This is a genomic window from Gluconobacter sp. P5E10 (assembly GCF_018812145.1).
Classification (GTDB): domain Bacteria; phylum Pseudomonadota; class Alphaproteobacteria; order Acetobacterales; family Acetobacteraceae; genus Gluconobacter; species Gluconobacter cerinus.
Map to the genome: position 1 here is coordinate 403699 of NZ_JACRVZ010000004.1, position 57671 is coordinate 461369.

Sequence of the window (57671 nt, forward strand, 5' to 3'; positions counted from 1 at the left end):
CAGAAAATGAATCCAGCGCCCCGGCGCCCTGCGACATTGTCATGCCGCCAACATCATCCTGGATCATCGCCTGTGTGATTGAGACACCGTTATTATTGGCGAAACCCTGCGTCCCCAATGGTATGCCATCAAGCGTTGCGCCGATCTGCATCTGGGTAAATCCGCGCACATAGAACGTGTTGCCGTAGGTATCGAGACCAAAGGCGTCGGTCGAGGTGAAATTCGCACCCGGCGTAGTCATCGCGAGGATCTGCATGGGGTTTGTGCCTTCAACAAACCTGTCCATGACTTTACGCGTAACAGCCACTTCAGGCCCGTGACTCCGTACACGGGACACACTAACCGAAATCGATTCCGGATCAGCACCTTCAACCGTATGATGTCGCTGAGGCTTTGAAGCGACCTGGGATACGGCTCGCGGCGACGAAGGACGGGCCTTCGTAGTATGGTCCGACTTCGTTGCAGCATCCGCGCCCGTAGACACCACACTTGCAACAGCCATGCTGAGGATGCTCGTCGTGAACAGATAACGAGATCTTCTTCTCAGCTTACCTGACGATTTCACAACACACATCCGCCGCACTCCTGGAAAGACTTTGATTAAGTTACGTTACGTGTCCGATATGTTGCGCGTCCATATTGCTTTATTTTCGTAGCTGATAGACTGAGGTTAACTCGTCGTCGTCACCGAGGCTTCGCAAGACCGAAAAATACCCGCGAGATCCTAGCATTAAGCTTTTCCGATCAAAAAATGCCCTCCTTGCGCAATATTTCCCAAATGACTGTAAGAGAGATATGAAGGCCCTCTTACCAGTCAGTGGGTTAATACCGTTACTCGTTTGCGCTCAGGAGAATATACACCGTGAGATTACGTCAGATCGAAGTCTTCTATGCGATCATGACGACGGGATCGCTCCGAAAAGCCGCAGAAGTCCTGAATGTTTCGCAGCCGGCGGCCAGCAAGGTTCTCCGTTATGCTGAACATTCTCTTGGTTTCGCATTATTCGAGCGCAAAGGTGGTCGACTTGTCCCCACGCGGGAAGCGCAGATCATGCTTCCTCATGTGAATGCCATTTTCGGCAAACTTTCCGACCTGCGGCGCCTCACCCATAACCTGCGCTATGCCCGGGCAGGGCATTCCATCAGTATCGGGTGCGTGCCAAGCCTGGGCCTGAGCCTCATCCCCCGTGTGGTCCGCAGTTATTGTGCTGATCATCCCGATACAGAGGTCACGATTGATGCACTGCATGGCTCAGAGATCGTCTCACGAATTTTCAACCATGATCTCGATCTTGGCGTTGTATTTGGCAACTACTCACGAGAAGGCCTGACGGCCCAGCACATTGGCGACATTCCCTTGGTTTTGATCGATAAAGAGAAGGATCAAGGCCCCGTAGCACTGACAGATATTGATCAGAACCGTTATCTCGGCCTGTCCGAGAAAGATCCGACTGCTGACCTGCTTGATATGGCACTTGACGAGGCAGGCATATCCGCAACCCCCGCCATTCGAGTGCGGACGCATTTCATGGCGGCAGAACTCGTTCGATTAGGCGTTGGTTGCGCTATCGTAGATGCTCTGACAGTCCTTCATCATCCGGGGCTTCCCCGCCCTTGCACACTCTCTCCCCCTCTCAGCATCAAATGCACAGTCCTTTACCGCGCGGATTATGCTCTTTCACATATTTCGCGCGATATTCTCGGCCTTTTAAGGCACGAACTCGACAAAGATCTGCAGGATTTGGAAGCAATGGTTTAGCCTTAGGTTATCACCTACGTATATCTCGTCACGGGACACTCCCCTGATTCCATGCTTTATTTCTCTTATCTGACACAGAGGTTCGTTTCTGGACCAATATAAGATGAGAGTTTTCGAGCCGTTATGAACAAGCGTCGCGCCCTGTATGGAACTGCTCTTCTCGCAGGGGCGCTGATGCTCCGTCCGGCGTATAAAGTTCAAGCCGCAGAGCTACCGTCTGGGTTAACGGCTCCATATATCGATGCAACTGTAGAGCAGGCACGTAAGGCTTTTGACGTGCCTGGTATTGCTGTCGCTGTCGTGCAGGATGGAAAAATCGTTTTCAACCGCGGTTACGGACGCCGCGCGGAGGATGTCCATAGCGCGCCTGTAGATAGCAGCACCCTGTTTGCCATTGGGTCGAATACAAAGGAATTCACGGCCACTGCTCTGGCCCAGCTTGTGGATGCCGGAAAGCTGAAGTGGGATGATCGTGTGATTGATCACCTGCCGGAATTTCGTGTTTCGGACCCATGGATTACACGCGATTTCCGTGTCTCAGACCTGCTGACTCACCACAGCGGCATGGGTCTTGGCGCGGGAGACCTGATGCTCTTCTCCCACAGCACATTCACCCGCAAAGACGTTTTGGCCGGGCTTGTATATATGCCTTTTACGGCTCCTTTCCGGAAGGAGTACGCCTACAACAATCTGCTCTATGTCGTGGCTGGGGCGCTTGTGGAACGGGTAACAGGCCATACCTGGGAAGATGTCGTCCAGACCCGCCTCATCGACGCATCCGGGCTGGCAGCATGTCAGTCAACACCACCATATAAGGGCGAGACAGACGTTGCGACCGGCCAAGGAGATCACGGCCCCCTCCCCGAAAAAGCAGCTCGCCGTTTTCCTGCTGTCGGTCCGGCGGGCAGCATATGGTGTAGCGCAGAAGGAATGGCGCGTTGGGCTCAGATCTATCTTGGAGGAGGACAAACGCCAGAGGGAAAGCGCATTTTCAGCAGCGAGAGCCGCGACAAGCTTTGGGCGCCCCATGCTCTCCTTCCCTTGCCAGACATGGCGGCTTTAACCGGAACGCATTTTCGCGCCTATGGCTACGGGTGGTTCATGGAGGACTTCTTCGGGCACAAGCGCGTCTGGCATACCGGCACGATCGGAGGGATGGTCAGTTACGTCACGTTCCTGCCGGAACTGAAAAGTGCCGTTGTGATCCTAACCAATCATGATGACCACAATGCAACCTACGCCCTGGCGACCACATTGAGCGCGCGCATCGCAACCGGTCACAGTGCTGACTGGATCAGTTACTGGAAACACGAGGAAGACGAAGCAAAAGCGCACGAGAGCGCAGTTGCAACCTCAACTGGCCCCGGATCGCCTGCTCGTCCTTTCGTGACACTCCAGACGCCACAGCGACAGGACTATATGGGCGACTATCTGGATAACTGGCGCGGACCAATCTCCGTCACTGAGCGCGGTCAAGACCTACGGCTAATATTTTCCAAGGCCGATGGCCTGGCGGGGACCTTAAAGGCTCTTCCGCATGACCTGTTCGTCGTACGCTGGGATAACCGCGAGGAAGACAGCGAAGATGACGCGTATGTCCAGTTTGAACGCGATGTCACGGGCAAAGTGACGGGTATGAAGATGCAGCTTTTAGGGTCTGATTTCAGTTTTGATGCACAGGACCTCCACCCCCGTAAAGTAGAGACAGCGCACGGAGAGGCACACCCGTGAAACAGCATATTGCGGTTATCGGCGGTGGCGTCATCGGGCTTTCGACGGCGTATGCCCTCATCCGAGCGGGCCATCGCGTAACTCTGATCGAACAGAACGCAGATGTCGGCCTAGGAGCAAGCTATGCCAATGGCGGCCAGCTCAGCTACCGCTACGTCACCCCTCTAGCTGATGCTGGTATTCTGCGTCAGGCGCTGCGCTGGATGCTGAAATCCGGGTCTCCGGTCTCCCTTCGTCTTAGGGCCGATCCGAAACAGTGGCGCTGGATGCTGTCCTTTCTCTCCGCCTGCACTCGCACAACAAACCGTCGAAATGCAAAAGTGCTTTTACAACTGGGCTTGGAAGGACAGGCCGAGATGGAAATATGGCGCGAAGAGGGATTGAAAGGTTTCCTTTGGCGTCAACCAGGAAAGCTTGTCCTCTATCGGAATGAAGCCGTTTTCAGGAAAGCCGTATCAGGAATACAGAACACAACCTTGGAACGGGCCCTTTCTCCTGCAGAATGTGCTGAGATAGAGCCAGCTTTCGCTCACCTGACACCAGATCTTGCAGGAGGCATTTTTTCCCCCGAAGATGAGGTCGCGGACAGCCACCTCTTCTGCAAGGCCTTAAAGACAGCGCTTCTGGACGCACCTGGATTTCAATACCTTCAGGAAAAAGCCACGCTCGGACGTGATAAGAACAACACATGCATGCTGATTGTCGGCGGCCGACATCTTGAAGCAGATCAGATTGTCCTTGCTGCGGGCCTGAACTCACGCAAACTCGCTGCCTCGCTGGGCATCCATCTGCCACTCTATGGCCTGAAGGGTTACAGCCTTACACTCAGCCCCTCACCCGAGACGCTACCGTCTGTTAGCGTTACCGACTACGACAACCGAGTAGTCTATGCACGACTTGGCGACGCACTGCGTGTTGCCGCGATGGTCGATATCGGGGCGGAAGATACGTCTCTTAACCCAAAGCGTCTCGCATCGCTGCGCGCGCTTGTTCGGCAAACGCTCCCGCAGGCAAACACAGATCATAGCCCTGACTCTCCATGGGCCGGTCTACGACCTGCCACTCCCACGGGTGTCCCCATTATCGGCCGGAGCAAATGTGACAACCTTCTGCTCAATGTAGGTCATGGCGCGCTCGGCTTCACACTTGCTGCCGGTTCAGCAGCGCGGATCGCGCAATTAGTCGCCGCCGTTCATACCGATGGAGTTCAGAAATGAATGCACACCCACGTCGTCGACTTTCTGCATTCCTGCTTATGGCAAGCGCTGGCACAGCATATGCCGTTCCCCCTGCTGCCACAGACGCACTGCTGACGCACACGTTAACAAATGGAGAGGCCCGCCCGCTGGCAGCACTCGCCGCACTGCGCATCCATAATGGTGCCGTGTCCTACCGATATGTGGGCGGTTTTGCGCGCAAAAATGGCGCTGACGTCACCCCCGTCCATTCAGACACGCTGTTTCGGATCGCGTCTGTCTCGAAATTCGTTACGACGATCGGTCTGATGCAACTGGTGGATCAAGGGCGGATCGATTTGGACGCCGATGCCTCCAAGTACCTTGGCTTCCAGCTTCGGAACCCTGATTTTCCAGATACACCGATTACAACACGCATGTTGCTCAGCCATACGGCAAGCATCGCAGACGCAGACGACTATGTAATACCCGCAGATCGCACCGTTTCAGAATTTTTCGATGCGTCCCGCCGCCCGGGAGCCGCAAACTACCACTTCCTGCCCGGACGGAAGCCGGGGTCATGGTTCAGCTATTGTAATCTGTGTTACGGCTTGATCGGCACTATGATTGAGCGGGTGAGCGGAGAGCGCTTCGATCTTTACCAGCAAAAGCACGTGCTAACGCCACTTGGTATTGATGGCGGCTATGACCCGGCGCTTCTTTCCCATCCTGAACGTCTCGCAACGCTCTATCATCATACGGCCACCGGCTACGAAGCCGCCAAAGATAGTGACACGCATTTCGCCCCAGAAGCCTCCGCCCAGTACCAGATCGGCACGAACGCCACGATCTTTTCGCCGCAAGGTGGCCTCCGTATTTCCCTTGATGGTCTCTATCGTCTGTCGCAGTTCGTGTTCGGAAACGGAACGCTTCAGGGAGTGAAAGTCCTTTCCTCCCAATCGCTTCAGACGATGCTGCATTCAGGCTGGCATTACGATGGTCATAATGGCGAAGGACCTTATCCCATCGCAAGCTACGGTTTGGCGATCATCCAGTTGACCGGCGCGCGCGACCCATCAGGGCACCCGACAACCCCATGGCGTGGCTACCAAGGTGGCATGGTTGGGCACCTTGGGGATGCTTACGGCCTGAGGTCCGGGTTCTGGCTCAATCCAGCGACGCGCGATGGCTATCTGTTCATTGCCGATGGTTTTCCTGAGGACGGCAAAGAAAAGCCAGGAAAAATAACGTCTTTTACCAATGTCGAAGAAGAGATTTTTAGCGCGCTTTCAAACGCAGGCACTGTTTCAGGAACGGTTCAATGAAGATTACCATGCCCCATAGCCGTACATGCGCGTTGGTCTTGTCACTTCTCTCATGCACATCCTGGACAGCCCACGCTCAGGACGACGCATCGACGCAGTCACGCCTTTCCAACCTAATGGCGATGCCATTTGCGACGAATATGGTGGGAGCAAAGCACGCGCAACGTCTGGCATGGGTAGAACAACGCAAGGGCGTGCGTAACGTCATGATCTCGGATGCCGGGAACGCTCCCCATCAGGCCACAACCTACGTAAAGGATGACGGAACCCCCCTTTGGGGCCTAGCTCTCACACCGGATGGCAAGGCCTTGGCTTATGTAGAAGGCGGCGATCCAGAAGCCCTCACAGCCCCTGCTCCCAACCCGGATAATGCCGCCTATCGCCCTACGGCCACAGTCCATGTCGTTCGCGATGGCAAACAAAACACCATTTCAGGCCAAGGCTATCTTCCAGAGTTCTCTCCCAACGGGCAGCAAATCGCTTTTGCACAANACAACCTACGTAAAGGATGACGGAACCCCCCTTTGGGGCCTAGCTCTCACACCGGATGGCAAGGCCTTGGCTTATGTAGAAGGCGGCGATCCAGAAGCCCTCACAGCCCCTGCTCCCAACCCGGATAATGCCGCCTATCGCCCTACGGCCACAGTCCATGTCGTTCGCGATGGCAAACAAAACACCATTTCAGGCCAAGGCTATCTTCCAGAGTTCTCTCCCAACGGGCAGCAAATCGCTTTTGCACAAGGAGGCACTCTGCTGCTGGGGGCGACCGGTTCTTCTGCCCGGACGGTCATGACTACGGACGGAACGATCACGGCCCTTCATTGGTCCGCGGATGGCACGTTTGTCGCATTGGAGATCAATCGTGGTTCACACGGCATGATTGGATTATGGGACACGAAGCACAGCGTTCTCAGCTTTATTCCGCCAGGTTTAGGGTTCGACCGGCTACCCACATTCTCGCCTGACGGCAAGCATCTTGCTTTCGTCCGTGTACAGCAACCTCCATTACTGACGCGTCCAGAAAACGGCCAGTTCTGGTCCCTCCATAGCTACGACCTGACAAGCGGTGCAGAACAACTGCTCTGGACACCACCAAAAGGGCCTGGAAGCAGGTTTTGGGCAGCAGACGACCTTGATCTGACATGGACGCCAGACGGGCGCATCCTGTTTCCTTGGGAGGGAAGCGGTTGGCTTCGGATCTGCGCCATTTCTGCTGCTGGCGCCACAACGCCACAATGTTTAACCCCTGAACAAGCCGAGGTTTCGTCCTACCTCCTGTCACCTGACGGTAAATCGCTTTTCTACACCTCAAATGTCGGGGAGCTCGATCACTGGCGCGTATGGTCCAAGCCGTTGGACGGGAATGCAGCAGCTATGACGGATGCAACAGAAGAAGCAGGCTCGCTTGCTATGGCTGGCGAGGACCTGGCAGTGATGGTCACAAGCGCCACCCAGACGGCTCACCCTATCCTTCGCCACGAGGGACAATGGAGAGCGCCGGTAACGCCGACACTCCCTAAAGATACCAACTTCGTTGCCCCGCAAAGTGTGCTGTTTCGGAGCGAAGATGGAACCAACATCCACGGTCAGCTTTTCCTTCCGCCGACTGAAATGCATGGCCCCCATTCGGCGCTAGTGTTCGTCCACGGCGGACCCAATCGGCAGATGATTCCGGCTTTCAATGCCATGGGATACTATTCCAACGCCTACATGATGAACCAGACACTCGCATCACACGGTTACGTCGTGTTGTCCGTGAACTATCGCAGCGGTACGGGCTATGGACAGGCGTTTCGTGAGGCCGACAAAATAGGGAGCGCGGGAGCCAGCGAATACCAGGATGTCCGTGCCGCCGCGCAGTATCTGCGAGCAAGACCAGACGTAGCGCCGAAGCATATCGGGATCTGGGGCGGAAGCTGGGGTGGCTATCTTGTCGGATTAGCACTGGCCCGCGATAGTGGTTTGTTCGCTGCCGGTGCAGACTTCCATGGCGTCCATGACATGACAGAGCCAGATCATCCCGGTCTGTCCCCTGAAGAAAACCGCAAACAACATGAAACGGAATGGCGGTCCTCCCCTCTGGCAGATATCGCGCACTGGCGCGCGCCGGTCCTGCTTGTCCACGGAGATGACGATCATGACGTGGAATTTGAGCAATCAGTGTTGCTGTCCAAGGCATTAACTGCGGCAAGTGTAACGCACGAGGATCATATATTCCCAGGTGAACGACACGAATTTCTTCGGCAGCAAGACTGGCTGACAGCATACAGCTGGACCATTCGATTTTTTGATCACTATCTCGAAAACGCTGAGGTGCCGTAGAGCGGCTTACCCCACAACAGATATTATCTGGATATTTTCACGCAAACTGTGAGCACGTCTAGAAAAAATCGACTTTAATATACCTGTTCGCTATAGAGGCAACATTCTTCAACCGGGTCTTCAAGGGTTAGTTTGTGCAGTGCGAGTGGCGTAGATCTTACGACAGGCTGGTTCCAATGCTGATCAAAGAACATTTCGGAGACCCGGGTGTTCTTACACGGCAGTTCCCCTACATGAAGTCGACGTATCTTTGGAAAAACGACGACTTCGTCATCACGGCAAAAGCCCTTGCGAACCCGAATAGCAAGTATCATGAGCTTGAACGACAGGCCGTAGCGCTTCATCAGGCCGGATCTTGGCGACTTGCCGGTGAATATTGGCTAATTGCGGCCGGCTGGCGTCGTAATATGATGGACGCAAGCAATGAACAACACGTAGAGGCGCTGCAATTCGTGCTTCGCCATGTCGAGTACAACAGAGCACTAGCGGAATGGAAAAAGAAGAAGCTCAGCCGAAATGCTATGCCCTATCCTGATCAGTTCGGAATTCCCGAAGAATAAAATTTCGATATAGTTGTAGACCCTAATTCTACACACCTTCTCAATATTTCTTGAAATTTCAGAGGGTGCGAATTCACAAACTCGCACCCGGAACCAACTACAATTATTACCCGCAAGTACACACAAAAAAATACTTTCAATCTTCTATTCCATTTCTTCCGTCTCTCTATAATTTCAGAGGCAGCAAGTCTTCATAGGAAAATAGAGGTTTTTCTAACCTCATCCGTCATCAAACACCGCAGATTCAACATTGATAGCAGAACGCTTCAAGCGGGCTCGCTCGAAGGTGATCGACCTAAAAAGCGTGCTGATGCGTTCTTTTCCTCAGTGATCCTCTGAGGACGAAAGATACGATGAAGCGCTTCTACAATCACCGCGATACTCTTGTTGCAGAAGGTCTTGACGGTCTTCTCAGGTCATCCGTCGGGCATCATCTCTGCCGACTTGAAGGACACGAGAATATCCATGTCGTTCTCAGAAGGGACTGGGATAAGTCGAAAGTGGCTATCATCTCCGGCGGAGGCTCAGGCCATGAGCCAGCCCATGCTGGTTTTGTTGGCAAAGGCATGCTGACGGCAGCAGTCTGCGGTGCGCTCTTCGCCTCCCCCAATGTGGATGCCATTCTCGCCGCCATCCTTGAAGTGACTGGCGAGGCAGGATGCCTCCTGATTGTTAAGAATTATACCGGAGACAGGTTGAATTTCGGCCTTGCCGCAGAACAGGCCCGCACTCTTGGAAAGAACGTTGAACTCGTCATTGTGGCCGATGACATCGCACTTGGCCGCGGACCTCATGCCCGAGGTATTGCTGGGACAGTCCTTGTTCAGAAAATCGCGGGCCATCTGGCAGAAACAGGATCTAGCCTGGCAGAGGTAAAACAGGCTGCCACTGATGCCATCCAATCAACAGCGTCGATCGGCCTCGCTCTATCAGACGTCAATGTTTACGATGTGGAGCATAAAACGCGGCTAAATGACTCAGAGGCGGAACTAGGCCTTGGCATTCACGGCGAACCTGGCGCTGAGCGGATCTCTGTAGATAAAATCGATGTTTTAGTTAATAAAGCCGTAGATACACTCGAAAAAATTCTAACAGATGATAAGCAAGTCATTATGGTCAACATGCTGGGCGCAGTTCCAGTGCTGGAGGCTCAGGCCATAGTTGATGCTCTTTCCAGAACCGCACTTGCAGACCGCATAGAATTTATTATTGGGCCTGCCCCGATGATGACTTCTTTGGATATGTACGGATTTTCTTTATCCGCCATACCTGCAAGAGAAGACTTCGTCGAGGCCTTGAAATCTACTGTTGAGCCTTGGGCTTGGCCGGGCTTAGCCCCTTTTAAGGGGATACAGACAAAGCAAACTCCAGCCTTGCCTGAAACTTTCTCCTATGAGCCCTCATCCGACACTTATGTAGAGAGCCTTATAACTCACGGCGCAAAGGTTCTCATAGATAATGAAAAAGATCTCAATGCGCTTGACGCCCTGATTGGCGATGGCGATGCAGGCTCAACTTTCGCTGAGGCGAGCCGCGTTATTCTCAAAGAAATCAACCGCCTTCCCCTCGCTTCTCCCCAACATCTCTGTGAAACGATAGGCAGGCTTCTCGCGCGCAATGCTGGTGGCTCCAGCGGAGTTTTGTTGTCCATCATGTTCGCCACAGCTGGACAACAGCAGGATTGGCGCACCGGGCTTGAGGCAGGTCTGGACCGTATGCACAGATACGGTGGAGCGTCTCAAGGAGATAGAACAATGCTCGATGCGTTGTTTCCAGCAATAACGGCACTTCAAACTGGAAATCTTCAACAGGCCGCCAAGGCTGCTCGTGAAGGTGCTGATGCCACCCGGAAGATGCCAGCACGAGCTGGCCGCGCAGCTTACGTTCCGAAAGAACAACTCAAGAATATCCCTGACCCAGGGGCAGAAGCCATTGCTCGCCTGTTGGAAGGACTGTCGAGTTTAACCTAAAAAGTAGTGGCGCTTTAAAATTCTCATTGCGCGTTGTTACGATTTTTACCAATCGCTAACAACGCGCGTACATTTTCTCCTGCGAAATTCCAATACTTCCACAATACATATCTAGTTTTTACAAAATTAAAATACATCTCACCCTCTTTGAATGGAGAAAAATTATTCTAAATATCATTACCATACAAAAAAACGTATATCATTTTCGAACTAAGATAATCATAGCCGCCATAAATAACCATAAGATACAGAACTATAAAAATATTTTTATTCTATTTGTTTATCACTCTCATATATTTTTCCCTCCCTATTTCGTCATGCTCAAAAAATCGTTACCACATCAAACTGTTGCAAAAAAAATACACACGATTTCATAAATCATTCGTTTCTGCATCAGAACCGCTTGCTTGGTTGCAATTAATATTGAATCAGCAACAAAATGTAGTGTTCCGGACGGCTGATCCGTGATCCCAACCGTCATCGAAAGAAACCCATGGTGTATCGAAGCAGAAAGCGACGTCGTACAATCATGCTTTTTGGTGCTACTGCGCTGGCATCAACCTCTATGTACGCGGGTGCGTCAAAAGCACAGACTGTCAGCCAGGGCGCAGGCACTGCTGGAAACCAAAATCCAGCCGTGGTTGCCCCTCATCATCGCGGCAAGAGTGCCAGCAAGAAAAAAACACCCACACAAACAATCAAACCCTCTGGTGCCGAAGCCCCGGCAGGCTCCGCAATAACGACTGACAACGCTGCCAACAGGCGCGTAATTGCTGATGCGAAGGCGCAAGGAGCCGCCCCTCGGTCCAGAGAAGAGAACGTTGTTGTAACAGGAACGCTCTTCAGTGATCCAAACGCGACCAATGCGTCGCCGATTGAACACATCACCCGAATGGACATGCAGCGGCGCGGTCTCAAGACAGTGACCGACGTGCTCCAGTCCCTGTCAACGAATGGCGCAGGCAATCTGACAAACGGCTGGTCTGCTGGTGGTGGTTTCGCAACTGGTGGGTCTGCTCCGTCGCTTCGTGGCCTCTCTACCGACTCAACTTTGACGCTCATCGACGGTCAGCGCCTCGCCTATTACGGCCTCGCTGACGATGGCGAGCGCAATTTCGTCGATACCAACTGGATCCCGATGTCGATCATGCAAACGGTCGATGTTCTTGAAGATGGTGGCTCCGCCACCTACGGCGCCGACGCTGTCGCAGGCGTCGTCAACATGGTGACACGCAAGGAAATTCAAGGCGTTGAGGGAAATGCTGAGGGCGGCCTGTCCCAGCGTGGCGATGCCGGTCATCAGCGTCTGTGGGCAACATATGGCCACGGCGACCTGCACCGTGATGGATACAATTTCTATATCAACTCAGAATATCAGCAGGATGACCCACTCTACTACCGTCAGCTTCAGTCTCCATACAATAGTGGCGACCTGACAGGTATTGGAGGTGGAAACGCCAACTATAACACCCTGCTCCCGGATGGAACGATCAGTCCTTTCGGTGTAACGCCTGCGGCTATCGTCCGACGTAGCGATGGAGCAAACAGCGGAACAGGGGCGTGGCAGCTTCTGAATCCTTCTGCTGGATGCGGCTCTTTTGGATCGGTTGTTACTGGTAGTGTCGTGAGTGGCGATAATGGTAAAAGCCAGACCTGCACTATGAATTCGCAGCGTTATGCTCAGGTCGCGCCAGACATTCGCCGTATCAATGCCACCGCGCATCTTACGGTGAACGTGACACCGCGTTCCCAGCTCGTGGCCATGTTCAATTACTCACAGGCCATGACGACTGTTACAGGGACACCAACAACTACAAGAACTTACAGTCAGGCTGAGCTGGCAAACACGCTTAGCACGCCAATTCCTGCTTCTCTTCCAAACGGGCAGCCCAACCCTAACGATCCGTTCGCTGCCGAAGGCAAGGCCGCGGAGGTCGATTACCGTTTTGCAGACCTTCTTCCAACAACGACTGAATTTAATCAGAACTTCCGCGGGTCCGTCCGCTACGCAGGCTGGGAGCCCTCTGACTGGGGTTCAGACTGGCATTATAATGCCGATTTCGTAGGCATGGCGACGCGTCTGACCCAGACCATCACGGGCGTCCCCACGATCAACAGTCTTGAGAACGCGATTACAAGCGGCGACTATAACTTCGTCGACCCTTCGCAAAACTCACAGGCCGTTCTAAACGCGCTGGCTCCTCGGAGCGTTATTACAGCAACAACATCTGAATATTCTGGGAATCTGACAGCCAACAAAGGCCTTTTCAAGCTTCCGGGTGGCACAGCCAATCTCGCAATTGGTGCCAATTTCCGCCATGAAGCATTGAACGATCCGTCAGCCAATCCGCTAAATATTGCGGATCCTGGAGCACAGTACGTTGGCACGATCAATCCCGTGAATGCAAAAGGAAGTCGTTGGGTTGAATCTGGCTTCTTTGAAGTCGGCTTACCGTTCCATAAAATGGTCAATGTGGACGTCTCGGGCCGTTACGACAATTACAACGAAAGCACGGGCAACAGCTTCCACCACTTTTCACCTAAAGTGGGCCTGCAGTTCAAACCGACGAAAATGCTGACCCTTAAGGGAACATTCAACCAAGGTTTCCGAGTTCCAAGTTTCTCTGAAACCGGTGGCTCGAACGTCGGTTACGTGACCTATGATCCGTCTGCTGTCACATCTTTCGTCAATCAGCATCGGAGTGCTGACGGCTCAGCCAATACCTACGCCCAGCCTTATTCAATCGGTGAAAATACGTCTGGCAATCCAAATCTTCGTCCAGAAACATCGACTGGGTTCTCAGGGGGACCAGTATTCAAACCAACCGACTGGCTGACAATCAGCGCAGATTACTACTATATTCGCAAAAACCACTATATTGCGCCTAATCCCTATGGTGTCGCTGCTATGGCGACCGACTATCTAGAGGGGAATGCTCTCCCAAGCGGCGTAACCGTCACCCCTGACGTTGCTGACACGCAGAACCCAAGTGGACAGCTACGCCCTGGCTTGATCAACCTTGGCTACGTTAACACGAAGAAGCTGATCACAGACGGTTTTGATCTGAAAATTCAGGCACAGAAGCACCTGCCCGGTCCGCTACATGATGTTCTCTGGGTGAGTAAGGGCGAAGCGACTTTTGTCCATCGTTACAATATCTATCTACCTGCCTCATCCGGCGGCGGTGTAGAGCGCTTTGCAGGAACACTTGGCCCTTACAGTGCAGTTTCTTCCTCAGGAACACCACGCTGGCGCGCGAATTGGGCCAACACTTTCATGTGGAAGGGGCTCTCCGTCACACCGACCGTATATTACACAAGTGGTTATCGCCTGACTGCGGACGACTATTCCGGAGCTGGCACAAGCGGCGGTTGCGCTAACGTAATCTCCAACAGTGCGTATTATCCCTCCCAGTGCCATGTAAAAGGTTTCTGGGATGTTGATCTGACGGTCAACTATCAGGTGAACCGTCGCTGGAATATTTACGCGAACGTCTACAATCTTCTTGGCTTCCGAGCACCGTATGACTTCGGTACATATGGCGGCTATCTTTACAACTCTTCCTGGGCTCAAAATGGCGTTGTCATGCGTTCATTCCAGTTCGGTGTAAACGTTACGCTGTAATTCTTGATGCTCATTTATTGTGATTTTTAAATTATCGCTGATTTAGGAAAATTTAATAGACTGCCTGCGGACGAGTAAATAACTCGTCCGCAGCTTTCTTCGATATGGCGTCGCAGATCGCGAGATGAACGGCTACCAGATTGAAAAAGCTTATCGCCTGTTTTTCACGGCCTTAGCCCCTCTCTGCCTGGAAACTCTCTCTCAGATCAGCAGCTGGCTGCATACCATACTCCGTCACCACAGACGCCCGACACTCTATTTCTCAGCCATCTGCTGCGTAGCAACGATCATGGTCCCGTTATGAACCGTGGGCCTATGGCAAACGCCTTTTCATACAAACGTAAGCCACCAGATAAATAGCCATATAAAAGAACGGGATGAAGAAGATAGCACCTTCCAGATCACCCATCATGACAGTTTCTCCGTGTTTGCAATGCCTTCTTCCTGAGCATCAAGAAGCACGGCGCCAGCCCCGGAAATCAGAACGATCATGACCGTTCCAATGACCCATGCGAAATACCAAGGCCCCTGATCGCCAACAAAAACGGCGAACAGCAGCGCGACGACAAGGGCCAGAGCAAGGCCGGCCAATCTGAAGATTTTCATGGAGCGTAATTCCTCAGTAGCTATGAGAGTCATTCATGACGTCCTGAACCCGCACACGGCCACGCATCACATGGTAGCACCACGACGTGTAGCTCAGGATGATCGGGACAAAGATAACCGCCACAACAAGCATGCAACTCAAACCATAAAGGCTTCCGGTACCGTTCCAGACCGTAACGCTTTGATCGGGTGCGGTCGTGGATGGCATCAGGAAGGGGAACATCGCAGCCCCAACCGTCGTGATCGTTCCAGCCCAGGCCCCTACGCCCAACCACCAGCCCAAGGCGGGACGATTGGCGCGTAAAAGAAGCGCTTCACCGACCATGCAGACCGTACCAAGAACCGGTAACAGCCAGAGAACCGGATGAGCATGGTAATTGCCAAGCCATGCACCGGGGCGAATTGCCGCGGTTTGACCATGGAGCGGGTTGGCAGGCATTGCCGGATCAGACAGGGATGTCAGAACAAAACCGGGCATTTGAGCGATCCAGAAACCGCCAATGACAAACAAGGCAGCCGCAACAAATCCACCGACCGAACCATAAGCCCGTGCGCGGCCATAAATCGGGTTTTCCGAGCGCAGCATCAGCATTGCACCGCCCTGCTGCACACTCAGGGCAACGGACATCAAGCCGCACAGGATGGCAAACGGATTGATCAGGTAGCTCAGGAAAGACTCATCCTGAACATATTGGCCCGTCCAGGTGAAGTGATAACCCACCCCTTCCAGAATATTTCCGAATGCCGCGCCATAAACGAACATGGGCACAAAACCGGAAGTCAGGAAGGTCACGTCCCAGCTTGCACGCCAGTGTCTGCTGTCGGCTTTTGAACGATATTCAAATGCCACAGGGCGCAGGATCATGCTGAACAGCAGCAGGATCATGACAACATAGAAGACAGAAAACGACGTGCCATACAGTGTGGGAAATGCCGCAAAAATCGCCCCACCACCGAGAATGAACCACACCTGATTGCCGTCCCAGTGCGGGCCGATGATGTTGAGCGCCGTCCGGCGCTCCCCGTCATTACGCCCCACGAACCGCAGCAACGTACCAACGCCCATATCCATACCGACCATGGTGCCAAGCCCGATGAACAGGACACCGAGAATTCCCGTCCAGATCAGTTTGAGAAGTGCATAGGTCTCCATGTCAGACCCTCCGGTTTTTTAAAGAAAGAAAAAGGACGTTCATTTCAGGCGTGGCTCCCGTGGAAGTGGGACAGCAGAGCATCCGTTTCGTCGTGATGCATTCCATGCTCTTCCGGACCGAGCCGGGCAAAACGAAACATCAGGTAGAGTTCAGCAGCGATAAACACGCTGTAAAGCAGCGCAAAACCGGCCAGAGAAAAGACCATGTATCCCGTGCTGTGCCCTGAAGCAGACAGGAAGGTCGGCAGCTTATTGAAGACGGTCCAGGGCTGACGACCGGCTTCGGCAGTGATCCAGCCAAATTCCGTTGCCAAGATCGGCAGCGGAATGGACCACATGGTCGCTCTCAGCAGCCATGGATTGGCTTCAAGTCGGTTTTTCAGACTCAAGAGCGCTGCCACGGCAAAAATCGCAAAGAAATAGCCGCCGAGGAATACCATGAACCGGAAAGACCAGAACGTCACAAACACGTTCGGCAGAATGTCAGGCTGCGTCTGCTTTACGACCGCATCAAGCTGATCCGCAGGGATATTCGTCACATCCTGATTAGGAGCATGCCGCGTCGCGAGGAAGCCGAAACCCATATCGGCCTGATGGGCATTGAAGAGGTCCAGATCGGCCTTGTCATGCGTCTCGCCATAATGGCGGAGTGCTGTCAAAGCGATGATACCGGAGCGAATGCGCGGGCCTGCCTGCTCTTCCAGTTCATACATGCCCGTAACGGGCTGATTAAAGCTGTGCGTGATCAGGGGCGTTAAAACATAGGGAATATTGATTTCGAAGTGGTTGACCTGCTTTTCATCATCCGGAAGAGCCGCAAGGATCCACGGTTCGTAAGGTGGCTTCGTCGTGTGCCACAGACCTTCGATGGCGGCGATTTTCGTTGGCTGCTTTTCGTAGTCCATCCGGCCCAGCACATCGCCCAGCGTAATGACGGCGACCGATGAAATGATGCCAAACAGGGCGGCCATACGGAAAGACCGGGCGGCCAGTTCACGATGCTGTCCACGAAGCAGGTAGAATGCGCTGATCCCCATGACGAACATGGACGCGGCCACATAGCCAGCAACTGAAGTATGCACAAACTTGGCCTGCGCATCCTGACTGAAGACAACATGCACGAAGCTATCAAACTGCATGCGCATCGTATCTGCATCGAAATGCGCGCCTTCAGGCACGTTCATTCCGGCATTGGCAATCAGGATCCAGAGCGCGGAAAGGTTGGACCCAAGCGCCACAAGATAAGTGATGGCCAGATGTCCAGGTTTACTGAGGCGATCCCAGCCAAAGAACATAAGACCCACAAAAGTGGATTCCATGAAAAAGGCCATCAAACCTTCGATGGCGAGCGGCGTACCGAACATGTCCCCAAAGAAATGCGAGTACATGGACCAGTTAGTCCCAAACTCGAATTCCATGGTCAGACCGGTTGCAACACCTATGGCAAAGTTAATACCAAACAGCTTGCCCCAGAACTGGGCCATGTCCCGATAAATCTTTCGGCCGGTGACAACATACACTGTCTCCATTGCAGCCAGCATGAATGTCAGCCCAAGCGTCAGAGGCACAAACATGAAGTGATAGAGGGCCGTCAGCGCGAACTGGAGACGCGAAAGATCGACGACCTGCGGGTTAATGAAATCCACGATGGGATCCTCCTGTGAACAGGACAGAAAAAGGAACGAACGGCCGGTATCCGGCGTGCATCATCGTCGGATCACGGCAGTCCCTCCCGTTCATGAAGTCGGCCGTCTTCCAGTCGCAGAACACGCTGCATGAACTCCAGCGGCTCAGGGCGATGGGTAATACAGAGCACTGTTGCCAAAGGCAGCGCTGCCAGTAGGGATGCGATCAGGTCTCTGCCTTTTTCAGGGGGCAGTCCTTCGGTCGGTTCATCCAGAATGACCCAGCGCGGACGACGCAGGATAATCTGCGCAACGGCCAGACGCCGCGCCTGCCCACCAGACAGCCGCATACCATGCTCCCCGACGAGGGTATCCAGTCCGTTTTCCATAAGCCGGACTTCATCAACGAGGCAGGCGCTGGACAATGCCGCCCACATCTCCTCGTCAGTTGCGTCTGGGCGGGCGAGCAATAAATTGCGGCGGATACTGCCCTGAAACAGATGAAAGTCCTGCGCCAGAACGCTGATCTGCGTTGAAAGCGCCTGCGTATCGAGCTGTTTCAGATTAGCCCCACCCCAATGGATGGAACCCGACTGATAGTCTTCCAGCCGAAGCAGCAGACGAATAAGAGAACTCTTTCCTGCCCCTGAAGGCCCGACAATCCCAACACGCTCTCCGGGATGAATGCTTAGGGAGCAATCCTCCAGTACCGTCTTCCGGCTACCGGCATAGCAAAAGCCGACGTCCTGCATCACAAGCCGGGTGAAATCGGCGCCTTCCCAAACGTTCTCTACTTCAGCCACAGGCGGCCGCGCTTCGCACAGTGTCATGAGGCGCCGTATGGACACCCGCGCCCGAGCCAGAGCCTGCCGGGCCGGAACGACGCCCGAAACAAACTCCATTGCCGCCAAGATCCCCAGGATGAGCATAGGCAGTTCGGGAGCGCTCAGGGCTCCGGATTGCAAAGCGCGCGCACCGATCATCAGCACCCCAGCAACTGCGAGGGCCGCTATAAAAGCCCCTGCCTGCCGCGATGCATGCGACCATGCGAGAGAACGCAACTGCTTCTTGCCGAAGAGAGTCTGCGTGGCATTCAGCGCCTCTGCCGTCCGCGCAGTTGCGCCACACAGAGTGATATCGCCAGCACACTGCACAGCTTCCACGAGATCCGCACGAAAGTCGTCGCCCAGCCCTGCCAGGCGCTCCATGTCATTATCAACCTTTCGGCCAACAAGAACTGGTACAGCCATTCCACTGAGCAGCAGCGCCAGAGCCAGAAGCAGTCCGGCTTGCAGGGAGAACACGGATATTATGACAACGCTGACCGTCCCGCAGATTGCGGCCACGCCAAATGGCATAAGCGCATTAATCGGGAACTGACCGACAATCTCGGTATCAGATACCAGTCTCCCCAGAACATCCCCGCTGCGGTGGTCTGTCAGGAGAGTCGAACGCGGGATCATGCGTTCAAACACCCGAGCCCGCAGAACACTGACACCTTTCAGTGCCGCGTCATGCGTTACCAGTCGTTCCCCGTAGCGTGTCAGGATGCGGGCGGTCGCAAAAAACCGTACGCCCGCCGCAGGCAAAAACAGGTTGAAAAGATTGCGCGTTACTATGCCACCCAGACCCGCCGCAGCCGCAGCGGCAATCAGCCAACCCGACAGAAACAACAGCCCGAACCCGAAGAGAGCTGCCAGACAGGCAAGGAAAAAACCAAAGATCATCTTCCCCCGCGCAACTGCAATCAGGCGAAAGGCATACTGAAGCTCCGTCATGCTACAGCTCGCTGAATTTGATGGGACTGGATGACACCTTTTGGAAGGTGAAGAACCTGGTCGGCCTGATTGATAATGTCTGGGCGATGAGAGACCGCGATCACAATGCGACCGGCTGCCAGGTGTTTGATGGCGGCTGCAATCATGGTTGCATTCGTCACGTCCAGATCAGCGGTTGGCTCGTCAAAAACCAGAATATCTGGCGCATTTATTAGGGCGCGCGCTAACGCCAGCCGCCGGATCTCGCCACCAGACAGCGCCGTGCCACGATCGCCCACTACGGTATCTAATCCGTCTGGTAATGCGTCGATAAAGGAGAAGACTCCCGCCAAGGCCGCAACAGACCGCAGCCCAGCATCATCAATATCCGGATTTGCCAGATGCAGATTGTCCCGAATTGTCCCGTTGACGAGACAGGGAGACTGGGGGACCCAACCAATACGCCAGTTCTGCGCGGCAATGTAGGTGCCCGTATTATCAACGGCGACAATATCTCCAGCTCGGACCGGAATCATCCCCAGCAGAACCCGCAAAAGCGTGGTCTTCCCGCTACCACTGGCACCCGTTACCGCCGTAATGGTGCCGCGATGAGCAGTAAAGGAAATACCACACAGAACGTCTGGACCCTGTCCGTAGCCAGCGGAAACATCATTGAAAATGAGCTTTTCAGGTGCCCCTGTCGTGGCCTGATGAGGGTTCTTGCCCCGGTCGACACAGAGTTCCGGAAGGCGCATGAATGCCATAAGCCCATCCATGGCCGAAAGCGCGTTCTGGCGAGCATGATAGCTGGCAGAAAAATTACGGAGTGGTGCAAAATACTCTGGAGCCAGCAGCAGAACAAAGAAGGCTGTGTAAAAATCGACATGCCCTGAGAGCAGACGGGAGCCGAGAACTATCGCTACAAGCGCGACCGCGAGGCTGGAAAAGAACTCCAGAACAGCAGATGTCAGAAACGCAACGCCCATGACACGCATCGTCGCCAGCCGGTGCGCCTCTGCCATGGACTGCACCATTTTCACGCTTTCCTGCGCACGTCCAAACAGACGAAGCGTTGTCAGTCCCTGCACTGCGTCTAGAAAAGACGCGCCAAGCAGCAGAAGCCGCGTCCACTGCCGATCCATCAGGCTTTGAGCGCTATAACCAACCAGAGCCATAAAAACCGGTATTAATGGCCCCGTCACAGCCAGGATCAGAAAACTCCACCCATCCAGCCCTGCCACGACTGCCAGGATGAGGAGAGGCAGAACAACCATTGCCGCGGCGCGTGGAATATACTGCGCAATGTAGGGCTGAAAGGCTGCTACGCCATCCGTCAGAGATGTTGCAAGGCGCCCGGTCTCCATGCATTGCAACCCGACTGGCCCCACTCGAAACACATGCCGGATCATCTCTTGGCGAAAGAGAGTAACCGCTCTCTGACCAGCCATTTCTCCTGACATATCCGAAACCCACTGCACACAACCGCGCATGAGTGCGACACAAAGAAAACCAACGAGCGGCCTAGCATCTGCCTTAATCGACAGACCTTTGAAGGCAAGATCATCCACGAGTTGCGCCAGAAGCCCCATTTGCAAGACCAGCAGGACAGCCGCCACTGCCGCCAATGCGACCGCGATAGCCAACGTCGGTGATGCCTTGCGTGTGACTTCTGAAATGCCCGAAACCCTACCCCCAGACATTGGTGCCGACCTCACATTTGTTTTCTTAATTATATTAAGTTTGAATGTTATAAATTTAATTAAGTCATAAAGTCAATTCGTATTTTTTGTAGCCGCACCGCCTTTTGAAAAGGAAAAATTTGGGGAATGTGAGGATTTTTGGAGCCCGCAAGCCCGACAAGCGGACAGAGCCACAAGATATAAAATCGTATTTTTGATAATAAAGTTTATTGGTTTTATTAATTATAAAGTTTCCTAGGAAAATTTTCTATAATCTGCCCAAGGCATCTATCGATTATAAAGCCACATTGATGGTGAGAATCATGGGAATGTTTTCACTGTCTGACAGCCCGTTTCAACCGGATGGGTGCAGCATTCAGTAACTGAGCGACTTCTGGGAAATCACAAAAACCAAATTAGGTTCAGGTTCTATTGATTTGAGTTGGCCCCTCTACTTCACGCAGCGGGAAAAAGTGAAAACGTTGTTTATGGGAAATAAGAAATAAAACTCTTCGTCTTGATTTTCCCAAGAAAGCTGACAGGAGTAAGGTTGGCCGTCCTGGATTAGCGAGGCACCGCATGAAAATAAAAATCCGCGCAAAACAGCGCAAAGGCACTGAAAAAGGCAGCCCGCAATTGAGTGTCTTTCTGGGGAATGGATGCAAAAATTTTGCAACGCCAAGCTAAGACAGTCCCATCGACAAATGTCGTTATCTCATTTTTTTCTATAAATGTGCATTTTCAACGATCGGAAATTTTAGGCATCCCAAAAGTTGGAAACGACAGTGGTCGAGCCAGTCTATCTGGAAAAGGAGACTTCAGCCTTAAAGGTTCATAGGAAAAAGCCGCATCCCATTCCCGATACTCAGATCAAATACTGAAAATTTTGTGATTTACTCTCGTGTCGAGAGCGCCTTTCTCAATCAAAAAAAATCATATATTGGCGACATTAACCAAAATAATTATCGTCACCAAGGCCTAATAAGAACTGGAACGACCAATATTACTTGCCGCAACACCTGTATTTAATTTTAACAAAATAGTTTAATTGTGCAGAATGAGACAGGGAATTGACCTCTGCCTCATTCCAGCGCTAGGGAGAAATTAATATCCAGAAGACCTGTTAATTTCTCCAACCATTTCCGCCCCCTTCTCAAACTGTATGATATTTTTCAAAATCATTTCTCCACCTGTCTCAGCATGCGAAGAACTTGCAATATGCGGCGTAAGGGTAATCAAGGGATGCTTCCAGAACGGGTGGTCCTCAGGAAGGGGTTCCGGATCGGTTACATCAAGAACCGCTTGGCTCAGTAGTCCCTCATCCAACGCTAAAAGCAGATCATCCTGTGCAAGATGTCCGCCCCTCCCGCAGTTGATAAGACAGGCCCCTTTGGGAAGCTTGGCGAATAATTCTTTGTTCAAAATCCCTTTTGTGGCTTCAGTCAGGGGCATCAAGCAGACAAGGACATCTGTGGCCGCCAGAAAAGCATCCAGTTCTTCGGGCCCTGCATAGCTTTTGATTCCGGGAATGTCATGTCGGCTTCTGCTCCAGCCATGACAGACGTATCCGAACTGCGACAGCTTTTTCAGGACAGGCGTGCCAAGCGCTCCCATGCCCATCACCCCAACCCGAAACAGGCTTGAAGACACGTTTGGTGTACCTTTCCAGACATGCGCCGCTTGCTGACGCGCGTACTGGAACATATTCCGATGGTAAGAAAGAACAGCCCAGAGGACGTATTCTATCATTCCCTCCGCCAAGCCTGGCTCCATCATACGGACGACCCGGACATTTTCGGGAATTGAGGCAAGGTTCAGTTGATCCACACCTGCACCGACAGAAAAGAGCACTTCAAGATTAGGAAAGTTTTCTGCCAGATTTTCCGGTGGCTGCCACGCCGCCAGATAGCGAACCTTCTGCGGATCGCCGGTCTCAGGCCAGACATGAAACGCAAGTTCAGGCAGTTCGCTAGCGAACATTGGCTTCCACAGACGCGCACGCTCTTCAGTAGATTTCAGCACAAAAGACATTTCAATAATCCTTAACCGAGAGCCTGACTGGTAAGAGCAAAATATTGCGGAGTATTTTCAGAGATCACCACAGGCTCGGTCGACATTGTGTTAACGACGTCCACGCGGATCAGCCCCATTTCATCCAGCCAGCCTGAGAGACCAGATGAAGTCGGCGTATCAATTCTGATAAATTCTCCACCATATGTACCAATCCAATGCGAAATGAGCGCCTTTGCCTGCTCTGTCGTTTCCGCTGCGACAGGACCAATCAGCCATCCCCACCCGAACCGACGGCAGAACGAGTATCCCCGGATCCCCTCTTCCGTATCGATCACAACGCCTTTGGCGTTCTGCACCAGATCTTCAACAAGTGCAGATCGAGCCATCCCAGTAGCAGCCCTGTCGAACGCTATGAGATCCTGAAGATCATACTGAACAACTGGCCGCAGCCGCTGGCCCGCATCCAGAGCGATGATGGGAGAGGACACACCATTACCCTGATGCTGCTCCACAATTCCCGTCGGAACAAAGCCCAGTTTTTCATAGAGCGGCTGGCCAGCCGGTGTCGCATTAAGGGATATTGAGCGGCCAGGCAGAAGCCTGCGCACCGTGGTCAGCATGTTTGTACCGATCCCGTGCCCTTGCCACGCCCCATTGACAATAATCAGTCCGACTGTGGCGTGACGCTCCCCAAAAGACCACCACATAATGGTGCCAATGATTTCTCCACTTTCCAATGTGGCGACTAGCCCACGACCAAGACGCAGCATGAAATCCCAGTCTTCGAGACGGTGCGGCCACCCCAATACCTTTGAAAGACCCGATGCCGCCCCCAGATCTTCCTCGGTCATACTCCGGAGGTTAATGGCCGTCTGTTCACGTACATTCGCATTTTCCAGGCTCATAACGAACGCTCCGTGTTTCTGGTAAGACTTTCGATCAGAAATGCAGGCTTCAGAATCGGAGATTTTATAACAATATAACTAAAGTACTTCTCGATACCGATATTCTGATCCAGAAGAGCTTCGATTGTTTCCTGATAATGATCAATGTTTCTGACCATGAATTTCAGAAGGTAATCGTACCCACCACTGATAAGATGCGCCTCCACCAGAGATTCCACTTTCTGCATTGCAGTCTCAAAGCGAAAAAAGTCATCCCGTCTGTGATCTGAGAGTGTGACTTCTGTAAAGACAGTCATGACGCTTGAGATTTTTTGCAGGGCAATCTGCGCCCCATACCCCACAATGTAGCCGGCTGCTTCCAGCCGCTTGACGCGAATGAGACATGGACTGGCAGACAGACCAACGCGGTTTGCCAGTTCCACATTGGTCAGCCGGCCATTCTTCTGCAGTTGAGCAAGGATTTTAAGATCAATACGATCAAGCTTGGGCGCGATTGCCATAAGTCAGGCCATTCTCTCTTCAACGACGGTCATTGTGCAGTCGGCAGTCCAATGTGAAAGCTCTTCACTTCCAGAAATTCTTCGAGGCCCAGCGCGCCCCCTTCCCGGCCGAGCCCAGACTGCTTCACGCCCCCGAAAGGTGCTGACACAAGGGAGATGGAGCCAGTGTTCAGTCCTACCATGCCAAAATCGAGAGCCTCGCCAACCCGCCAACCTCTCGCGATGTCATTTGTGAAGAAATAGCTCGCCAAACCGAAGGGAGTAGCATTGGCCTGCTGAACTGCATCCTGCTCGTTATCGAAGCGGAACACGGGAAGGATCGGACCAAACGTTTCTTCCTGTGCAATCCGCATCTCGGACGTCACATCCGCCAGCAGCACGGGAGAGGCAAACCGACCGTTAATATCCAGTGGTTTACCCACAATGCGAGCGCCCTTAGCCAAAGCGTCTTCTACATGTTCCTTTACCTTGGCGACGGCAGCTTCGTTAATCAGCGGTCCAATCTGCGTTTGCGGATCAAATCCGTCTCCCGTCTTCAGGGTCATCACCTCTGCTGCGAGTTTTTCCAGAAACGCATCATGAATTCCGGATTGAACGTAAACGCGGTTCGCGCAGACACAGGTCTGCCCGGCATTCCGGAATTTGCTCAGCATTGTTCCGGACACAGCAACAGAAAGATCGGCGTCATCGAAGACAATGAGAGGAGCGTTTCCGCCCAGTTCAAGACTGAGCTTTTTAATCGTGTCTGCGGACTGACGCATCAGCAACGACCCGACTTTCGTAGAGCCCGTGAAAGACAGTTTGCGCACAACGGGACTTGCGGTCAGTTCCGGGCCGATCTCTTGCGCATATCCCGTCACCACAGACAGGAGCCCTTTTGGAAGGCCTGCGCGTTCTGCCAAGACGGCTAGAGCCAATGCAGAATACGGTGTGAGCTCTGAAGGTTTGATCACCATGCTGCACCCTGCGGCAAGAGCCGGGGCACATTTGCGGGTAATCATGGCAAGAGGGAAATTCCAAGGCGTAATGGCCGCTGTCACTCCCACTGGCTCTTTCAGGATGATGACCCGGCGATCGGCTGTCGGCACCAGTGCACTGCCCTGTACGTGCTCGGCTTCAGCCGCGAACCATTTGAGGAAAGACGCAGCATAAGCAACCTCTCCCTTGGCTTCTGCCAGAGGCTTGCCTTGCTCAAGTGTCATGATCTTGGCCAGGTCATCAGCATGGTCCAGCATCAGTTGGTACCACGCCATCAGCAGACCCGCACGATCTGCCGCTGAGCTTCGACGCCATTTGCCCTGCGCAATCCGCGCGCTTTCAATGGCAGCGCGGGTTTCTTCAGCCGTGCAGGCCGGGATACTGCCGATGATCTCACCCGTTGAAGGGTTATCGACGGTCAGGGTCTTGCCACTCGTGGATGCTTTCCAGTCTCCTCCGAGAAAGGCGGCCTGACGGAAAAGATCTGGATCATTCAGGGGAAATGTCATGTCGAAAACTCCGAACAGATTGACGCAGGCAAATGACAAAGAACTCTGGGGCCTTCTGGAACAGAGCGAACAGGAGGCGGAACCCTGTCGCAGAGGCCGCTCACACGATCAGGGCACCGCGCAAGAAAACAGCATAGTTCCGGATCAAGAGAGAGTGAATTTAATAGGGGCGCAGGCATGGCCTCATCCGCGCGCCTTATTCGTGTGCTCTCCAGCCACCCTGGCTCCATGAGAGGAACGGAGTCATGCAACAGCCGGGTGTAAGGATGATGCACGCCCTTCCCCAATGCCATGGCTGGACCAACCTCCACGGCCTGCCCCGCATACAGCACGGCAACACGATCACAGATGGACTGAAGAGCATGCAGATCATGGGTAATGAAGATGAACGAAAGCCCCAGATCACGCTGCAATTCCTTCATCAGATCCAGGATGGCAGCCGCCACAACCGTATCTAGGGCCGCTGTGATTTCATCGCACAGTACGATCTGCGGATCGGCTGCCAGCGCCCGTGCAAAGTTGATCCTCTGCTTCTGGCCGCCAGAAAGCTCCGAAGGCAGACGGGAAGCGAGTGAGGGCGAAAGGCGAACCATATCCAGCAACTCATTCACACGCCGAGTAGCGGCGCCGCCCCGCAGACCACCATAAAAACGAACGACCCGCGCAAGGGTTTGTCCTATGGGCTTCGAAGGATTCAGCACGCTATCTGCGTTTTGAGCCACAAGCTGCAGATGGCGCCGCTGATCAGGCGTACGCTCTCTCACGTTCCCAGCCAGCGGTTCTCCATTCAGCAGAAGGTCTCCGGCTGCCCAGGGCTGAAGGCCGGAAATCGCGCGCGCCAAGGTGCTCTTTCCACAACCGGATTCCCCGATCACGCCCAGCATACGCCCTTTCGGAACACTGAAGCTGACATGATTGACGATCACTTTCTCTGGCAATCCAGCGGCGGCGCGTTGCCCGTACCCCACCACCAGATTACGCACGTCCAGCAGGCTACGCTGCTCAGGCTGGACGGCAAGGTCCGCTTGTCGTGAACGGGGTTCCGCAGCGGCAAGAAGGGCCTGACTATAAGGATCCTCGGGCTGAAACAGGATCTTCGACACCGTTCCGGCCTCCCGAATGGCTCCATCTTTGAGGACGACGGCATGATCGGCAACCTGTGCTACAACTGACAGATCATGCGTCACATACACGCCCGTTATGCCGCGCTCTGCGAAAACAGCTTTGAAGGCAGAAAGCACTTCAATCTGGGTCGTGACGTCCAGAGCTGTCGTCGGCTCATCGAAAACGACGACTTCGGGGTCTGTCATCAGAGCCATGGCGGCCATTAACCGCTGCAACTGGCCACCCGACAGCTCTCCCGGATACCTTTCACCGATTGTTTCGGGGTCAGGAAGCGCTAGCGCCCGGAACAGGGAAACTGCCCGGGCTTCCAGATCCCGCCTGGGCAAAGTGCGATGGACCAATGCTGGCTCTACGACTTGCCGCATGATCGACAATGCCGGATTGAAGGCGCTTCCGGCATTCTGCGCAACATAGCTGATCACTCGCCCCCGGATGGAGCGGCATTCATGCGGGGTCAGAGCCGTCACGTCATATCCCGCAACCCGGATCGTCCCGCCGGAAATCCGGCATCCTTTCCGGATGTGGCCGAGCAGTGAAAGTGCCACCGTCGTTTTTCCGGACCCGGACTCCCCAATCAGCGCCAGCATTTCTCCACGCTGGACCGAAAAACTGACATCACGGACGATCGGAAGTTCCGCGCCCTTCCCTCGGCGCCCAACGATCTCAAGATTTTTGACCTGAATGGTGGCAGCCATGTTCAGCGCCTTCCACCGCTGGAATCCAGCGCAAGGTTAATGCCGACCGTGAGTATTCCTATCACGACGACCGGTACGATCATCGCAGGCGAACCATATGCCATACCCAGCATGTTCTCTCGGACCATGGAACCCAGATCAACCTCCGGCGGCTGAACACCAATCCCGAGGAAGCTTAGATTACTGAGCAGCAGCACCGAGTAGATAAATCTCAGCCCCACGTCTGTGATCATCGGGCCTGTCATGTTGGGAAGAATTTCCTGAAGGATGATATAGGGCGTGCTTTCGCCTCTGGCGCGCGCCACGGTCACGAAATCGAGCCGTGCGATCCGTTGAGCCAGCGCACGGCTCGTGCGATATGCCCCGGGCGTATAAATGACTCCCATCGTCACAATCAGAGCCGTCGTCGATGTTCCAAACACGGCAATGACCAGCAGAGCGAAGAGCAGACTGGGAATGGACAAAAATCCGTCTACCAGCCTGCCTGTCAGGGCCTCCACCCACGGTCTGGCCGTAACCGCTGCAATCCCTAGGAATGTGCCGACAGAGCAAGACACTAGCGTAGATGCGAAGCACAGGAGCACTGTGTGCCGAATACCGTTCAGCAACCGCGCCAGTGTGTCCCGTCCAAGATAGTCTGTTCCCAAGAGATGAGCGACTGAAGGAGCCGAAAAGACAGGCTGGCTATCAATCGCGCCCGGATCGTGAGACGAGCACAACGGCCCGAGAAGTGCCAGAAGAAGCCAGAATACAATTAATAGAAGCGCCCGGTCGTGACTGCTGCGTAACTTCCCGATCATGGCGATCATGCTTTTCTCCCTCTCGGCAGAGACAGGATCGTAACAACGTCGGCAAACGTTGTGAGAAAAAGATAGGTCACACAGAAAACAAGCGCACAGGCCTGTACCGTCGGAACATCGCGTGAACTGACAGCATCCACCATCAGGCCAGAAATTCCAGGATATGTGAACACAACTTCAATCACGACCACCCCGCCAAGCAGGGAAGAAAGACTAAGAGCTACAGCATTGACAATCGGTCCGATCGCATTGGGAATGGCATGCACAAGGATCAGTCGTATCGGCCCAACGCCTTTGAGGAGCGCCATTTCGATATAGGGCGCGGACAACGTATCGGCCATCGCAGCACGCGTCATGCGAACCATCTGCGCGAGGGTCACGAGCGCAAGGCTGGCGACAGGCATAAAAAAGGCAGAGAGAAACTGCCTGAGCGAATGAACGCTTCCGACGTCTGCCAGTGCAGGTAACAGGTGTAACCGCACAGCAAAAACATACACCGCCATCGTGGCGATCACGAACTCGGGGACGGATACCATCCCCAGCGTCATGATCGACACGACACGATCATAAACCGTGTCTTTCCAGATGGCAGACGTGATGCCCAAAAAGAGCGAGACAGGGACGGAGACCGCAGCAGAGGCGCCCGCAAGCAGTAGCGAGTTGTGCAGACGTGGGCCAATTGCATCCGCGACGGATAGACCATTCAGAAGGGAGTGCCCAAAATCGCCGTGCAGAACGCCCCAGAGCCAGAACCAGAAACGAAAAAATACAGGCCGGTCAAGACCCAGATCATGCCGCATGACCGCTACCGCCTGCGGCGTCGCGCCCTGGCCTAAGACCGCATCCGTCGCATCGCCAGGAAGGACGTTTGTGATCGCAAAAACAGTCACGATCACGAAGACAAGCGACATTGCAGCGGCAAAGAAACGCCGACCTATCAACTTCAGGGTCTGGCTGTTCAAACCTTCTTCCCCCGATTTTCATTGAGCCAGACCGAGCGCGCAAAATCATAGCCCATCAACTGACCAGCCTGACTGGGACGAAGCCCACAGACATGCGGAGCATAAGCATCAAGACTATTCGTGAAATTCGGGATACATACCCCCGATCCAGACGACACAAGCTCCTGCATGTCCCAGTAAAGCTGACGTTTTCTGCTCTCATCCCGCGTCGATTTGGCATCCTTCAGGAGTCCGTCGAAATGCGGATTACGCCAGCGGGATTCATTCCACGGAGATGTACTGGCAAAACCAAGCTCAAATGTCAGGCTAGGCGCTGGCCTCGGGTTGATATTGCCAAAGCCCAGAGGGGCTTTCATCCAGTACTGCGTCCAATAACCATCTGCGGGAACACGATGCACCGCCATTTTCTGCCCGATTTGAGATGCTGCATATTGCAGGACAACAGCAATATCGACGGATGCCAATGCAGCAGGAGAACAGACCAGCGGAATAGTTTCATCCAGAAACCCGCTTCGCTTAAGTAGAAACCGTGCTTTGTCCGGGTCGTAAGTGCGCTGGGGCAATTGATGATTGAAGTATGGACTTTCCGGTGGAATGGGCTGGTCATTCCCAACCCGAGAAAAGCCCAGAAAGACGGATTGCCGGATCTGCTCGCGATTAAGAAGGAATTTGAGACCCTCGACAAACTCCGGCGAGCGTCCATACCTCTGATCCAACCGAATAGATAAGTCTGTGTAAGTCCCCACGGGGCTTTCCACAATGCCGAAACCACCCTGTTTCAGCATTTGAACAAGCCGCGGGTTGGCAGTTGCGATCAGGTCCACATCCCCGGACATCAGGGCATTATGCCGTGCCATCTCATCAGGGATAGCAATCAGTTCAACACTCTCCAGATACGGTCTCTCACCCCAGAATTCCGGGTTTCTGACGGCTACCGTCCTGATACCTGGCGTAAATTCCTGACACCGAAAAGGACCTGTACCATTTGGAACTTTAAAATCTGTTGTGCCTGCTCTCAAAATAGCAAAATTACTGATCCCCAGAATGGCTGGAAAATCCGAATTGGGTGCATCAAGAACAATTTCTACCAAAAGCGGCGATACCGCGCGCACAGACTGCATGGTGCGAGCAAGGGCGTATTGTTGCGAGCCCACCCCGGGGTCCTGATGTCTCCGTAGAGAAAAAACGACATCATCTGCTGTCAGGGCAGTTCCATCGTGAAACTGAACATTTCGGCGCAAACGGATTTGCCAGGTTAGAAAATCGTTGCTGTCCAGCGCTTCCGCGAGGGCAAAGCGGGGGTTAAGCCTATCATCCAGCGAGATCAGGCCATCGTAGAACAAATGACCTCGGATATAGTCCGTAGCCATGGATTGACGTGCCGGATCAAGGGTCTCTGAAGCCGATCCAACCGCCCCAGCTACTTTCAGATGCCCACCAGAAGCAGGAGCTGCCTTCACGGACTGAGACGTCATTCCAGCAACCAGAAGCCCTGCCCCTTTCAGAACGGACCGCCGATGAAGGACAGAGGCTACCTGCATCTCCGTTCCTCAGAAAGCGAAGCGCGTGAGCGGCGAGGCATGAAAAACAACAGAGCCAAACATCTGATTCAAAGAAGTCATTCAAGTCTCCGTTGCCATCATGCAAGCCTCGTCGGAGGGCTGCTTTCATTTCGATAGAAACACGGATTGGCTAATTATTTTACTCAAATTGCTTTTCATTGCAGAGAAATCTGCTGAATGGCTTTGACCATGCAGCAGATTCAACGGCGCCCTCAGGCAACCATGACAAGTTCACCACGGTCTGCAGCATCAGCCAGTTCAGCAAGGGTATGATAATGATAATCAGGTGTCGTCAGTTCCTGCACCGCCACAGTCCCCCCGAAACCGCCACCAACAGCCTTCCGCCGCTCAATCCAGCACACGGTATAACCTAGCTCCCGTGCAATTCCGATGTCATGGAACTGGCTCTGGGCAACATGCAGTACATCTTCCTTGGTGTAGCCATCTGGCGCAAGCTGTTCCAGCACATAGCTGAAATAGTGCGGGTCAGGCTTTTCACAGCCACTTTCGTCTACCGTAAACCCCTTGAAAAAAGGGTATTCGAGCGTCTTGTCCATACCATCAAATGCCCATCTCCGTGCATTCGTCATGGCGACAAGATGGAAATGTTTTTGCAATCTCTTCAAAGCCTCCACACTGTCGTTAAAGGCCGGCCATGACGTAGCACTTTTGACAAACGCCTTCTCTTCTCCCTGCCCCGTTGGAAGGGAGAATTTTTCCGCCAAGATCAGATAGATAGGTGCCAAATCTTCTGGAAACAGCATCTTGTCTGGACGGTTCCGCAAAGCCCGGTATTCCGTTAGAAATACTTCAAAATCCAGTGTTGCACTCTCCTTTCCCAAAATTTGCAGCAGGGCATTTTTCATCCCATTTTCAAAATCGATCAGCGTTCCAACCACGTCGAATGTCAGAACTTTAGGTTTGCGTGTCATGATCTGAATTTTCCTGGAAAAGCTGATTAGAACCCGGTCGTGAACGAAAGAACTCCAGCAAAGCCACCGCCGACAAAATAGGTCGGTGAACTTCCGGCTATGGTGGTTCCGTACACACCCTTTGTAGATTTGGCGTTCGTGCTGAGGCCACTTACCCCGGAAAGGAATCCGTTATTACCAATATTCATAAGGTTAAGCTGAACTTGTGGATGCTTGAGATACATATAACTATGAAAGCGATATCCGAAGTTAAGATTGAACGTCTCAAAGGATGGAATACTTTCATCATCCATAAACGTTGAATACTGTTTGCTGACATAGTTCATATTGAAGGCCCCGAAGAGGCTTCCGTCGTCATAAGACAAACCAACCGCAACCGTGACCTTCGGGCTTTTGACAGCAATCTTTCCAGCAGATCGGACGTAATCATTCCCAACCTGCAGGTTGTTGTCCGTCGTCGCATGCAAATACTGTGCTGAAACATACGGGCTGAAATGATGCCAAGGACGTAGTCCCACCTCGATTTGTGCACCACGAGCTGTCTGACCACCACCATTGATAGACTCTGTCACGGGCGTACCGCTGGCATACGTCGTCGTATTGATCTGTCGGTTCGTGAAATTATAGTTGAAGAGTGCTAGCGCGACACTGACGAGACCAGTGTGACGATACCCAATTTCCTCTCCAATCGCATATTCAGCTTTGGGGTTAACAGCGTGAGACCGCGTCTGCACTCCGGTAGAGACACTATAACGATCGACATATGACATAATGGAAGCTGGCAGACGAAAGGATGTTGTCCCGTTAACGTAAATCTGGTCATGGGGCGTAATTTTGTAGCTGATGGAGACCTGAGGTAGCGGTGCAGCATCACTCTGCCCATTCTGATAATTCGTACCCGGAATATTCTGGGTCACCTTACGGGTCACCATTGTTTCTTTGAAACCGGCCGTCAGAGTCAGACGATCATTCAGAGCCTTGTAAGTATCGTTGATGAACAGAGAGTTTGTCTGCTGGATCAGATGAATATTATACTGAGATAGAAGTGACCCATCCTGCGTTTTAACTGCCCATTGGCCATACATACTGGACACCTGCCCATCCGGACCGAGCGCTTCGTACAGAGACGGCTCGGACTGATCAAAGTACGAATACCAATACCCAACAGCTAGCGTGTTATTCCCTTTGGTCCAGGAGAGAGTTGTATTTATTCCACTGTAATACAGGTCATACTTATCGATCGAAACCGCCGAAAAAGAACTCCCGCTACTAGTTCCTGTGTTCTGCAGAGCTCCAGCAGGCTGTTTGCCGTAATAGCTACCATTTCTCGACAGTGTCGTACCACCGTTATCGTATCCGGTGGCGTAGGTAAAATATGGCGTTGTATTGAAACTCAGCCCATGACCGAGATTCAGATTAACCGGCGCGCCGAGGATAAGCGTGCGGTGCACGTTTTCCTGAAGCTTATAGTAATCTGAACTTCCTTTTGTATACTTATCTGCGTAATTGTAGTTTACGCCTTGCTGGCGCCATAGCGACTTTGTAGGGGCACGCAGATAGTACTGAAGAGGATCATTATAGGACAGGACGAAGGACGCCTTGTTCCCCTCTCCCCATTCCTTCACGAATTTCCCATCCACATGATAACGCCGCGTCTGACCAACACCGCGCCATTCATCAGCCGTTCTAGCCGAAAAGGATAGAAACCCACGAATTCCTGTATGGCCGATATCTCCGGTATCCATACGGATAAATTCACGCTTCAGGCTGAAAGAGCCGTAAGAGAAGTTGGCAAGGCCGCCAAACTTGTGTGACGGATCACGAAGGCTTTCCGTCAATTCTCCACCGACTGCGTTGTACAGAGGCGACGTGATGTCAGGCGATCCCTGCGTCAGAGTAATGCTCTGGATGTTTTCGTTATCCGCTGTGGAAGACGTATATGGCAGGAGATAGACAGGAGCAGCGGTTGGAATGCCTTCGTAAAGATATCCGATTTCCGTCTGATCCAAACCCCGAACACTTAATCCCTGCTGATCATCATTCGTGCCCAGAGGGTCATTGCCGGAGTAAACAACCCCGGGAAGACTGGCGACCATAGACACCGGGTTTGCTGTCGGGCTCTGCTTTGCGATGAAGTCCCGCGTGATACCACTACGCGACTTCGCCACGGTCTGCGGAGGCATCAGACCACCTCCCGGCGTTGTGTTCGTCACACCTGTAGCTGAGGCTACGCCCCTGTGGACTACGACGCTTTCCGTTGCGTGAGACTCAACATCATGATGCACAGGAGCCGCTGCAGGAGTATTATTTTCCTTAAGGGAGCTTACACCATGGTGCACGGCCTTGCTGGAAGGGCGGGCATGCCGGTGATAAGCAACGTCTGCAGCGACTGCCCCTTGCATGGACAGCCAGGTTGAGAGCGTGAGGAGAACCAGGCGTCCCGGCTTCTTTGCCGCTTTTGAGAGAGCCTTGGAACCGAAACATTGAAGAACGAACATTTGCGCTGAATCTGACATGTCTGTTCCCATCGGTAGCGGGCTCTCCTCGAATTCTCAGAGAACCGTATTCGCATTCTTTCTGTCAGACAATTCGTTGCATATTCGGTTCAGTTCATTCTCCCGTTTCCCCTCTTTGAGCGGCATATGATTCCGTTATTGGAACGGTTTCCCCATGTTAATCTTCAGTGCTTATCAAATGCCTGAAGTCAGCGCTTTTGCGATGGCACTCCCTACATCTGACGTCCTGGCGAGACCTCCCATATCGGGCGTACGGGGAGCACTCTGGGCTGAAAGAACGTCTGTCATGGCTTTCAAAATCAGAGCGGCTGCCTCGGCCTCTCCGAGATGATCCAACATCATGGAGGCTGCCCAGATCTGACCTATCGGGTTAGCAATATTCTGCCCGAAGATGTCCGGAGCAGACCCATGAACAGGCTCGAACATGGACGGATATTTTTTCTCGGGATTGATATTGGCAGATGGAGCAACAGCAATGGTTCCTGTCATTCCGGGTCCCAAATCAGAAAGAATGTCCCCGAACAGATTGCTTCCTACAACAACATCAAATCGCTCTGGAGACATCACAAAACGCGCGGCAAGAATATCGATATGATATTGATCTATACGAACATCCCGGTATTCCGAACCAATTGCGGCAAAGCGCTCATCCCAATATGGCATGGAATGATACAGGCCATTCGATTTGGTGGCGGATGTCACATGCGGACGGCCCAGCTTCCGCGCCAGTTCAAAGGCATATCGCAGGATCCGGTCGGTACCGAACTTCGTAAAGACAGCACTCTGAACGACGCCCTCTGCCTCCGTTCCTTCTGCAAACCGGCCTCCGACCTGGGAGTATTCGCCCTCAACATTCTCCCGAACGATCCAAAAATCCACGTCTCCCGGCTGCTTGTTAGCCAAGGGACACGGAATCCCCGGTAAAAGCCGCACAGGACGCAGGTTTACATACTGATCAAACTCTCTGCGGATCTTGAGAAGAAGCCCCCATAGGGACAGGTGATCCGGAACACCTGGATAACCCACAGCGCCCAGCAGGATGGCGTCATTCTGCGCCAACTGGCTCATGCCATCTTCGGGCATCATCTGCCCGGTCTTCAGCCAGGTCTCGCAGCTCCAGTCAAAGTGGGTATAATCAAACCCGACCCCACAAAGCCGCCCGACCGTGTCGAGCACTTTGATGGCTTCCGGCATAACCTCTTTGCCAATTCCATCTCCTGGCAGAACAGCAATCTTGTAAGTTGGCATGGTCAAACGTCCTGATTGATGCGCAGGCACATGTGGGCGAGTGCCACCCAATAGGCGATGCCCTGCGGAATGATTGTGTCGTCAAAATCGTAATCTGGGGCATGCAAAGGCGCTGAAGCACCGTTTCCCAGCATGACAAGCGCACCCGGCCTTTCTTCCAGCATGAAGCCGAAATCCTCGGAAGCCATGCTGGGTGTCATGTCAGGAATAACCGTGCCCTGCGCGCCAACAGCCCGCGCCATAGCAGCACGCGCCAATGTCGTCTCGTTCGCAGTATTCACCGTCACAGGATACGGCTGGTGAAACTGTACTGTGATGGTCACGTCATGCGCGATGGAAATCCCTGCGGCCAGACGTGTCATCCCGTCTTTCAGGTCATTCAGCACCTGAACATCCAGAGCGCGGATCGTGCCGCGAAGCGTGGCAGTCTCAGGAAGAATGTTGTCCGTTGTTCCCGCATGAAACGTACAGATGGAAAGAACCGATGGCACCAAAGGGTCTGAACGGCGCGCCACCAGTAATTGGGCCTCCTGAACGAATGCCGCACCAACAGTCAGTGCATCCCGCCCCAATTGGGGTTGGGCCGCATGTGATCCTTTCCCTTTTATATCGACCAGAAACCGCCAACCACCAGCCATGATCGGTCCTGTACGGGTCGCCATGGAACCTATTGGAAGGCCAGGCCAGTTATGCATTCCAAAAACACGCCCGGCGGGGAATTTCTCCAATAACCCCTCTTCCAGCATGACTTTGGCTCCTGCGCCCCCTTCTTCCCCGGGCTGAAAAACGAAATGCACTGTCCCGCATTCCGGCGGGTTAAGAGCCAACGCGGCAGCAGCCCCCAGAAGCATGGTCGTATGCCCGTCATGCCCACACGCGTGCATGCGCCCCGGATGGCGAGAGATATGCGGATGATCTCCCCGCTCATTGATCGGCAGAGCATCCATATCTGCGCGTAAAATGATGGATGGGCCGGGTTTCTTTCCCTGAAGAGAAGCCACCACTCCGGTTTGTGCCAGTCCTCTGGAGGGGCAGTACCCCAAAGACGTGAGAACATCCGCCACGATATCGGATGTTCGAAACTCCTCGAACCTCAGCTCAGGATGAGCATGAAGATCTTTTCGCAGGGCGACGAGGTAAGCAAGATCCATGGCGTTAGCCCTCAAACGCCATGAGAACACTTTTATAGCGCAGATTGGCTTCAACAGCCTGACGCCCCAGATCCTTGCCAATCCCTGAACCGCCATACCCGCCAGTAGGGATCACGAAGTCTGATGAGCGGCCATACCGATTAACCCAGACGGTGCCAGCTTTCAGGTTGCGCACAGCCCGCATCGCACGCCCGAGATCAGACGTATGAACGCCGGCAGCGAGACCGTAAGTCGCATGAGACGCCAGAGAGAGTGCCTCAGCCTCGTCATCAAATGTCTGGACCGTCAAAACCGGACCAAAGAGCTCGTCCTTTACGGCCCGCGTCTGCGGGGTAACGTTGGTCAGAATGCACGGTGAGAGAAATGCCCCTTCTGAGCCCTTCAGGCGGCTGAGAGGAAGAAGCGCTGAGGCTCCCCCCTGCACACTATCCTGAACGGCAAGCTCAATGGATGTCGCCTGTCGTTCGGAGATAATCGGGGAGTACCGTGTTTCGGCCTTTTCAAGCGCACCAGCAACGAGGCCCTGCGCGCGCTCAACGATCTTCTCCACAAGGATATCATGAACCGCTCTCTGAACAATAAGACGCGATCCAGAAACACAGACCTGTCCCGCATTTCCCGTGAAAGCTCTTAGGATACGGTCTGCAACACCATCTACATTACGGATATCATCGAAAACGATCTGCGGACTTTTCCCGCCTAGCTCAAGCGTGACAGGCTTGGGGCCGCTCTCCGCTGCCGCCTTCATGATTTCGATGCCAGTTCTTGTGGAACCAGTGAATGTCAGCTTTCCGCAGACCGGATGTCGTGCCAGAGCATCTCCCGTGATCCGACCCGTTCCCTGCACAACGTTGAACAGGCCGGCCGGAACACCAGCTTCGACAGCCAGTTCCGCTAGACGAACAATCGAAAAAGGAGTCATTTCTGACGGCTTGAGGACGACACCATTTCCGGCCGCCAGCGCAGGAATCACTTTCCAGCTCCCCATGACCAGAGGGAAATTCCAGGGAGCAATAGCTCCGATGACGCCATAAGGCTCAGCCAGTACCAAGCCTAACAAGTCACTCTGGGTCGCAGCGACTTCCCCGCCCAACTTATCGGCATATTCAGCAAAAAAGCGGATGCCCTCTGCCGTAAAAGGCACGTCCCAGCCTGTTGTCTCTGCAATAGGTCGCGTCGAACAGACTGTCTCCAGACGCGCCAGTTCCACAGCATTATCTTCTACAAGCTCGGCCCAGCGCCTCAGCACACGCCCCCGCTCCCGCGGGGCACAGGTCGCCCAACCAGAACGCATTTGTACATCTCTCGCCAGGCAGACAGCATAATCCACCAGATCTGCCCCGGCTTCAGGCAGATGACAGAGCAACCGACCATCCGAGGGCGCATGAACAGGAATGGCGCCCTCACCTTTCAGAAGCTTTCCACCCACAAAATGCGCGTTTGGCAGCGCCACCAGGGCGGGGTCAAAGGTAATGCCTGTCATCATTCATGCCTGCGAAAGACCATTGCGGGAGGGATACAATGTGCGCAGCCGGACATGTGGAGCAAACGGCAAAATACTCACGCGGCACATTTGAATATCCCTGCTATTCCGGCCGCACCAACAGCATTTTATGCTCCGAATATTAGCTTTTCTTGCATTACATATCGCAGGCTTTGCGCGATGATCACATTCAGGATCAGGACAGGAATCATCATGGATACGCCACGTCTCGTCTCGCTTGACCGCGAACACCTCATCCATCCCGTCTCGTCATGGCAGGGGCACGAAGCCAGTGGGGCGACCATACTCGAATCTGGCAAGGGTGTCTGGCTGACGGACAGCAAAGGCCACCGTCTTCTGGATGGTTTTTCCGGGCTTTGGTGCGTCAATACCGGTTACGGCTGCGAGAGCGTTATCGAGGCAGGTCGACGTCAGCTTGAAAAGCTTCCCTATGCGACGGGATATTTCGGCTTTTCAAATGAGCCCGCTATCGAACTGGCAGCGCGGCTGACACAGCATGCTCCGGGGCACCTCAATCACATCTATTTCGCTCTTGGTGGTTCTGATGCGGTGGACAGTACGCTCCGCTTCATTCGTTACTATCAGCACGCACGGGGCACACCCGAAAAGCGGCATGTCATTGGGCTACAGAAGGGCTATCATGGTTCGTCCTTCGTCGGCGCAGGCCTGACCGCGCTTCCGGTCTTCCATCGTGATGCAGATGTCCCACTCCCGTGGCAGCATCATATTCCAAGCCCCGATCCCTACCGCCACCCTGCTGGACCGGACGCTGAAGCCATCATCCAAGCTTCGGTACAGGCGTTCCATGATGAAATCGCAAAGATTGGCGGTCCACAGCATGTTGCAGCCTTCTACTGCGAACTTGTTCAAGGGTCGGGCGGCGTCATTATCCCGCCAAAGGGCTGGGCAACGGCAATGCAGGCAGCCTGCCGCAAGCTGGATATTCTGTTCGTCGTTGATGAAGTTATCACAGGTTTCGGACGGACTGGCCCTCTCTTTGCCTGTGCGCATGAGAACATCGAACCGGACATGATGACCGTCGCAAAGGGTCTGACGGCTGGCTACGCCCCGATGGGAGGCGTCTTCATGTCTGATACGATCTACGAAACGATCCGTGACAAGACGCCGCCAGGTGTCTCCGTCGGACATGGGCAGACCTATAGCGCCCATCCCGTCAGTGCGGCCATCGGCCTCGCAGTCCTGGACCTCTATGAAGGTGGCCTGCTTGAAAACGGAACCCGTGTTGGTGAGCATCTTGCGACGCGCTTGCGCGGTCTAGGCAATCATCCACTCGTCGGCACCACCCGGTCTATTGGAATGCTTGCCGGCATCGAACTCGTGACCGACAAGACAACCAAAACCAAGCCGGATGCCCAGCTTGGAATTTCCGGAAAACTCAGCCGCTATGGCTATGAGCAAGGTATTCTTTTCCGGGCCTTTGGCGACGATGTCATCGGACTTGCCCCCCCGCTGTGCAGCACGATTGCCGAAATGGATCAGCTCTGTGACGGCATTGTCTCGGTACTGGACCGCGTGATGGAAGATCCAGCCGTCGCCAGCGCTCTCAAAGCCTGACCACGCCAGATGAGGAAACAAAAGGTTGCCCCATCATGACACCTGAAGTTTCCTCCACTGAAACGGCAACGCTGGATGATCTGCCGCCGAACGGCTTTCATTCAAAACTGGCCCTGATCTCTGCCGGGGGACCGTTCTGTGACGGCTACATCCTCGGGATCATCGGTATTGCGCTCCCATCCATCGTGCGAGAACTTCATCTCACAGGCGCGGAGACAGGCCTCGTCGGGGCAGCGGCCCTTCTGGGCGTTCTGGCAGGCGGAATGCTGGGGGGCGCGGTCTCGGATCGCCTTGGGCGACGGCCTCTTTTTACGTTAAATATTGCAGCGTTCGTAGTCTTCTCCCTGTTGCAGGGAGCGTGCTCCGGCCTTGTGCTACTTGTAACCCTTCGCTTTCTGCTCGGTGTAGCAGTTGGTGCGGATTATCCAATTGCGACGTCTTACGTCGCAGAATTCATGCCACGCAAACTCCGCGGCCCAGTTCTTTCCGGGTTAATTCTCGCCTGGTGGGTTGGATATACCGCGAGCTACGCCGTGGGCTATGGGCTTTCCTTCTTCCCCGACATCTCTTGGCGGATCATGCTGGTCTCCAGCGCTGTTCCGTCAATTGTGCTCTTCTGCCTGCGTATGGGATTGCCTGAGTCTCCCCGCTGGCTGGTTCAGCAGGGACGGACCGAAGACGCAAGAAACATTATACGCGAGCACCTGAGGGCTGATATTCTCCCCACTGTAGAACATCAGGGGCAGCTCTCCCTGCTTCAGATCATTCGATCTCCCTATCGCGGAGCACTCGTGTTCGTCAGTGCATTCTGGATCCTGCAAAGCGCTCCGGGATTTGCCATCCACACCCTTCAGGCGCAGCTCCTGCATCAGTATCACGTCCAGAACGCACTTCTCGGATCTCTCTGCATTACCGGACTGACCATCCTGGGGATCCTGCCCGTCACTCTGGGGCTGATCAATCTGATGGGGCGGCGCCTGTTACTGATCGGCACTTTTGCAATCAGCATGCTGGGCCTTTTGCTCCTCGGAATTTCAGCCACCCCTGCCAGCTGGATGATCTTTTCCGGGTTTATTCTGTATTCGGTGTCCGAGGCAGCAGGAAGCGGCCTGCAGTTTGTCTATCCTAATGAGCTGTTTCCAACAGCCATCCGGGCCAGTGCGGTCGGTATGGCCTGTTCCTTCAGCAGACTGGGCGCAGCACTCGGAACGTTTCTGCTTCCTCTGGGATATACGCAATTTGGGATGCAACCCATGATGCTCATAGCAGCCAGCTTCATGCTGGCAGGACTGCTCATCAGCTGGATCTGGGCTCCAGAAACAAAGAATGCGTCCTTGGGAGAACCTCCCTCCCAGACTCAACTGCCCTCTCCTTCCATCTGTGCCTCCTGACGGAGATCATTCCATGAAACTTGTTCCCTACTGGCTGGATAGTATTTCACCTGTATCAGGTACTGCTCTGTCTGAGTTTCCTACCCGCGCAGATGTTGTGGTTGTAGGCGGCGGCTTTACCGGCCTCTCAGCAGCTCGAACCCTGGCCAAGGCCGGCAAGACTGTTGTCGTCCTCGAAGCAGACCAAATTGCCTGCCACGCCTCCGGCCGAAATGGCGGACACGTCAACAACGGGACGGCTGGAAATTTTCAGAGCATGGTCGGAAAATATGGCCTGGAACAGGCCGTTGCATTGTATCGGTTCTTTGATGATGCTGTGGATACGGTCGAGCAGATCGTCACGTCCGAAAACATCGACTGTGACTTCCGTCGATGCGGAAAGCTGAAAGTCGCCTGGACAGAAAAGCATTTGGCAGGTCTGCGCGCGGATCAGGACGCTGTAAAACAGCATGTTGACCCGGAAACTGATCTTCTCGACCGCGATGCTGTTGCAGCAGAAATCGGTGGCTCGACAACATTCGAAGGCGGAATGCTATATCGCAAAAGCGCACAGATGCATGTCGGAAAATTTGGGAGTGCGCTTGCAGCCAACGCCATGTCAGCGGGTGCGAAAATCTTCGAAAATACGCCTATGACCGCCCTTCGCCGTGCGGGCAATGTGTTTGAAGTTTCCTCTTCCGCAGGCGTTATTCAGGCACAGAATGTGCTACTGGCAACGGGCACAAGCCGGAAAGCACCAAACTGGTTCCGGCGACGCATCATGCCGGTTGGCAGCTTCATTGTTGCCACGGCGCCCATGCCGGAAGATTTGTTTTCCCGCATTCTCCCCGGACGCCGCAATGTCGTCACGACGCGAAATATCCATAACTACTTTCGAACAACCGCAGACCGACGCTTGATCTTCGGCGGCCGGGCCAATTTCTCCCAGTCCAGCGAAAAGTCGGACATTCAGTCAGGGCAGATCCTTCATGCAGCGCTGACGGAGATCTACCCTGAACTGGAAAGCACTGAGATCGACTATTGCTGGGGGGGCAACGTCGACATGAGCGTGGATCGCCTACCACATGCTGGTGAATGGAATGGCGTCACCTATGCGATGGGCCTGAGCGGACATGGCGTTCAGATGTCCGTTCATCTTGGCCAGCTTCTAGGCAGAAGGCTTGCTGGGGAACAGGTTAATATTCCTGTGTGGAACCGTCCATGGCAACCCATCCCAGCTTACGGACTTGCCACGCATTTCATGCCTGTCGTGGGTGCCTATTATCGTGCCAAGGACAGATATCTCTAATGTTTTCAGATAAACCTGCGGGAGAGTAATCCTCCCGCAGGCTTGCTATCTTTATAGGCCGAAGACGCCGGGCAGCCCGCTGATGTCTTTGATTTCTTCATATTCATAAAAGGGATTAGCTGGTTCATGGCCCCGGTTAACCCAGACTTTTGACCGGATCCCCAGATCGTAAGCGGTCATAAGATCATAACGGAAAGACGATGATACGTGAGTGATGTCTTCTGGCCCACAGCCGAGAACATCAAGCATATATTCAAAACCGTTCATCTGAGGCTTGTAAGTCCCCGTCTCCTCCGCCGTGATGACCTTGTAAAACGGTGCACCCAACTTCTCGACATTCGACATGATTTGGCTGTTCATGGCGTTAGATAAAATGACCAGGGGGATTTCCTTGGCAACTTTGGCAAGACCCGCGGGCACATCAGGGTGAGGCCCCCAGGTTGGCACCTCATTGTAAATCTGCAAGGCATCTTCCTCACGGAACGTCACGCCATTTTTCTTGCAGGTCCGTTCCAGAGCATTGTGCACAATCTCCGCATAGGGTTTCCATGCGCCCAGCACCTCGTCGAGCCGGTAAGCTGCAAAATTCTTAATGAAGAGCTGCATCGCCTGCTCACTCAGTACTTCACCGTAGATCCTACGGGCCGCACCGGCCATATCGAAAAATGTCAAAGTGCCGTAGCAGTCAAAGGTGATGAACTTGGGACGGAAGGTCATATACGATTCCTTGTGAGGCCATTACTGTCTGGCATAATCGTTATGATGCCGCCTTCAGGCCGATAGTCGTTATCAGGTTTTTATTGTTTGACGCAGGAAATTTCATATTCAAATGAGGATGCAGCACGCTCTGCTGCCCAGGTTTGAAAATCAGGATCAGAACCGGCGCAGAACGCAGCACATTAGATCTGCGAATCCCCACTGTGTGAGATCTTCCATGAGCCTGCTTCTTCCTATTCAGACAAGCCCGGACTTTACCCCACGTGAATCCGTATCGACTCCAGAACGTCTTATTTCAGGCTCTCCAGCTTTCAAGACATGGGCGCTGGATACGTCACGCAATGGAAATGTTCGCACAGGTGTATGGGAAGCCACTCCCGGCACAACCAAATCCATTAAGGGTGAGGCTTTCGAGTTCTGCCATATCCTTGAAGGCCTTGTCAGAATCACGGAAAACGAAGGAGAGTCCCATCTCTTCAAAGCTGGAGACAGCTTCATTATGAAGCCCGGTTTCGTGGGAACGTGGGAAACGATCGAAACAGTCAAAAAGATCTATGTCTTCGTGGAATGACCATATGCCGTGTCCCTACTGAACCAGAGCTGAACTTTGCAATACTCTGCCATTCAGCACAGGGTTTGCGGTGTCAAAAACTGCCTGAATGCCCCTACACTCGTCCGCATACAGCACGGAGACTTTCATGCCTGCCCCACTGCATCTGATTCAGACCAGTTCCAGCGTTCCAGCAGAAGCGGACGTTGTTGTTGTCGGCGCTGGAATTGTGGGAGTTTCAGCAGCCTACTGGCTGGCCAGGGCGGGAATGAAGGTCGTTCTCCTCGAGAAAGGCACGGTTGGGGCTGAACAGTCCAGCAGGAACTGGGGATGGTGTCGCCAGCAAAATCGCGATGCACGCGAACTCCCCCTGTCCACCCGAAGTCTTTCTCTTTGGGAAGACATGACAGCAGACATCGGTGAAAATCTTGGCTTCCGTCGCTGTGGATTACTGTATCTGACGAACAGTCAGGCTGAACTGGACGGATGGGCACGCTGGGGCGAATTTGCCAGAGGCGAAGGCGTGGACACCAGAATGCTGAACGTGACTGAGGCCGCACAACGAGGGAACGCTACACACCGGAAATGGCTTGGGGGCGTATGGTCGCCGACTGATGGCATCGCGGACCCGTCACTCGCCGCCCCCATGATTGCCAAAGGGGTCCTCAAACACGGTGGCCACGTCGTTCAGAACTGTGCAGCTCGCGGCGTTGAACTATCAGGCGGAGCTATCTGCGGCGTTGTAACGGAACGTGGAACCATTCGCACATCGCAGGTTGTCATGGCTGGAGGTGTTTGGGCGCGGTCTTTCCTGAATCAGGTTGGGGTTAACCTTCCGCAAGCGTCTGTCCGGTCGTCAATTCTTTCCGTCAAACCAGGTGCATTGGGCCTTCCAGACGCTCTTCATACTCAGGATGCATCTGTCACAAGGCGCGGTGATGGTGGCTACACCCTCGCTATTTCCGGCAACGGTCGTGTGGATCCCACTCCCGGGATATTGAAAAGTGCCACAGAATTTCTTCCCATGTTCGCCCGACGGTGGCGTCACCTTGCACCTGGCGATTTTCAGGGTTGGCGTTATGGTTTCGACACCATCGCCAAATGGAAACTCGATCGGCCGACCCCTATGGAAAAAACACGCATCCTCGATCCTAAACCAGATGCTAGAACCATTCGTAAGACCCTAAAAAACGCCCATGCACTCTTGCCTGCCCTGAAAAATGTGTCTGTTCAGGCCGAATGGGCAGGATACATTGATAGTACGCCAGACGGGGTTCCTGTTATTGACCCGGAAAGTGGCGTTCCCGGCCTCTTCATTGCGGCCGGTTTTTCTGGACATGGCTTTGGCATTGGGCCCGGTGCTGGACATCTTATCGCCGATCTCTTGTTGGGTCGGGAACCGATTACCGCAGTCGAGCAGTACAAACTTGCTCGCTTTAAAAAATCTTCCTGGGGTAAAGTATCAGATTTTTAGGCAGACATTTATCATCAGACCAGACTTATCGCCTCGGTAACTTTCTTTTTTATTCAGGCACACCATTGGCAATTCTGGTCATTTTTGAAAACCTGTGCTTGATGTTTCGGTGAACTGATTTCCAGGACTACAGAATACTGAAAACGGGTTCTTCGGGATGTTTTTGCGCTATTGTGTACTTGTCAGAATGTCACTCCAGTTTTCACTCCAAACACAGTAATCATATTTTTCTGAGTGTACCCGCCGGGGTCTACCCAAAACTGAACATTGGGCTCGAGATAAAGCCATTTTGTTGCCTGAAACGTATAATCCGTTTCAATCGCAAATTCCGAATTACGTCTCGGCCCTTTTTTGCCGTCCTGATACCAATATAAAGTCGCCAGTCGGGAATTAACGTGGTTGGTTCCGAACGCGAGTGTGACAGCATCATTCTTTCGGCCGGGAAGACCAAGATAACGGAGGCTTGCTGTCACCTGAGACGACACAGGCCCTGTTTCCTTATCCACCATTGTCAATGTGACGTAAGCTGTGAGGCCTTGTGTAACAACAGCATCTTCCCCTGGTTTCTCTGTAAATGTGCCCGTCAACTGCTGCTGGAACCACAGATATCCACCATGGCTTCCACTCCTCTGAAGCATTGACATCCCCGCCAGAGTTGCAGGCCTTCCATCATTTGCCAAAAGAACGTCCGGTGCCGCAGCAGTGTTGATCCATCCCCCAATGCGATAAGCGCCTGGATAGCCGTGCGAGCCAAGATGAACGCGTACACCTGTTTCAAATGGGAGCAGAACGCCAGTTGCGCCATGCAGATAACCTATGAACAGGTAATTATCGAGGTTTCGATCATTCTGTTCATACGCACCCACCTGAAAATACCAATGCGGATTATTATACTTTACAAGTCCGCCCCACACACTGACTGGCCAGTTATACCAGCGACTTCCATCCATATTCCCCGTGGTTGCGCCACAGAAGTAGTTAATCATCGTCAAGCAGGGGATATTATCAAAATCAGCACCGGTAGGCAGTCGCCCCACCTTGAAACTGAAGCCACCTCCCAGGTTCTGGTTATACCAGAGCTGGGTTAGTCTGGTCGTCTGTCCTCTTCCCCACACTTCCTGAGGCTGCTGTAACGTATACAGACCGGCATCGGTGATCAGGTTACGACCAGAACGCCAGGTAAAGGTGAAGTTAAAAGATGCCCCTTTCCAATGAAGGAGCTTTTCGGCATTCACATCAAGCCCAGCAGTGATCTGATTTGTCTGTGCGGCAGTTCGCCGGTCCCCACCGCTGACATTGCCTGCAGTCTCGTTCGTCCAACTTGCTCCCAGTTCCACCCCTTTATTACGCAGATATGTCCTTGCACCACCCCATTCTCCTGTCATTGTGGGAAGGGAGTTTGGACCATTATCAAACAGTGAATAGCTTGCATCGTCGCTTTCGTTGCCATTTGTTGGCTCTGCGGCCATGGCTTCACCAAATATGCCGACAGACAAAGCAACACAGCACGACAACGCTCGGGAAACGCTGAAGCGGTCCATGAGATTACCTCTACATTTTCGGTAAACGCACAAAATTGCGTTGTTACTTAGAGCTTATATATTCAAGATAATATTGGCTTGAATACCTATTCAGATCCGGGAAGAGAACTTCCCGGATCCTATTAAAGAGTATTTGTTCCGCCAATATTATGGGAGAGTGTAAGCCATCACGTAGTCACCGCGGTTTGCATTGGTGCCGGTACGCGTAGCACCGCCAACGACAACCACAACATACTGCTTACCGTCCTGACCAATGTAGGACATCGGAGCTCCCTGCCCGCCAACCGGAAGCCGGTCACGCCACAGTTCCTTGCCTGTGTCGTTGTCCAAAGCACGGACATAATAGTCCAGAGTGCCATGGAAGAAGGTCAGGCCACCCTTGGTAACAAGCGGTCCGCCCATTGTTGGCATGCCTAGTGGAATGCGCACACCCGGGACAATACCGTGGACAGGAGCATCCTGGATGCTGCCCATCGGAACCTGCCATTTGGTCTTTCCTGTCGTCAGGTCAATCGCTGTCATGCTGCCGAAAGGCGGCTTGAAGCATGGAACGCCCAGAGGCGAGACAAACATTGAGCGCTCAACACCCCACGGCGTACCGATCTGCTCTGAGTATTCACCCTCAGCGCTCGGCTTCAAACCAATGCGCTTGGCTTCATCCTGCTTGATGAAACGGCCCCACTGCGCCATACGAATATCGTTGACAATCAGCGTTCCGGTCGAAGCGTCAATTGCGCCACCGCCCCAGTTGGAACCACCGTAATAGCTCGGATAGATCAGAGTACGCTGCTTGTCAGAGAGAGGCGTGAACTCGCCCTTCCAGCGCATCTGTTTGAACTGGATCCGGCAATACAGCTGGTCAAGGATCGTCCCGCCCCACATATCGGATTCTTTGAACGGCGTTGTGCCGATCGAAATCGCGGAGAAAGGCTGTGTGGGAGAGATACGCATGCCGGGCATACCGTCCGTTGGAACCTTACGATATTCCACCGGGACAACTGGCTTACCATCACGACGGTCCAGCACGAAGACTTCACCACGCTTGGTCAGCTGAATAATGACCGGCGTCGTAGTGCCATCCTTGCCCGGGAGGTCGTAGAGGATAGGCTGGGACGTAACGTCATAGTCGAACTGGTCGTTATTAGCCGTCCGGAAGTGCCAGTGCTCTTTGCCGGTCTTGATCTCAACCGCGACGATGGCGTCCGTGTATTCATCCGAATATGGGAAACGATCACCGTTCCAGAAATCTGGCGTCTGATTGCCCGTTGGGAAATAAGCCAGGCCCAGCTTGGGATCGTAAGCTGCCGTGCCCCAGAAGTTCGGAGTTTGCGGAGCATAATGCTCGCCGGGAGGCAGCGGTGTGCTGTCCTTGGCGCCGCGGGAAGCATCCCAGGCCCACAGAATCTTGCCTGTGCGAACGTCATAGCCGCGGACGACGCCAGCGGGTTCGCCAACAGAAATGTTATCGTTGATCTTGCCGCCAACCATAATGACGCCATCCGCGACCAACGGTGCGGAGGTCAAATAATATGATCCATTTTCCGGAGCGTCCGTCAGACCTTCAAGAAGGTTAACAAAACCATGATCGCCAAAATCTTCGCATGGTTTGCCTGTTTCTGCATCTACTTCGAAAAGGCGAGCATCATTGGTGTTGGAGACAATTCGCTTACGGCATGCAGCGGGTAGAGCTGCAGCGTCCTGCGGAGGAACTGCCTGATCCGTTCCTGTCTGATCCACAGCAGGTTGAACATCTTCAGGCGGAAGCGTGGAAATATCCGCATATCCAACGCCACGGCAACGCTTCCACCCTCGATTACTGTCAGTGATCCGCAGCTTGGGATCAAAGCGCCACCGCTCTTTGCCGGTGACAGGATCAATTGCAATCACCTTATTGAGCGGTGTGCAAAGATACATCGTGTTATCGACCTTGAGCGGCGTAACCTGATATTCTGATCCATCAATAGCAAGATCACCCGTGTGGTAGGTCCAGGCCAGCTTCAGATCTTTGACGTTGGATTTATTGATCTGATCGAATTGAGCGAAACGGTTACCCGCAGTGCTACGTCCATAGGCAGGCCAGTCATTCCCGCTGTCTTGCCCTGCCTGTGCCTGAATGACAGGAGCAGGCCCGGAAGACTCAGCCACAATGGTCGGATGCGGGAAAAACATTCCGACAATAAACGCACCGAGTGAGCCAAGCAGAGCAATACCAAGACTGTTTGCAACTACGCGCGGAAGTGCCGGACGGCCGTCTTGCCGCGATAGTCGACGTGCAAGGGCTGTGACAATCAACGCAATAATAATGAACGCCAGAAGACGGGGTACGAGTTGCCAGAAATCAAACCCGACCTCCCATAGTGCCCAGAGCACACTGACGGCGAGCAATGCAAGCGCTGTATAAAGAGCGAATGCAGCACGTTTATAAAGACCAAAACTAATGGCAATAATGGCCGCGCCTGCTAATAAATAGAATGGTGATCCTCCGAGGAAGAGCAACCAAAGGCCGCCAAAAACCAATGTCAAACCTAGAACTACGCCTAAAAATTCAACAACCAAAAAGGCTGCTATTTCCAAGGTGCGCATCAGGAACTTCTCCCAGCCCGTTATGCACGGGATCAACGACAGTAAATTTTCTTACGGTCTGGTCTAGAAACATCCCATTGGACGTGTTCGGTCTTCAGGGCGCGGAAACGGCCATGGACAACAAACATTTTCGCGAGTTACCCCAAAAAAGGAGGGTGCGATGGGTATGATTTTTAACCAGTCAGTGGTCATTATCTGTATCACCCAGCGGGTGAATATCAATCAATTCCTGCCCCAAAACAGGGGCCGTTAAATCACAGTGTGGAGAGCAGTCCTTGAAAAGCGATGAAAACAGCATGCAGGGCGTGAGCCGTGCCGCAGCAATCCTTAGAGTGCTTTCAAGCGCTCACGTAAGTCTGGGGTATATTGCAAAAGCAACAGGGCTTCCCCGGTCGACTGTTCAACGGCTTGTCAACGCGCTAGCCGTTGAGGAATTGGTAGAAGTCACCAATGACGGTATCTCGCTGTCTTGGGGGATCATGCGACTAGCGGAGGCAGCGCAGTCCAGCCTGCTCGACAAGTTCCGAAGCGCGATCGAGACCATGTTTCAGGAAACGCACGAGACTGTTGATTTCAGTACGGTCTATGGAAAAGAAGTAACGTATATTGAAAAAATTCATTCCGATCAGGAAATTCGCGTTGTCCCCAAAGCCGGGCGCCCAATGCCTTTACATGCGATGTCAAACGGCAAAGCCATGCTGTCCATTATGTCGAAATCTGAAATACAGGCTCTTATTGGTTCACAACCACTCAAAATGACCTCACATACAAAAACTAACGTGAAAGATATTCTTAACGAAATTGAGACCGTAAAGGCGACGGGATACGCTTATGATTTCGAGGAGCATAGCGAAGGAATTTGCTGTATCGCCACGCCTATCGTTCTTCCTGGCCACAGGCCCTACGCGATCTCAATTACTGTTCCCTTTTTTCGTTTCGAGCAAAATCTTCCCCTATTCCGAGAGGCACTTGATCGGTGCAAGAATAAAATAGAAAGTTCTTTTGGTAAAAAATAAATATGAAATTGAATCATTTATTAAAAAATACGGAACGCATTGTATTTTTCAATACATCTGCGGTCCGTATTTACTCATCTGGAAAATCTAAAAAATTATTTTCCGCCAAGCTCCCCTGTCAGGAATTGAGCCCTTCCCAGCCCGAAGGACCAGTGAGCGTCTTCATTCTCGACCACAGACACCATGACATCTGAGGAAGAAATACCACATTCTTTTTCCAGATATTCGGTAAGCAATTTGTAGAACAGAGCTGTCTTCTCTTCGCCACGAGGACGACTGAACATCTGAACCACCACAACCTTTTCAGTGCGGGGAATTCCCAGACCGGTGTCTTCCACGATCATGCGGGAAGGCTTGTACTCAGACACAAGTTGATAACGGTCGCCGCGTGGAACTTCGAAGGCTTCCAGCATGGCTTCATGGGCGGCGTCCAGAAGCGTCTTGATTTCCGTATCCGTGCGGCCTTCAAGCATGTGGAAATGAAGTAATGGCATGATATTTTCTCCAGATTTAATTGAAACAGCTCAGGAAATCGTCTGCCATTTCTGCTCCCGGTGGGAACGAATAGCCGTATCGATGATTTTCTGAATTTCCCATGCTTCCCGGAAGTCAGGAGTGCTGGGCTCGCCACGATCAATGGCACGAATGAACTCTGCCATTTCGATCGTCTTGATATCGTTGAAGCCAAGGTGATGACCCTGCGCAACACAGAACGCGCCATAAGGCGAATGTTGCGGGCCAGTCTCGATCAGTCGGAACCCGTTTGATCGGCTATCGTCACCAGCCTTGTAGTAAAGCAGTTCGTTCATACGCTCCTGCGTGAACGACAGCGCGCCCTTGCTTCCGGAAATTTCAAACTCCAGCTGCATTTTACGCCCTGTTGCCAACCAGTTAGCCTGGATGGTTCCCGAACATCCACGTTCAAAATTGACGATCATTCGAGCGACATCATCCACGTTGATATCTTTAAGTTCGGAAGCTCCCGAATAAGCAGGACGTTTCTTCACCACCGTATCAAGCTGGGCAAAAATCGACGTCACAGGACCAAGCAAGAAACGGGCAATCGAAATGATGTGACTTCCGACATCTGCCAGCGCCCCTGTTCCGCCAGCCGGATCACAGCGCCAGCTATAAGGAGACAGAGGATCAGACATGAAATCTTCCGCATGGATCCCGTTAAAGGCGTAAATCTCTCCGAGTTCTCCCGATGCTATAAATTCACGAGCATATTTCAGGAGAGGATTCTTCAGATAATTGAAGCCACTCTGCGTCCTGACGCCAGCCTTTTCAGCCGCCTGAACAATCTCCCAGGCCTCGGATGCTGTCGGGGACAGCGGCTTTTCGCAATGAACATGCTTGCCTGCGGCAATAGCGGCCAATGCCATTTCACGATGCAAAAGTGTAGGCGTCGTGATGGAGATGATATCGATCTCCGGATCATTGACGAGTTCCCGCCAATCCTGCGTGCTGGATGCAAAACCAAACTGCCGCTGGAAAAGACGCGCGCGCTCCTCATCAATATCTGCGATCCTGTGCAGGACTGGCCGGGAAATGTCGTCGAAAACGTTTCCTGCGGCCTGATAGGCCAGAGCATGGGCCTTCCCCATGAAACCCGTGCCAATCAGACCAATCTTCAATGTATTCACAAACTTCACTCCTGGCCTGAGACGGCTGGAACAACAGGGGTATTGACAGGAGAGACCTGAGACGGCGCTCCTCCTGGGCGACGGCTGAGCATGACGGCTTCAATTTTCTCAAGCGATACGCCTTTTGTTTCAGGCACGAACTTGAGAACAAACCACATGCACACAAGGCACAGTCCGGCAAAAAGCCACATGGAAAATGCACCGTGGAAATGATCATTCAGAAACTTATTGTCGCTCAGCATGGGAAAGGTCTGGCTGACGCCGAAATTCATGATCCACTGGCAGGAAACTGCAATGCTCATGCCGATGGAACGGATGGCATTTGGAAAGACTTCAGCAACCAGCGTCCACGTGACAGGGCCCCAGGACATGCCGTAGGCAAACATGAACAGGAGCATTCCGGTAAGTGCCAGAAGACCGGTTGTCTGCGTGTAAAGTGCCCATGATACGATCAAAAGCCCGATGCACATCGCAACTGATCCCACACGGATCAATGGCAACCGGCCTTTGCGATCAATGATCCATGCCCCCAGAATAGCCCCGGCAACAGACACCACGCCAATCCAGATCGTCTGGAACAAAGCCGCCTGAATGCCGCCGCTGGTGCTCTTCAGAACCATAGGAGCGTAGTACATGATGACGTTGACACCCGTGAGCTGCTGAAGCAGTGCAATCATCGCCCCTACAAAGATAATCCACTTTGCGCCGTCCCGCTTCAGAACGGACACGCTGTTGCGTGCATCAAGTTCCATGCTGGAGACGGACTCACGAATTTCACCCAGCAGCGAATGAGCATGCTGTTCATTGGAAATCCGCTTCAGCGTCGTGAGTGCCTCTTCGTCACGCCCACGCAGAACATGCCAGCGGGGTGATTCCGGGATCAGGAAGATCGTGGCGCAGAAAATGACGCACGGTACAATTTCCGATGCAATCATCCAGCGCCAGCCAACATCCCTCAGCCATTCGGTGGAGGCACTTCTCGCGATCAGATAATTCACGATGAAGACGACAACCTGGCCAAGAACAATGGCAAACTGCTCCATTGTCAGAGCACGGCCACGCATGTCCTTCGGTGAGACTTCCGACATGTACATCGGGGAGACTGCCGAAGCGACGCCCACCGCAACGCCACCAATCATGCGGTAAATCACAAACCACAGAAAGCTGTGAACGAGCGCTGCGCCGAGAGCCGAGATCGTGAACAGGATGGCACATATAAACAGCGTGACACGCCGCCCCAGTCTGTGCGCCATCCAGCCGGACAGTGCAGCACCGATGATGCAGCCAACCACCACGTTCGAAACTGCCCATCCCGTCTCTGCCGGAGAGAGCTGGAAGTAGTCGCGCAGTGAATCAATTGCGCCCGAAATGACGGACGTATCATATCCGAAGAGGATACCCCCGAGCGCTGCGACGGCGCAGATACGAAGAACATATTTTACGTCATGCCGCTCTGACTGAACAAACACGACATCCTTGATACTCGCCATGATTTCTACTCCATCACTAAGAAGCATTTCTCTCTTGGTGACTGGTTGGCCTTATCGTTTCCTGTTGAAGAACCCTGCCGTGCAGGCTTTCTTTATCGCTCAATATGGAAGATGCGCCTGATCGGGATCCATGGAGAATTTCCATGCCCGACGCGGGCCGGCCATCACATTGAGATAATAAAGGTCGAACCCATGCGGCGCGCCGACCGGGTGATACCCTTTCGGAACCATAACGGTATCCCGATTGGAAACAGCCATGGTTTCATCGAGAGAACCGTCCTTCGTATAGACGCGCTGCAGAGCAAAACCGCTGCCCCGTTTCAAGCGATGATAATATGTTTCCTCGAGATAGGTCTCATTGGGAAAATCATCGGTATCATGCTTGTGTGGCGGATAGCTTGACCAGTGACCGCCAGGGGTAATGACTTCGACAACGAGCAGCGTTTCCGCCGGTGCCGTATCGGGAAGGATATTCCGGATCAGCCGCTCGTTTGTTCCTGTGCCCCGTGCAATCTCGCCCGCTTCCTCCGGAGGGATAAGTCGTGCCGGATATTTTCCGGACGCAGGGGAACGACACACTGCCAGCTCCACATCCGTCTCGGCTTCAGCACGCCACACCGTTCCGGGAGGAAGGTAGACTGACCACGGCAGCCCATCAAATGGACTCATCCGCTCTCCCAGCACACCAAAATCCTGCTCCGCACCTTCGATACGGGCACGACCACTCACCAGAACGAGGCAAACCTCTGTCCGGTCCGTGGCTTCTGAAACCGTTTCACCGGCCTTGAGTGACATCACTTCAAAGCCGATGTAATCCCACCCAGCCTGTTCTGGCGTCAGATTGATAATCCGACGATTTTCATCGCGTGGGTGAGCGTGAATCAGGAGGCGCGAAGACATGACAGATGCCCCGTCTGTGAGAGAAGATTGATCAGATAGTTCCGTCCCATCCGGGCATAGGTCAGCGGACTGACTTCTTTCGAATACTGTTCCGCCTCAAGAACAACCCATCCGGAATAGTCTGGAATCTCCGCAAATACCTTGCCGTAGTCGATGCAGCCATCACCCGGGACAGTAAAGACATCTCCCATGATCGCCTGCAGGAAGCTCCAGTCTTCCGCATCCGCCATCGCCCGATTGGCGGGCCGCAGATCCGTCACATGCACATGGCGAATACGATCACGATAGACCTTCGCCAGTTCTGCCGGATCCGAACCACCCCAAAAAGCATGACCCGTATCAAGCAGCAGCTTCACGGAAGGCCCGGTCAGCGTCATGATGGCATCAATGTCCTGGCGAGACTGAACAACGGTACCCATGTGATGATGGTACACAAAGTCCAGTCCTGCGGCGGCCACGGCATCAGCCATCAGCGTCATGCGACGTGCAAATTCCGGCCACTCCTTTTCTGCCAGAACAGGGCGTCGGGAAAGCGGAATACTGACATCTGAATGAATGGCATTCGACGTTTCCGCAGCGATGAAGACCGGGGCCCCCAGAGCTTTGAGGAGCTGCAGATGCGGCTGCATTCGCTCGATCTCTTCTTCCGCACTTCGAACCAGAAGCTCCGTCGAATACCAGCCGGAAATCAGTTCCAGTCCATATGACGCAAGCACAGATTCCAGCTCAGAGGCCGTTGTTGGAAACTTGTTCCCCAGTTCCATGCCTTCAATCCCTGCCTCCCGTGCTTCGGACAGACAGGTTTCCAGAGAAATATCTCCCCCCAGAGACGGCATATCGTCGTTGCTCCAGATGATGGGATTGGCACCAATTCTAATAGCCATTGAAGACTCCCGGCCTTCCCTGAAGGCCTCACTTCCTGTGTTCAGTTTCAATTCCCGATGCGCTGACCAGCACGCAACCGTTCGTAAGTTGTGCGCGCCTCACGGACCGCTTCGCGCGATGACACTTCCGGAACTGCCACATCCCACCATGTGCCGCCGTCATCCGTGATCGCTTTGGGATCAGTATCGATAACGATCACCGTCGTACGATCTGCCGTTCTGGCCCGTTCCACAGCTTCCGAAAGTTCTGCGGTTCCCGAGACTTTTTCTGTCCGGGCCCCCAGACCTTGCGCCAGTTGGATGAAATCGATTTCCGGCGTCACCACCTGCGTGCAGTTTTCGAGCAGGTTATTAAACGGCGCACCGCCAACCGCCTGCTGAAGCCGGTTGATACAGCCATAGCCCCGGTTATTCAGGAGAACGACTGTCAGCTTCTGACCCAGCATCACGGATGTTGCGATCTCAGAATTCAGCATGAGGTACGAGCCATCCCCAAGCATGACGATCACATCCCTGCTGGGGTCCGCCATTTTAACGCCCAGCGCGCCTGCCAGCTCATATCCCATGCAGGAAAAACCGTATTCCATGTAATATCCACCCGGCATCCCAGGGCGCCAGTGTTTCTGAAGTTCCGCCGGCAGCCCTCCGGCAGCACTAACAACAATATCACTCGCCTGAGCCACACGCTGAACAGCCCCAACCACCTGCGCATCGCTCGGTAGGGCTTCCTGCGACGCAGAGGGCTCAGCCTGATAGCGCAGAGAACTTTCCGACCACGCCTCCAAACCGTTTTTGGCTTTCTGCGTCCAGTCTGGATCAGCTTTCCAGCCCGCAAGATGACTTTCCAGCGCTCTCAGCCCCACGCGTGCATCCGCCACGAGCGGGGTCGCAAGATGCTTTGTCGCGTCTGCAACCTGCACATTCAGGGTGACAATCTTCACGGACGGATTATGGAAAATCCCCCAGGAGCCCGTGGTGAAATCCTGAAGACGGGTTCCCACGGCGATAATGAGATCCGCCTCTTCCGCAAGTTCATTGGCAGCTGAAGTCCCAGCCACCCCGAGGCCACCCATATTCAAAGGATGATCCGGCAGTAGGGAGGATTTCCCGGCCTGCGTCTCACCAGATGGCACGCCGTGGCGGTTACAGAACTCCGCTAACGCCCGCTCTGCGCCAGAATAGAGAACACCGCCCCCTGCGATGACCAATGGCTTGCTGGACGTACGGATCAGCGCCGCAGCGTCCACCAGTTCACGTTCATCAGGTTCAGCCCGGCGGATACGGTGGATACGGTCCGCAAAGAAGCTTTCCGGATAATCAAACGCTTCCGCCTGAACATCCTGGCATAGAGACAGCGTGACCGGCCCACACTCGGCCGGATCGGTTAAAACCGTCATAGCGCGATTAAACGCCGGAATAATCTGCTCCGGTCGCGTGATGCGGTCAAAGTATCGCGACACAGACCGGAACGCATCATTCGCGCTAACGGTGCCATCTCCAAAATCCTCGATCTGCTGAAGCACAGGATCCGGAATACGATTGGCGAACACGTCCCCCGGCAGAAGCAGCAAAGGTAGGCGGTTGACGTGCGCTACGGCCGCGCCCGTCACCATGTTCAACGCCCCCGGGCCAATCGAACTTGTGCAGGCCATGGCACGACGACGACGGGATGACTTGGCAAAAGCCGTCGCAATGTGCGTCATGCCCTGCTCATTATGAGCACGCCAGGTAACCAGCTCATCACGGGACGCATGGAGCGCCTCTCCAAGACCGGCAACATTTCCGTGCCCGAAAATTGCCCAGACGCCTGCAAAAAATGGCTCAATCCGGCCGTCTATTTCGGTCTTCTGTGCGATCATAGCGCGCACCAGAGCCTGAGCCATCGTCAAGCGTATCGTTTTCATTATGATATCCCTCCGGGCATTCGCT

Annotated in this window: 43 protein-coding genes (2 of these 43 only partly in view); 14 read left to right on the top strand and 29 right to left on the bottom strand. The window is 53.5% G+C overall.

All coding sequences use genetic code 11. The features are described 5' to 3' along the window. On the bottom strand, positions 1-502 hold the 5' end (the start) of the coding sequence (locus KP707_RS10495; protein WP_338085321.1) for a TonB-dependent receptor domain-containing protein. It extends 1922 nt beyond the left edge of the window; the window shows 502 of its 2424 coding nt (coding positions 1-502); it begins with the start codon at positions 500-502; its stop codon lies beyond the left edge, outside the window. A 360-nt stretch (positions 503-862) separates the two neighbouring features. Between KP707_RS10495 and KP707_RS10500 the strand changes: the two genes are divergently transcribed. The 8 genes from KP707_RS10500 (at position 863) to KP707_RS10535 (ending at position 14467) form a co-directional block, all read left to right on the top strand. Next, complete coding sequence (locus KP707_RS10500) at positions 863-1759, top strand: LysR family transcriptional regulator (RefSeq protein WP_099212769.1); 897 nt, start codon at positions 863-865, stop codon at positions 1757-1759. A 123-nt stretch (positions 1760-1882) separates the two neighbouring features. After that, entirely contained in the window at positions 1883-3490 is a 1608-nt protein-coding gene (locus KP707_RS10505) for a serine hydrolase (RefSeq protein WP_211502922.1), read from the top strand. Next, positions 3487-4707, top strand: coding sequence for an FAD-dependent oxidoreductase (locus KP707_RS10510; protein ID WP_215751603.1), 1221 nt, complete (start codon positions 3487-3489; stop codon positions 4705-4707). The genes KP707_RS10505 and KP707_RS10510 overlap by 4 nt, the downstream gene beginning before the upstream one ends. After that, on the top strand, positions 4704-5990 hold the full coding sequence (locus KP707_RS10515) for a serine hydrolase (RefSeq protein ID WP_211502920.1): 1287 nt from the start codon (positions 4704-4706) through the stop codon (positions 5988-5990). The genes KP707_RS10510 and KP707_RS10515 overlap by 4 nt, the downstream gene beginning before the upstream one ends. A gap of 558 nt (positions 5991-6548) precedes the next feature. After that, positions 6549-8312, top strand: a complete 1764-nt coding sequence (locus KP707_RS10520) for a prolyl oligopeptidase family serine peptidase (RefSeq protein WP_252348850.1) — start codon at positions 6549-6551, stop codon at positions 8310-8312. A gap of 176 nt (positions 8313-8488) precedes the next feature. Further along, positions 8489-8872, top strand: a complete 384-nt coding sequence (locus KP707_RS10525) for a hypothetical protein (RefSeq protein WP_211502918.1) — start codon at positions 8489-8491, stop codon at positions 8870-8872. A gap of 353 nt (positions 8873-9225) precedes the next feature. Beyond that, positions 9226-10842 (top strand): dihydroxyacetone kinase subunit DhaK, encoded by a 1617-nt coding sequence (locus tag KP707_RS10530; RefSeq protein ID WP_211502917.1) that lies wholly within the window; start codon positions 9226-9228, stop codon positions 10840-10842. Positions 10843-11335: 493 nt separating this feature from the next. Beyond that, entirely contained in the window at positions 11336-14467 is a 3132-nt protein-coding gene (locus tag KP707_RS10535) for a TonB-dependent siderophore receptor (RefSeq protein WP_211502916.1), read from the top strand. A gap of 408 nt (positions 14468-14875) precedes the next feature. On the opposite strand, the gene KP707_RS10540 is transcribed toward KP707_RS10535, so the two are convergent. The 18 genes from KP707_RS10540 to KP707_RS10625 all read right to left on the bottom strand — a co-directional run bounded on the left by KP707_RS10540 (position 14876) and on the right by KP707_RS10625 (position 38669). Then, positions 14876-15073: a hypothetical protein gene (locus KP707_RS10540; protein WP_211502915.1), complete on the bottom strand. Its 198-nt coding sequence runs from the start codon at positions 15071-15073 to the stop codon at positions 14876-14878. 13 nt (positions 15074-15086) lie between these two features. After that, positions 15087-16226 (bottom strand): cytochrome d ubiquinol oxidase subunit II, encoded by a 1140-nt coding sequence (gene cydB, locus KP707_RS10545; RefSeq protein WP_215751604.1) that lies wholly within the window; start codon positions 16224-16226, stop codon positions 15087-15089. Between the two features lie 44 nt (positions 16227-16270). Further along, positions 16271-17872 (bottom strand): cytochrome ubiquinol oxidase subunit I, encoded by a 1602-nt coding sequence (locus KP707_RS10550; RefSeq protein WP_211502913.1) that lies wholly within the window; start codon positions 17870-17872, stop codon positions 16271-16273. 71 nt (positions 17873-17943) lie between these two features. Then, positions 17944-19629: a thiol reductant ABC exporter subunit CydC gene (cydC, locus tag KP707_RS10555; protein ID WP_211502912.1), complete on the bottom strand. Its 1686-nt coding sequence runs from the start codon at positions 19627-19629 to the stop codon at positions 17944-17946. Then, the gene (gene cydD / locus KP707_RS10560; RefSeq protein ID WP_215751605.1) at positions 19626-21308 is read right to left on the bottom strand and encodes a thiol reductant ABC exporter subunit CydD; all 1683 of its coding nucleotides are present in this window, start codon (positions 21306-21308) and stop codon (positions 19626-19628) included. Before cydD ends, cydC begins: the two co-directional genes overlap by 4 nt. 1083 nt (positions 21309-22391) lie before the next feature. Next, the gene (locus KP707_RS10565; protein WP_211502910.1) at positions 22392-23318 is read right to left on the bottom strand and encodes a glyoxylate/hydroxypyruvate reductase A; all 927 of its coding nucleotides are present in this window, start codon (positions 23316-23318) and stop codon (positions 22392-22394) included. Positions 23319-23329: 11 nt separating this feature from the next. Next, positions 23330-24205, bottom strand: a complete 876-nt coding sequence (locus KP707_RS10570) for a GNAT family N-acetyltransferase (RefSeq protein ID WP_211502909.1) — start codon at positions 24203-24205, stop codon at positions 23330-23332. After that, on the bottom strand, positions 24202-24705 hold the full coding sequence (locus KP707_RS10575) for an Lrp/AsnC family transcriptional regulator (protein ID WP_046901991.1): 504 nt from the start codon (positions 24703-24705) through the stop codon (positions 24202-24204). The genes KP707_RS10570 and KP707_RS10575 overlap by 4 nt, the downstream gene beginning before the upstream one ends. A gap of 29 nt (positions 24706-24734) precedes the next feature. Further along, positions 24735-26192, bottom strand: a complete 1458-nt coding sequence (locus KP707_RS10580; RefSeq protein ID WP_211502908.1) for an NAD-dependent succinate-semialdehyde dehydrogenase — start codon at positions 26190-26192, stop codon at positions 24735-24737. Beyond that, positions 26189-28012 (bottom strand): ABC transporter ATP-binding protein, encoded by a 1824-nt coding sequence (locus KP707_RS10585; RefSeq protein WP_211502907.1) that lies wholly within the window; start codon positions 28010-28012, stop codon positions 26189-26191. Before KP707_RS10585 ends, KP707_RS10580 begins: the two co-directional genes overlap by 4 nt. A gap of 2 nt (positions 28013-28014) precedes the next feature. After that, positions 28015-28821 carry an ABC transporter permease gene (locus KP707_RS10590; RefSeq protein WP_215751606.1) on the bottom strand — a complete coding sequence of 269 codons (807 nt, stop codon included), beginning with the start codon at positions 28819-28821 and terminating at the stop codon, positions 28015-28017. Continuing rightward, entirely contained in the window at positions 28818-29774 is a 957-nt protein-coding gene (locus KP707_RS10595; RefSeq protein ID WP_211502905.1) for an ABC transporter permease, read from the bottom strand. Before KP707_RS10595 ends, KP707_RS10590 begins: the two co-directional genes overlap by 4 nt. Next, positions 29771-31315, bottom strand: coding sequence for an ABC transporter substrate-binding protein (locus KP707_RS10600; RefSeq protein ID WP_211502904.1), 1545 nt, complete (start codon positions 31313-31315; stop codon positions 29771-29773). The genes KP707_RS10595 and KP707_RS10600 overlap by 4 nt, the downstream gene beginning before the upstream one ends. Positions 31316-31548: 233 nt before the next feature. Then, complete coding sequence (locus tag KP707_RS10605; RefSeq protein WP_211502903.1) at positions 31549-32268, bottom strand: HAD-IA family hydrolase; 720 nt, start codon at positions 32266-32268, stop codon at positions 31549-31551. Between the two features lie 26 nt (positions 32269-32294). After that, positions 32295-34784, bottom strand: a complete 2490-nt coding sequence (locus KP707_RS10610; RefSeq protein WP_252348851.1) for a TonB-dependent receptor — start codon at positions 34782-34784, stop codon at positions 32295-32297. A 174-nt stretch (positions 34785-34958) separates the two neighbouring features. Continuing rightward, positions 34959-36032 carry a tartrate dehydrogenase gene (locus tag KP707_RS10615; RefSeq protein ID WP_215751608.1) on the bottom strand — a complete coding sequence of 358 codons (1074 nt, stop codon included), beginning with the start codon at positions 36030-36032 and terminating at the stop codon, positions 34959-34961. Between the two features lie 2 nt (positions 36033-36034). After that, positions 36035-37183 carry an amidohydrolase gene (locus KP707_RS10620; RefSeq protein ID WP_211502900.1) on the bottom strand — a complete coding sequence of 383 codons (1149 nt, stop codon included), beginning with the start codon at positions 37181-37183 and terminating at the stop codon, positions 36035-36037. A gap of 4 nt (positions 37184-37187) precedes the next feature. Continuing rightward, positions 37188-38669 (bottom strand): aldehyde dehydrogenase, encoded by a 1482-nt coding sequence (locus KP707_RS10625; RefSeq protein WP_211502899.1) that lies wholly within the window; start codon positions 38667-38669, stop codon positions 37188-37190. A gap of 210 nt (positions 38670-38879) precedes the next feature. Between KP707_RS10625 and KP707_RS10630 the strand changes: the two genes are divergently transcribed. The 3 genes from KP707_RS10630 to KP707_RS10640 are packed head-to-tail and all read left to right on the top strand — an operon-like array spanning position 38880 to position 42941. Next, positions 38880-40262, top strand: a complete 1383-nt coding sequence (locus KP707_RS10630; protein WP_211502898.1) for an aminotransferase class III-fold pyridoxal phosphate-dependent enzyme — start codon at positions 38880-38882, stop codon at positions 40260-40262. A 35-nt stretch (positions 40263-40297) separates the two neighbouring features. After that, positions 40298-41653 (top strand): MFS transporter, encoded by a 1356-nt coding sequence (locus KP707_RS10635; RefSeq protein WP_211502897.1) that lies wholly within the window; start codon positions 40298-40300, stop codon positions 41651-41653. Positions 41654-41666: 13 nt separating this feature from the next. After that, on the top strand, positions 41667-42941 hold the full coding sequence (locus KP707_RS10640; protein ID WP_211502896.1) for an FAD-binding oxidoreductase: 1275 nt from the start codon (positions 41667-41669) through the stop codon (positions 42939-42941). Between the two features lie 51 nt (positions 42942-42992). On the opposite strand, the gene KP707_RS10645 is transcribed toward KP707_RS10640, so the two are convergent. Beyond that, the gene (locus KP707_RS10645; protein WP_086634350.1) at positions 42993-43658 is read right to left on the bottom strand and encodes a haloacid dehalogenase type II; all 666 of its coding nucleotides are present in this window, start codon (positions 43656-43658) and stop codon (positions 42993-42995) included. 217 nt (positions 43659-43875) lie between these two features. Between KP707_RS10645 and KP707_RS10650 the strand changes: the two genes are divergently transcribed. Both KP707_RS10650 and KP707_RS10655 read left to right on the top strand, forming a co-directional pair. After that, positions 43876-44229, top strand: a complete 354-nt coding sequence (locus KP707_RS10650; RefSeq protein ID WP_211502895.1) for a cupin domain-containing protein — start codon at positions 43876-43878, stop codon at positions 44227-44229. Positions 44230-44356: 127 nt separating this feature from the next. Beyond that, positions 44357-45682 carry an FAD-binding oxidoreductase gene (locus KP707_RS10655; RefSeq protein ID WP_211502894.1) on the top strand — a complete coding sequence of 442 codons (1326 nt, stop codon included), beginning with the start codon at positions 44357-44359 and terminating at the stop codon, positions 45680-45682. Between the two features lie 182 nt (positions 45683-45864). Here KP707_RS10655 and KP707_RS10660 read toward each other — a convergent pair whose 3' ends face one another. Together KP707_RS10660 and KP707_RS10665 are read right to left on the bottom strand one after the other, a co-directional pair. Beyond that, positions 45865-47223 (bottom strand): carbohydrate porin, encoded by a 1359-nt coding sequence (locus tag KP707_RS10660; RefSeq protein WP_244591172.1) that lies wholly within the window; start codon positions 47221-47223, stop codon positions 45865-45867. Positions 47224-47370: 147 nt separating this feature from the next. Then, positions 47371-49806, bottom strand: a complete 2436-nt coding sequence (locus KP707_RS10665) for a membrane-bound PQQ-dependent dehydrogenase, glucose/quinate/shikimate family (protein ID WP_211502893.1) — start codon at positions 49804-49806, stop codon at positions 47371-47373. Positions 49807-50081: 275 nt separating this feature from the next. Between KP707_RS10665 and KP707_RS10670 the strand changes: the two genes are divergently transcribed. Continuing rightward, entirely contained in the window at positions 50082-50822 is a 741-nt protein-coding gene (locus KP707_RS10670; RefSeq protein WP_211500975.1) for an IclR family transcriptional regulator, read from the top strand. 95 nt (positions 50823-50917) lie between these two features. On the opposite strand, the gene KP707_RS10675 is transcribed toward KP707_RS10670, so the two are convergent. The 7 genes from KP707_RS10675 to iolC form a co-directional block, all read right to left on the bottom strand. Beyond that, positions 50918-51316, bottom strand: coding sequence for a tautomerase family protein (locus tag KP707_RS10675; protein WP_099212739.1), 399 nt, complete (start codon positions 51314-51316; stop codon positions 50918-50920). Positions 51317-51346: 30 nt separating this feature from the next. Beyond that, on the bottom strand, positions 51347-52468 hold the full coding sequence (locus KP707_RS10680; RefSeq protein ID WP_211502892.1) for a Gfo/Idh/MocA family protein: 1122 nt from the start codon (positions 52466-52468) through the stop codon (positions 51347-51349). Positions 52469-52473: 5 nt separating this feature from the next. Then, complete coding sequence (locus KP707_RS10685; protein WP_211502891.1) at positions 52474-53958, bottom strand: sugar porter family MFS transporter; 1485 nt, start codon at positions 53956-53958, stop codon at positions 52474-52476. A 99-nt stretch (positions 53959-54057) separates the two neighbouring features. Further along, positions 54058-54858, bottom strand: coding sequence for a 5-deoxy-glucuronate isomerase (gene iolB / locus KP707_RS10690; protein ID WP_211502890.1), 801 nt, complete (start codon positions 54856-54858; stop codon positions 54058-54060). Continuing rightward, positions 54840-55742, bottom strand: a complete 903-nt coding sequence (iolE, locus tag KP707_RS10695; RefSeq protein WP_215751609.1) for a myo-inosose-2 dehydratase — start codon at positions 55740-55742, stop codon at positions 54840-54842. Before iolE ends, iolB begins: the two co-directional genes overlap by 19 nt. Before the next feature lie 47 nt (positions 55743-55789). Further along, complete coding sequence (iolD, locus tag KP707_RS10700) at positions 55790-57646, bottom strand: 3D-(3,5/4)-trihydroxycyclohexane-1,2-dione acylhydrolase (decyclizing) (protein ID WP_215751610.1); 1857 nt, start codon at positions 57644-57646, stop codon at positions 55790-55792. Positions 57647-57670: 24 nt separating this feature from the next. Beyond that, a protein-coding gene (gene iolC, locus KP707_RS10705) for a bifunctional 5-dehydro-2-deoxygluconokinase/5-dehydro-2-deoxyphosphogluconate aldolase (RefSeq protein ID WP_211502887.1) crosses the window boundary here: on the bottom strand, position 57671 shows a 1-nt sliver of it. Its footprint extends 1940 nt past the window's final position; just 1 of its 1941 coding nucleotides falls inside the window; its start codon lies beyond the right edge, outside the window; its stop codon straddles the right edge of the window (only 1 of its three bases is visible, at position 57671).

Coding starts and splice junctions, on each gene's coding strand:
- KP707_RS10505 (WP_211502922.1), top strand. CDS start 1,883: ATGAACAAGCGTCGCGCCCTGTATGGAACTGCTCTTCTCGCAGGGGCG.
- KP707_RS10515 (WP_211502920.1), top strand. CDS start 4,704: ATGAATGCACACCCACGTCGTCGACTTTCTGCATTCCTGCTTATGGCA.
- KP707_RS10525 (WP_211502918.1), top strand. CDS start 8,489: ATGCTGATCAAAGAACATTTCGGAGACCCGGGTGTTCTTACACGGCAG.
- KP707_RS10530 (WP_211502917.1), top strand. CDS start 9,226: ATGAAGCGCTTCTACAATCACCGCGATACTCTTGTTGCAGAAGGTCTT.
- KP707_RS10535 (WP_211502916.1), top strand. CDS start 11,336: ATGGTGTATCGAAGCAGAAAGCGACGTCGTACAATCATGCTTTTTGGT.
- KP707_RS10540 (WP_211502915.1), bottom strand. CDS start 15,073: ATGAAAATCTTCAGATTGGCCGGCCTTGCTCTGGCCCTTGTCGTCGCG.
- cydB (WP_215751604.1), bottom strand. CDS start 16,226: ATGGAGACCTATGCACTTCTCAAACTGATCTGGACGGGAATTCTCGGT.
- cydC (WP_211502912.1), bottom strand. CDS start 19,629: ATGACGGAGCTTCAGTATGCCTTTCGCCTGATTGCAGTTGCGCGGGGG.
- cydD (WP_215751605.1), bottom strand. CDS start 21,308: ATGTCTGGGGGTAGGGTTTCGGGCATTTCAGAAGTCACACGCAAGGCA.
- KP707_RS10565 (WP_211502910.1), bottom strand. CDS start 23,318: ATGTCTTTTGTGCTGAAATCTACTGAAGAGCGTGCGCGTCTGTGGAAG.
- KP707_RS10570 (WP_211502909.1), bottom strand. CDS start 24,205: ATGAGCCTGGAAAATGCGAATGTACGTGAACAGACGGCCATTAACCTC.
- KP707_RS10575 (WP_046901991.1), bottom strand. CDS start 24,705: ATGGCAATCGCGCCCAAGCTTGATCGTATTGATCTTAAAATCCTTGCT.
- KP707_RS10580 (WP_211502908.1), bottom strand. CDS start 26,192: ATGACATTTCCCCTGAATGATCCAGATCTTTTCCGTCAGGCCGCCTTT.
- KP707_RS10585 (WP_211502907.1), bottom strand. CDS start 28,012: ATGGCTGCCACCATTCAGGTCAAAAATCTTGAGATCGTTGGGCGCCGA.
- KP707_RS10590 (WP_215751606.1), bottom strand. CDS start 28,821: ATGATCGCCATGATCGGGAAGTTACGCAGCAGTCACGACCGGGCGCTT.
- KP707_RS10600 (WP_211502904.1), bottom strand. CDS start 31,315: ATGCAGGTAGCCTCTGTCCTTCATCGGCGGTCCGTTCTGAAAGGGGCA.
- KP707_RS10605 (WP_211502903.1), bottom strand. CDS start 32,268: ATGACACGCAAACCTAAAGTTCTGACATTCGACGTGGTTGGAACGCTG.
- KP707_RS10610 (WP_252348851.1), bottom strand. CDS start 34,784: ATGTCAGATTCAGCGCAAATGTTCGTTCTTCAATGTTTCGGTTCCAAG.
- KP707_RS10615 (WP_215751608.1), bottom strand. CDS start 36,032: ATGCCAACTTACAAGATTGCTGTTCTGCCAGGAGATGGAATTGGCAAA.
- KP707_RS10620 (WP_211502900.1), bottom strand. CDS start 37,183: ATGGATCTTGCTTACCTCGTCGCCCTGCGAAAAGATCTTCATGCTCAT.
- KP707_RS10625 (WP_211502899.1), bottom strand. CDS start 38,669: ATGATGACAGGCATTACCTTTGACCCCGCCCTGGTGGCGCTGCCAAAC.
- KP707_RS10630 (WP_211502898.1), top strand. CDS start 38,880: ATGGATACGCCACGTCTCGTCTCGCTTGACCGCGAACACCTCATCCAT.
- KP707_RS10635 (WP_211502897.1), top strand. CDS start 40,298: ATGACACCTGAAGTTTCCTCCACTGAAACGGCAACGCTGGATGATCTG.
- KP707_RS10640 (WP_211502896.1), top strand. CDS start 41,667: ATGAAACTTGTTCCCTACTGGCTGGATAGTATTTCACCTGTATCAGGT.
- KP707_RS10645 (WP_086634350.1), bottom strand. CDS start 43,658: ATGACCTTCCGTCCCAAGTTCATCACCTTTGACTGCTACGGCACTTTG.
- KP707_RS10650 (WP_211502895.1), top strand. CDS start 43,876: ATGAGCCTGCTTCTTCCTATTCAGACAAGCCCGGACTTTACCCCACGT.
- KP707_RS10655 (WP_211502894.1), top strand. CDS start 44,357: ATGCCTGCCCCACTGCATCTGATTCAGACCAGTTCCAGCGTTCCAGCA.
- KP707_RS10660 (WP_244591172.1), bottom strand. CDS start 47,223: ATGGACCGCTTCAGCGTTTCCCGAGCGTTGTCGTGCTGTGTTGCTTTG.
- KP707_RS10665 (WP_211502893.1), bottom strand. CDS start 49,806: ATGCGCACCTTGGAAATAGCAGCCTTTTTGGTTGTTGAATTTTTAGGC.
- KP707_RS10675 (WP_099212739.1), bottom strand. CDS start 51,316: ATGCCATTACTTCATTTCCACATGCTTGAAGGCCGCACGGATACGGAA.
- KP707_RS10685 (WP_211502891.1), bottom strand. CDS start 53,958: ATGGCGAGTATCAAGGATGTCGTGTTTGTTCAGTCAGAGCGGCATGAC.
- iolB (WP_211502890.1), bottom strand. CDS start 54,858: ATGTCTTCGCGCCTCCTGATTCACGCTCACCCACGCGATGAAAATCGT.
- iolE (WP_215751609.1), bottom strand. CDS start 55,742: ATGGCTATTAGAATTGGTGCCAATCCCATCATCTGGAGCAACGACGAT.
- iolD (WP_215751610.1), bottom strand. CDS start 57,646: ATGAAAACGATACGCTTGACGATGGCTCAGGCTCTGGTGCGCGCTATG.